Source organism: Helicobacter sp. 11S03491-1, from assembly GCF_002272835.1.
Lineage (GTDB): Bacteria > Campylobacterota > Campylobacteria > Campylobacterales > Helicobacteraceae > Helicobacter_J.
Genome location: NZ_MLAO01000010.1, coordinates 1 through 57671, shown reverse-complemented (window position 1 = coordinate 57671; position 57671 = coordinate 1). Strand labels below are relative to the sequence as shown.

Here is a 57671-nt window from a genome sequence, read left to right as displayed (position 1 = left end):
AATTCTTCATATTTGCGCTTAGAAATCGTGCGCGAATCAATCCATTTAAGAACTTGGATAGCTTCACCCATTTTGTTTTTTCTACCTAAATTGATATGACAATTGCTGTGAATATCAAAAAAACTAAACCCTTCATGTTTGAATCCTTCCACAAAAGCTTTTTCAATTTTTTTAGGATCTAAAACACTTTCTCTAGCTACAAAAGTTGCTCCGGCTGCATCTGCTAATTTACAAGGATCGAAATTATTATCAATATTGCCATATTGAGCTGTAACTGTCCACATTCCTTGTGGAGTTGTAGGAGAAGTTTGAGAATTTGTCAAACCATAAATAAAGTTATTAACCAAAACAAAATTAATGTCAATATTTCTTCTGCAAGCATGTATTGTGTGGTTTCCTCCAATAGCCAAAGCATCGCCATCTCCGGAAACAACAATCACATGCTTCTCAGGATTGGCCATTTTAACACCTGTAGCATAGGCTACTGCTCTTCCATGTGTTGTATGAACAGTATTGCAATTCACATACGAACTCATCCTGCCACTACAACCAATCCCACTTACCAAACAAACATCATTCATATTCCAACCCAGCGTATCAATTGCGCGGATAATAGATTTCAAAATAACACCATCGCCACAACCCCAACACCATAGTGTGGGCATTTTTTCTACCCTTAAGTATTCATCATAATTAAATGCCATCTTAAAGCTCCTTCACTTTAGAGATAATTTGAGCCGGGGAAATGCTCCGACCATTTGCTTGCCCCATAAAATGAACCTTTCTATGTAAAATTCTCTCAATTTCTTCTACATATTGCCCTTTATTCAATTCAATGACTAAAATTTTCTCAAATTTTTCTCCTAAAGCCTTGATTTGCTTTTCAGGAGAGGGCCAAATTGTAATTGGACGAAATAACCCTACTTTTCTACCTTGTTGTTTTTTGAGTTCAACCATAGCTTCTTTAACCGCTAGAGAAACCGATCCATAAGCAATAATGGCAATTTCTGCATCTTCTAAATCAAGTTCTTCATTTTTGGTAATCGTATCTATTCGTGATTGAATTTTGCCAAACAAACGATCAATGAGAGCTTGTCCCATCTTCGCATCTTCGGTGGGGAAACCTATGGGTCCATGATGAAGACCTGTAATATGATAACGATAACCTTTAAAAAATGGATTTAAAATCGCCGGATCATTTTGGGGTACTCCATAAGGTTGATAATCTTTGGGATCTCCTTGAAACACTTTTCTATTTTTGATAGTTTTTTGCATTTCTTCCAAATCCGGAATCATTGTCTTACCATACATATGACCAATTGTTTCATCCAGCAACAAAAAAACCGGGGTCATCAGCTCTTCTGCCAAATTAAATGCACGGAATGCTTCAGTATAGGATTCTGCCAAGTTACCCGGAGCGAGTGCCACAGCCTTAAAATCACCATGTGTAGGGTGTTTTAAAAATGAAATATCCCCTTGTGCCACTCTAGTAGGCATACCCGTTGAAGGACCTGAGCGCATTACATCAGCAATCACAAGAGGGATCTCTGCCATAAAACCTAAGCCAATTTGTTCAACTTTGAGTGAAATACCCGGTCCTGAACTTCCTGTCATTGATTTTACACCACTCATGCTTGCGCCCAAAGAGACTGAAATACCACTAATTTCATCTTCCATCTGAATAAAATGCCCCCCATATTTTGGAAGCAAAACACTCATTTGATGCATAATATCCGAAGAAGGCGTAATCGGATAACCGCCATAAAACCTACAACCTACATCTATAGCAGCCATTGCTACTAATTCATTTCCACCAGAAATAACTTCTCGCATATCTTCCCTTTAATTTTAATCCAACAACATAAAGCTATTTGCTTTAACTTTTTGAGCCCTTTCTTGTGCTTCTTGAGATACTTTTGCAAATTTGAATTCTTTTCTATCGGCTACATAAATAGCAAAATCCGGGCAATGCAACTCGCAATCACAGCAACCAATACAACTTTCAGGATGAGATACTTTGACGATTTTACCAAGCACTTTATTGGCATCTAATTTCATACCCAAAACTCCCGCAGGGCATAAAGATACACAAATATCACAACCCTTACAACGATTCTCATTTACCCAGACAGGTATGTCTTTAGGGGCGACCATATTGGACATCTTTTTTCTCCTTCAATTCACAAATGTTAGATTGCTACCTTAAATGTTTTAGTTTTAGCCACTTAATTCAAGAAAAATACTAACATAAATTTTTGAATAATTTTTGCAATCTTCCCAAATCCAAAACAATTCAAAAATGTATTTTTCCCATCTTGGGCTTTACTGCAACAAAAGGAATTTTAGACAAATCTTTCTAAGGGGCAAAAACCCGATTATTTTATCCCAAAACTCCAAACGTTAGTTTCTTATAAAGAAACTTATAAATAACTTAATTAATTAAAAGTTATTTTTACTTAATATTTTTCAAATGTTGCTTATAAGTAGCGCTAAAAATATGTTTGCCATTCTTAGCTTTGACAAAATACAAATATTTGACATTAGCAGGATTAATCACAGCCAAAATCGCATCCATACTCACACTCCCCACAGGATATGGTGGCACGCCACGATATTTGTATGTATTATAAGGAGTAGTATCTTGCTTGATACGTTGTGGTGTTACTTTAATATGAGAATATTGACCATAATTTAATGCCCCATCCATTTGTAAGGGCATACCAATCTTAATTCGATTATAAACAACAGCTGCAATAATAGGCATTTCTTCTTTATCTGCAGCTTCTTTTTGAACAATAGAAGCAATTGCAATATAACGAAACCATTGTTTTTCATCAAATCTTCCAAGCACTTTGACGGATAATTCTTTATGTTTTATCATGGATTGATTGATCAAATATTGCATCAAATAGTTTGCACTAATCCCCAGGGGCAATTTATAAGTATTGGGCAAAATAACTCCATCAGGCAAAGAAGTGTATTTATAATAAGCCCTCCAAAGATCTTTTGCATTCAAATCAAAAATATTAGCCGCATCTTGTATAAAAAAATACATTGTTTCTCCGGGAACCAAAACAATATCCTTAAGCGCTGCTTTTGACTTCGTAAGACGATATAAAAAATCACCTTTTGTAAGATCTGTATTTCCAATATCTATCCAACCGCTTTGGGGCTTGCCCATAAGTCTTATAACATATGTATCAAAGATATTAATATCAAAATTATTTTTAGATAAATATGTTATAATACTTTTAATAGACCCTTGAGGAATATTAATCACGCTGCTTGAGCGCATGGGAATACTTAAATAAAAAAAGACTGACACAATAATGAGTAAAATCGTATCAAAAAAAATATTGAGTCTCATCATATTTTTCGTCATTATACTTATACTTCTCTTCACAGGTTATAAAATCTTGTCAAATGGCTTTTATATTAATAACATAAAATTTGGCAACATTGAAATCTCTCAATTATATCTAAAACTGGATAATAAGCTTTTGCTAGATATTGGAAAACTTGATTTATCCCAATATCTTAAAACACCCTCTAAACAAACTCTTGATATAGAAACTTTCACAGATAACATCAAATATGGTATTTGGGGAATTTCATATTTTCAAAAACTCACTATCAAGCAAATCATTCTGGACAAAGACAATCAAGCCTCCGTTATCTATGATGGGAAACAATATATATTAGAATTCCCAAATATCCAAGCCAAATTTGATATTCAAGATAATAATAATAAAGATATTAATTTGAGAATTTTAAATCTGGTTTTTAAAAAAATAGGCATACAAACAGATGGTTCTATAGTTTATTCTACACAAACCAGAAAATTAGGATTTAATCTTATCATTTCACCTCTAGATGCACAAAATGATAAACTTTATCTGCAAGGTATCACCAATCTAAAAGTTCTCAACCTTAAAGCAAAAACCTCACAAATCAAAAATATTGGCTTTCTAAAACCTTATTTAGAAAAAATTTCTGATGCAGATTTGCAAGCATGGATATTTGAAAAAATTAAATTTTCAGATATTCGAATTAACTCTGCAGATATGCGTGTAGTACTTAATAAAGAAGATTTTTTACCAAGCCTTATTCAAAGTGCCAAGCTTGAAATAAATATAAAAAATCCTCAAATCTATCTGGAAAATAATCTTAAGCCTATAACAGCTACTCAAGCAGTATTAAAATTGCAAAAAGAAAAAATTTTTATCGCTCTTGAAAATCCTGTTTATGATAATATGCAACTTGATGGATCTGATATTGTCCTCTCTAACTTATTAGAATCCCCCAAGCTTGATATTAACATCGTCTCCAAACAAGCCTTTTATCAGCCTTCGCTTAGAGATCTTTTGAGCGCTTATGACATCGAATTACCTATAGACACTCTTCAATCTCCTGCAAATGTTCATCTTAACCTTTCTCTGCAATTTTTACAAAATTCAGATCCGATTATCAGCGTCAAAGGACTTATCCATACACAAAAAACTAATTTTTCTCTTTATAAAATCCCCCTACAAACCCAAGAAGCAAACATATCACTGGATATTACTCCTGAATATAAATATGTCTATATCCGCACACAAAACACCAAATATCAAAATATAGCAAATATGGATACAGACATAACGCTTGATTTGGATAAGAAAAATCTACAAGCACATACAACAATCCACAAACTTCAAATCAATACAAACAATGACATCAATACCCAACCTTATAAAGAGTCATCCAAACCTATTTCACAAACAACACAAAATGAAAATACTCTGAAAAATTCTAAAGATAAAAATCCCACAAAAACATCTCAAGAAGAACTCAAGCCATCAAACCAACCCTCAACCGAACAAGGATACCAAACAACCCCCTCCATCCCTATACAAAAATCTCCTCATGAAGTTATCAAAAGAAAAATTATTGATGCCCTCAAAGCTCAAGTCAAAAACAAATTCACAAAAGATATTTTTTATGCCACAAGCGATAACTTACCTACACTTGATTTTAGTGTTGATTTTTCAAATCCTGATTTTATTTCCCTTGTGATTCCGGAATTTCAAATACAAGCTATTATTCAAAATAATCTTTATACTATAAAAGCCGATAATCTCAATAAATTCTATCCCTACTCTCCATTAATGCAGTATTTGGCAATTAAAAATGGAGATATCACTGCCGACACTCATGATTTTGAAAATATCAATTTTAGCATTCATCTCTCAAATTTAAACTTGCCTATTTATGAAAAAAATGCTCAAAAACTTACTGAAATTTCACTCACAGGAACAGCAAACAAAGATGGAATATCTGCTTATTCAACAGATAAAAATATTTTATTAGCCACCAAAGAAGATCAACAACAGATTACTTTTAAAAATCTTGATTTTAATCTTGATGAATTTCTAAAAAGCGATATACCTGCCATTAAAGAGATGTTAGCAGATTCCAATCAAGCTAAATTTACATATTCTCAAATCGAAGAAGAAACTCGTTTTATTAATGAAAAAAGACGATATGAACGACTTCATAATATTGCCCCTGTTATGAGCAATATTGAAGCTAATAACATGACCATCACTTATAAAAATTATCAAATCCCTCTAGATACCATTAATTTTAGATTGCGTGATGGTAGGATAGGCGTTGATGGCACTTACAAAAATGGAGTGCTTAATTTAGATATTATCCACAATAATATTTTTGTCCGAGCAAATAATTTTAGTGGAGATTTTGTCAATAAAATCTTGAAAAAAAATATTATTCGAGGAGGTCTTTATACCCTTATAGGAGCATATAAGGATGATGTTTTTAATGGGGAGCTAAAACTGCAAAACACACTTTTTAAAGATTTTGCAATTTTACAAAATCTTATTAATCTTATTGATACTATTCCCTCCCTCATAGTTTTTAAAAATCCTAATTTAGGTATTGACGGTTATGAGATTCAAAAAGGCAGTATTTTATTTGCCATCAATTCTAAATACATTGGTTTTGAACACATTAATCTTATTGGAAGTTCAATGGATATTAATGGAAATGGTATTGTTGAGTTAGGATCTGATGAAATCAATATGAATCTCACGATCTCAACTATTAAAAATCTCAGCAATATTCTCAACAAAATACCTATTGTAGGGTATTTAATATTGGGAGATGAAGGAAAAATATCTACAAATGTCATCGTTAATGGCACACTAGAAAATCCAAAAACGCAAATTACACTTGCCCAAGATGCCATCAAAGCGCCATTTAATATTTTACGACGAGTTTTTACACCTATTGATATTATCGTAGATGAGATCAAAAAAGAAATGAAATAAAGAATCGTTTTAATATTCAATGCTATAATAGAAGATATTAATTTTATATTTTTGCAAAAGGAGTAAAAATGACACTAGATCAATGTCAGAAGGGCGAGCCCTACAAAATTAAGAGTATTCATTTTTGTGATGATGCCCTTAGAAATCGTTTCATATCCTTTGGTATCACTCAAGATGCAATTGTTACGCTGTTATATGCTTCTACAAAAAAATCTACCCTTGCTGTTATCATCAATCAATCTCAAATAGCATTGCGTGATTATGAGGCTAAACATATCCAAGTGGAGCACATCTCCAAGTGAATAAGAAACAAAAAGTTTCTGAAATAAAAAAACGATTTTTACAACATTATCCAAATCCAAAAACAGAACTTAAATATCAAAATATTTATGAACTTCTGGTTGCTGTGATACTCTCTGCTCAATGCACAGACAAAAGGGTAAATATTGTAACTCCTGCTCTTTTTGCCAAGTATCCAATGCCCTCTATATTGGCAAATGCCCATATAGATGAACTCAAGGAATTTATCAAATCCGTTTCATTCTTCAACAATAAAGCCCAAAATCTTATCAAAATGGCCAAGCAAGTGATGGAAAAATTTGATGGCAAAATCCCAACCACTCAAGAAGATCTCAAAACACTCGCAGGTGTAGGGCAAAAAACTGCCAATGTTGTTTTGATTGAATATTTTGAAGCCAATTATATGGCAGTCGACACCCATGTATTTCGAACTTCCCATAGATTAGGACTCAGCAGATCAAAAACCCCGTTACAAACCGAACAAGATTTGATAAAAATTTTTAAAACAGATTTGAGCATCTTACATCAAGCTTTTGTCCTCTTTGGAAGATACATCTGCAAAGCAATAAAACCTGATTGCCAAAGCTGTTTTGTCCAAGAGTTTTGCGTTTCAAAAAACAATTTCAAACCCACATAAAGAAAATTTTTAGGTATAATGAATGAAGTGTTTTCATTCATCAAGAAGGAATTTATATTTAAAAAATCCTACTTATTTCTATGAAGTAAAGTTATGAGCAAAGATATTTAAAACAAAAATTATCTCTTTTAAAGGTTAGCAACATGGGCGAAAAAGAAAAATCTATCTTGGACAAACAAAAAATCCATACTCAAAAAGATATTGATCTGGCAACTTATCTGGAAGATTTGATGAGCAATTATGAAGGTTTGTTAGATATGGAAGTTACTTTTACAGCAGAATTAGGGACTACAAAAATTCCGTTAAATGAAATTTTAAAATTTGAAAAAGGATCTATCATTGACTTGCAAAAACCTGCCGGAGAAAGCGTGGATACTTTTGTAAATGGCAGAATAATTGGAAAAGGAGAAGTAATGGTTTATGAGAAAAATCTTGCTATCCGATTAAATGAAATTTTAGATTCCAATGCTATTGTCTATTATTTGACTAAGGATTTTTAGTTTTCTTATGAAAAAAATATTATGGATGCTAATTATTAGTGTATTGCTCGCTCAAGGGGCTATTATTAAAAAAATTGAAGTTTTTAATAGAAAAGATGGGGTAGATTTACTCCTTTTTTCAGATAAAAAATTCTCGTCTAACCCTCAAGAATTCAAAATTGAAGGCAATAAAATCATCGTGCTTAAAGATACTTATTTAAAACAAAAATGGGAAAAAAAAATTAATTCTTCTTTGTTAGAGTCTTTAGAAATTTTTTCTAATAAAAAAGACATTTATATCATTCCAAAAAGCAGTAAATCTTTCAAAATCCAAGCAGCAAAATCAAGAGATGGCTATACCCTAAGGCTTCGTTTTCTTCCTATACAAACAATTGACAATGTAAAATCACTCATAACCCAACCTACCCTTATCAAATCCAGCCCAATAAATTTATCTAAAAATTCATCCCCAATCCCCCAAGATTATCAATATTGGATTGTTTTAGCGGTTATGGCAATTTTAATCCTTGTATTATTGATTCTTAGAAAAAAAATCAACCCTAATACCCTTAAAAAAACAACCTTAATTCCCACTTCATCTCTCCATATCTTATCTACAAAAAATATCGACAATCACAATAAACTTGTTTTATTCCAAATTAAAAATTACGGCTATATTTTACTTTTAAACAATAAACAAAATCTACTTGTGGGTGAAATAAATCTTGAGACTACCGGAGAGAGAACAAAAATTGATGATGATTTTTGGAATACCATCAAAAAAAGTAATCAATCATTGAATCATTAAAGATGCAAGATAAAAATTCACAAAAACGTTTTATAGTTGCGCTGGTTTTGTCTATTTTTATTCATTTATTGATTTTAGCCATTATTTATGGACTCAACAAACTAACCCAAAATCAAAAACCTCATCTTGAAAAAATCAATGCAAGTAACCTTTTGATCCTCAAAAGAGGGCATTCTCAAGATCCATCCAAACACAATCGTGGCGCTCCTCCCCCCACCTTAGCCTCTAAAAACAATCCCAACCCAAATTCTCCCACCCAACCTCTCATCCAAATGCCCCTTCCAAAACCTTCTGCTATGCAAACACAAAAACCATCACCCCAAAAACAAAATCAAGAAAAAACCAAAAATAAAATAAACCAACAAAAAAAGCAAACCAACTCCTCAAATAAAGCCTTAAACAAATATGATAAAAATTATATTGATCCTAAAAATTTATCTCTCCTTACCAAAGATCAAGCATTAGCCTTACAAATGCCCTCTTCTTCTGAAGCGACAAACTCAAGTGTTGAAAATAACAAAGGCATGGATCCTCAAACCAAAAAAGACATTGATGAATTATATGGGGAAGAATTTGGAGATTTAGGGAGTGCTCAAAAAGATTTTATTAAAAATAACTTAAGAGAAATTGGGAGAATCACACAAAATTATCTTGAATATCCAAGAACAGCTGCTTATCTCGGGCAAGACGGCCAAAATGCAGTTGAATTTTATTTGCACCCCAATGGAGATATCAGTAATCTTAGAATCCTCACAAAATCAGGTTCTATTATTTTGGATAAAAATACCCTCAAAACTATTGAAATTGCTTACAAAGATTATCCGCGTCCAAGCGTAACAACACTTATTAGAATACGAGTGAGGTATTTTATGTATTAAACCTAAAAAGATTAAAATATCTGAAAAATTTAATATATAATTTCTTATGATAAATAGAATAAATTAAAAAAATCAAAAATAAAGGATTTTCATGTTTGAAGATATAGGTAAATTAATTTTAAGACTTAACATTGGCATATTGATGCTTTTTCATGGTATTTTTAAGATTATTGATGGCATTAATGGAGTATCAGGCTTAATAGAAGGCATGGGATTGCCTGCATGGATAAGTTATGGAGTTTTTTTAGGCGAAGTTCTAGCCCCAATTATGCTTATAATAGGTTTTCGTGTTAAAATAGCTTCTATCTTGATTATCTTTACAATGCTTATGGCTATTTTTGCACTCACATCAGGAAATATTTTTATTCTCAATGAAAAAAGCGGGGGTTGGATTGTTGAATTGCAAGGACTTTATTTGTTTGGTGCTCTAGCTATCATGTTTTTGGGAAGTGGTCGCTTCGCTCTTGATATCAAAATGAAAAAAAGCAAATAATCAACTCTATAAAAGTGTCATTGATGACACTTTTATTTTAAAGAGTGAGATGACTCATTTTCTGAAAATCTTCTAATACATCAAACACTTTTTTAGTTTTTAGAATTTCTTTGGCTTGTAAATAGCCTTCAGCAATTGATTCTGCTAATCCATACAAATAAAGTCCCGCACCTGTGTTAAGACATACTAAATCACTTTTTACCGAAGGAATATTATGAAAAATATCCAATGTAATTTGTTTATTAACAAAGCTATCTCCACCCACTAACATAGCGTGTTGAGCGTAATCAAGCCCTACTTCAACAGGCGTAAAATCATAGCTTGAAATTTTTCCATCTTTGAGTTCAGTGATTTTGGTTGGGGCACAAAGTGAAATTTCATCATATTCATCAAAACCGCTGACCACCAATGCACGCTTAGTTCCCAAAATATTTAGTGCTTCTGCCATAATTTCTGTATAGTCCTTATGAAATACTCCCACAAACTGATGAGTTACAGCCGCAGGATTTGCCAAAGGTCCAATGAGATTAAAAGCAGTTTTAAACCCTAATGATTTTCTAGCGCTACTTGCAAACGCTAATGCCGAATGAAATTTAGTAGCATACAAAAATGTTATCCCTAATTCTTTATAACAATGAATACAAGTTGATACACTCATATTAACATTGATTCCAAGTTGTTCTAAAAGATCTGCCGATCCTGATTTACTTGTAATAGCTCGATTGCCATGTTTGATAACCCTTACTCCTGCTGCTGCCAAGAGAAGAGAAGAAGTGGTAGAGACATTGAAAGTTTTATTTGCACTTCCTCCTGTCCCTACTATATCCAAACGTTTTTCTCCTGTTTGAGGCAATGGGAAAGAAACTGCCTTCTTTTTAAGCACGCTTGCAAAACCCGCAAGCTCTTCAGCTTTTACTCCTTTGATTTCTAAAGATGTAAATAATGACCCAATTTGTGCATCGCTCATATTTCCCTCTGTGAGTTCATCCATAATATTATAAGCTTCTTGAAAATCCAGATTTGAGAGTCTGAGGGCTTTTTTTAAATAAGTTTTAATAGGGATAATTTCTCTGCGATAGTGTAAAAAATTAAGAATCATTTTTTCACCTTCTTGTGTCCCAATAGACTCAGGGTGAAATTGAAGACCTACAAGTTGGCAGCTTTTATGCTCTACTGCCATAACTTCCCCATCAGGAGTAGTAGCTGAGATTTCAAAGCAAAGAGGGATATCTTCTGCTTTGGCTGCCAAAGAATGGTAACGCACAATAGGAGTGTTGGGGCGAATATGACGAAAAACTCCCCTGGAATTATGAATTAAAGGCTCTATTTTACCATGGACAATCCGTTTGGCATTTACAATAGGAACTCCAAATGCCCCAAGTATTGCTTGATGTCCCAGACAAATCCCTAAAATTGGATAAATACCTTTTAACTCCTGAACTATTTGTATAGATATGCCTGCTTCTTGAGGAGTTTTAGGTCCCGGTCCAATAATAATATAATTAGGATTTAAAATCTTAATTTCTTCAATTGTAATTTTATCACTTCGAGCAACATGAAGGGGATGGTTAAATTTAGAAAAAATTTGATAAATATTATAAGTAAAAGAATCATAATTATCAATAAGCAAAATCATAGCAATTCCTTATGAATATTTTTGGGTAATAGCCTCAATAAGGGCAAGCATTTTGTTTTTTGTTTCTTTATATTCACTTTCGGGATCTGAATCATAGACAATCCCGGCGCCTGCTTGAAGATAATAAACTCCTTTTTGATAAATAGCTGTTCTAATCCCAATAGCACTATCTAAATTACCATTTTTTTCAAAATAACCTACAAGCCCGGAGTAAATACCACGTTTGTGTGGTTCAAGCTTATGGATAGTTTTGATAGCTTGAATCTTTGGCGCCCCACTTACTGTGCCTGCCGGAAAAGTGGCATAAATAGCGTCCTTTGAATTATACCTATCCTGATCAAGTTTGCCCTTTATCTCTGAGACAATATGCATAACTTTAGAATATTTTTCAATACATTTAAATTCGCTTACTTCTACACTCCCTCCAAGCGCAACTTTTCCAATATCATTTCTTCCTAAATCTACCAACATCAAGTGTTCGGCATTTTCTTTTTCATCATTTAAAAGCTCTTTTTGAAGATTTAGATCTTTTGCCGGGGTATCCCCTCTAGGTCTAGTCCCCGCTATAGGTCGAAGTGTCAAGATAGAATCTTGGACCTTAATCATGACTTCCGGAGAAGCCCCCAAAATTTTAAAAAAATTAAAATCAAAATAAAACATATAAGGACTGGGATTTTTATGTCTAAGATTTCTATAAGCCTCTAAAGGAGGTAAGTCAGTTTTAATCTGCATACTTTGAGAAGGAACACATTGAAGCAAATTACCTGCATAAATTTCTTCTTGTATATACTTAATAGCCTGAATATAGTCATGATGCTTATCTTTTGAAATAATAGCGGTGGGATAAACATTTTGAGAAAATAGCTTGTGAGAAAGATTTTGAAGTTTATTAACAATTTGGGCAACTCGATTCTCCAAATCAAAAACTTCACTTTCTTTGGCATAAGAAACACTGATAATATAGGCTTCATCATAAAGATGATCAAAAATAAGAAAATCCCTTCCAAAAATAAAAGCACAATCATAAGCATCAATCACTTTGGGTTTATCGAAGATGACATCTTCCTCAATTTCTTCAAAAAATTCATATCCCAAATAACCCATTCCTCCTAATGGAACAGGAATATCCCGAATTGTTTGAGGTTTTTGCGGAGATAAATCCCTAAAAAATTCTAACCAATCAAGAAATTTTTTATCTTTATCCATTCCATCTAAAATAAACTCAAAATCATCTTGTTTCAAGAAATAATGCCCCTTTTCTTTAGCAATAATAAAAGCACCGGAAAGCATCATTAAAGAATATCTTTCTTTCCCGGTTTCTTGATAGGCAGACTCTAATAAAACTTTTGCATCCAGATTTTCCAACACAAGCAATGGAGTAAAACTATCTGAATTTATTTTTTGGATACTCATTTGTGCAGGGCATGTTGCATCAAAATCAAACATAAAACCTCCCGATACTATAAATCTAAGTCCGGATTATACATTAAATATTGTTAGAGATGCGCTTATATTCAGGTAAAAGAAAATGATTGGCTATGCAACTAATTTATCTTTTTGTGTTATACTTCACACTTTAATTGTAAAGTTCGCTAGAAATTATACTAGACAACAAAATTAGGAGAATAAATGAGATATCTCAGTTTGTTTATTTTGGCTATTTTGCCTATATATAGCTTATCTGCGGATGATTTACAGACCCCAAAAAATGTAAAACAGACATTAAATGCAATTACAGATAATGATAATGAAATCAATATAGCCTCAGTGCTTCAAAAATCACAAGAAATACAAGGAAACAATCAACATATTATCGGGCTAAATGAACTTTTAAAAGGTGTGGATACAAATTATCTCCTTCAATCAAAAGTTTTAAGCATGCAACAAGCTAAAAAAAATCACACCATAGCTCAAGTCTCATTTTTACCTACTCTTAACCTGGATTATACATTCCAAAACAACAACAGAGACACTCAAATGTATAGCAATTACAATACACAAACTTTAAATGCAAAACTTAATCTGGATGTTTTCAATGGGTTTAGCACCATCAATACCGTTAAAGAAAAATCTGCAACCTATCGCTCAAGCATAGCTGATATGGAATACACCAAACAAAATCTTTATTTGCAAGTTATCCAACAATATTATCAGTATTTCAGCAACGTTTCCCAACTGGTTTCTCTACAAAGAAAACTTGAACAAATTGATTCTAATGTTCAAAGAGTTTCAAAGCTTTATGATCAGGGACTAACAACCATTGACGATCTTGAATCTCTAAAAGCGCAAGGATCTCTTAGTCAATATCAAATCTCTGATATTAAACTCTCCATTGAACAAAATAAGCTTATGCTTGAATACCTGACAAACCTTAATTTTGATAAACTCAAAAGAGATCAAATAGCTACACCTGCTTATGAAGTCAAAGAACGCAAAGATTTGACCTCCTTGAGAGAACAAATCAATGCCCAAGTTTATCAAAACAAGCAATTAAATTACTACCCCACTGTTTCTTTGTTTGATAATTATAGCTACAACATTCAATTACCTGCCTATATCATGGCCAACCCAATTCTGGCTCCCACCTTTCCAAAGGGACAAAATCTTGCAGGAGTAACTATCAGCTTGAGTCTTTTTAATGATGTTGGCATCGCCTTGCAAAAACAATACCTCAGATTGGGGCAATTAGCTAATGAAAAAAATCTTGCTTATAAAGAAAATGAACAAAAAAAAGATGAAAAGCTTTATCGAAAATCCCTGGAAATTGCCAAAGCAAAAATCGCTTCTTCTGAGGCAAGTTTAAAATCAGCGACTATTTCTTATCAAAATATCAAAAAAAAATATGACGCTCAATTGGTGAATTTCACAGACTATCTACAAGCTTTGAGCACAAAATTTGATGCAGAAGCGACTTATAATGAAAGCTTAAATAATTACGAATTACAAAAAGCTAATTATATTTTTTATAGTGGTCAAAAAATACAAGACTACATTCAATAAGGAGAAACCATATAATGAAAACTAAATTTTTAATAGCAACCCTTTTTAGCATATCATTGCTATGGGGTGAAGATGTATATGCTATTTTTAACATAGAGGCTGTGCAAGATTCAAACCTAACCCTGGATACTTCAGGAATTATTTCAGAAATGCTTGTAGATGTTGATAGTGTAGTAAAAAAAGGCGACAAGCTCCTTGTGCTGTCTAACAAAGACAAAATAGCCCAAGCAAACTCTATTGAGCAGCAATATCTTTTTGCCAAAAAACAATATGAGAGATATTCTAAAACAGGTAGCGCTATTGATAAAAACACACTTGATAAATATTATTCTGATTATAAGAAACTTGAAGCTGATTATGCTTATTACACATCTTTGCTGGAAAAAAGTATTCTCAAAGCACCTTTTGATGGGGTAATAGCTTCTAAAAATGTCGAACTGGGGGATGGAGTAATAGCCAACAATACAACATTATTCCGACTTGTTAGTCATCAAAAAAAAATCGTCTTGCAATATGATTCTAAATATATTGACAAAGTAAAAGTTGGAGATGAATATGACTATTCTATTGATGGAAATGGGAATCAAAAAAATGCCAAAATTACAAAAATTTATCCAACTATTGATGACAATACGCGAAAAGTTACAGCAGAAGCAGTTGTGGGAGATGATATGATACCGGGCATTTTTGGCGATGGTTATATAAGGACTAAATAATGTATAAATTTGCCATAACTCGCCCAATAACTACCCTAATGTTTGGACTTGCAATTATATTTTTTGGGGTAATGGGGCTAAAAAAAATTCCTGTTGCATTGTTTCCTGATATTGACTTCCCTATCATTATGGTAAGCACAAGCTATCCGGGTGCAAGCGCGGATGTTATTGAAAGTAAAGTAACAGATAAGATAGAAGAAGCGGTAATGGGGATTGATGGAATCAAAAAGGTTACATCTAATAGCGCCAGAAATATTAGTTTAGTCATTATTGAATTCCAATTAGAAAAACCTATTGATGAAGCAATGAATGATGTTATTAATAAAGTCTCCTCAGTAAGTTTTGATGATCCCAATATCAATCAGCCTTCTATGGACAAGTTTGACACTAATGGACAAGCAATTATCTCTTTATTTTTAAGCAGTAACAGCGTCCCTATTCCGGATATGATGAAACATTCTGAAAATATTGTCAAACCAATGTTGCAAAAAATATTTGGTGTAGGTGGGGTGCAGTTAAATGGTTATCGTGAAAGACAAATAAGAATCTATGCAGATCCCACTTTGATGAGTAAATATGGAATCACTTATGCAGGTCTTTGGAATACTCTAGGAACAGAAAATTTAGAAATTGATGGAGGGCGTATCGTTAATAGTAAAAAAGATTTTTCTATTCTTACAGATGCCAATAGTTACAAAATAGACGAAGTTGCCAATATTAGAGTTGCAGACAATGTAAAATTAAGCGATATTGCTGTTATTGAAGATGGGATTGAAGAAGATACGACATATGCTGCATTTGGAGATAAACCGGGTGTTATTTTTGAAGTACAAAAAATCTCAGGAGCCAATGAAGTTGATATTGCAAATGGTGTTTATGCAGCTCTCCCGGATATTAAAGCCGTGAGTCCCGGCTATGAAATAAAACCATTTTTGGATACCACTCAGTATATCCGCTCTTCAATCAAAGATATAGAATTTGACTTAATGCTTGGGGGGCTACTTGCAGTTTCAGTTGTATTTTTGTTCCTTAGGAATTTCACAATCACCATAGTCTCAGCGATCAGTATTCCCATATCTGTTATGGGAACTTTTGCGCTTGTGCAAATGATGGGATTTTCTCTAAATATGCTCACAATGGTAGCCCTTACTCTTTCAATCGGAATTATTATTGATGATGCTATTGTTGTCATCGAAAATATCCATAAAAAACTTGAAGCAGGAATGAGCAAAAGGGAAGCTGCTTATGAAGGAGTCAGAGAAATAGGTTTTGCTATTATTGCTATTTCTGCAATGTTGCTTTCTGTGTTTATTCCTGTAGGGAATATGACCGGGATTGTCGGGAGATTTTTCCAAAGTTTTGGTGTTACTGTTGCGCTTGCTATTGTCATTTCATATGTTGTGGTTATCACGATAATCCCAATGGTAAGCTCACTGATAGTCAATCCAAAACAATCAAAATTCTATCATTGGAGCGAGCCTTTTTTTAAGGGAATGGAAAATGTCTATATTGCCACACTCAAAAAGGTTTTGAATAATAAAATCATTGTTATAGTCATCGTGGGCGCTATTTTCTTTGGATCACTTGTTGTAGCAGGTAAAATAGGTTCAGATTTTATACTCAAAGAAGATAGAGGTCAATTTTATGTTTGGATTCAAACCAAACCCGGAATCAGTATTTATGATATGCAAAAAAGAACAGTTGATTTCCAAAAAGAAATTGAAAAAAATCCGGCTGTTGATTTCACTACTGTCCAAGTAGGGTATGGAAAAATACAAAGTGTATTTAAATCCAAAATCTATGTCAAGCTCAAGCCTGAAAAAGAAAGAAAAAAGACTCAATTCCAAATTATGGCTGATGTGCGCAAGACTCTTAATGCCATGCCTGAAGCAAAAATCATGACTTCAATTATTCCATCAGAAGTTCCATTAATAGGTGGAGGGGATAATTCACCTTTCCAAGTTTTTGTTTATGCTCCCTCTCAAGACCTTGTAGATAAAAGTGTGGCAAAACTTCATGATTTTCTTATGGAAAGTCCGGAACTGAAGGGAAAATTCGAAAACTACCACACAAGCACTTCAGATATGCAGCCCCAATACCAATTAACTATCCTAAGACAAAATGCCAATAAATATGGTGTAAGCGCCCAAGATATAGGCAAGGTTGTCAATGCTGCATTTTCAGGAGAAAATCAAGCAGCTTATTTTAAAGAAAATGGAAAAGAATACTACATCACACTTCGTGTTCCAAATAACAAAAGAGTATCTGTTGAAGATATCAAAAGGCTTCAAATCAAAAATAAAGATGGAAAATTGATGTTTTTAGACGGACTCGTTGAGATCAAGCAAGACATTACGCCCTCAAATATTACTCGATATGACAGACAAAGAAGTGTTACTGTATATGGACAACCTGTGAAAGATTCCGGCGTTTCCTTAGGCGATTTGATAGAAATTGTGAGCAGCAAATCTTCACAATGGCTTTCTCCGGGTGCCAGTATTGCATATGGAGGAGATGCAGATAATCTTGCAGAAACCGGTCAAGCATTTGGGGTTGCCGTTGCCACAGCTTTTATATTAATTTATTTAATCCTGGCTGCTCTTTATGAGTCTTTACTTGAGCCTTTGATTATTATGATTACAATGCCATTAAGTTTTTCAGGAGCATTTTTTGCACTTGGTATTGTGGGACAACCTCTAAGTATGTTTTCGATGATGGGACTCATCCTCTTGATAGGAATGGTTGGAAAAAATGCTACTTTGTTGATTGATGTTGCTAATGACAAACGTAAAGAAGGGCATGATATTACTGAGGCTATTATGTTAGCAGGCGAATCAAGATTGCGACCTATTTTGATGACGACTATAGCCATGGTGTGCGGGATGCTTCCTCTAGCAATTGCAACAGGAGATGGATCTGCTATGAAATCACCTATTGGGATTGCCATGTCAGGGGGGTTACTTGTATCCATGTTTCTAAGTTTATTAATTGTCCCTGTTTTTTATCGTATTCTAGCCCCAATTGATGATTGGATTAAAAAATTCTATAAACCAAAAAAAGAGGATAAATTCTAAAATTTTCCTCACAAATAATGTGAGGATTTTTTGAGATAGTGTATAATTAAATGAGTATAATAAATTTTAATGGATAAAAAATGAAAAAAATTATTTTTCTATTTCTTTTACTTATAAACTATACTTTAGCTTCAGATGAGAAACAAATATTAGATAAAAATCAAATATTTATTGGGGCAAGCATTGGAGGAGCAAAAATCTCAAAATTCAATAAAGGAGAAATTGATAAACCAAATTCTTATATTGCCTTTGTATGGGGCGTGCGCGGAGGGTATCAATTTATGCCTTCAAGTTATATAGGACTCAGAACATATCTTGATTATATGATGTCTATCAAACCTTCAGGGTTAAAAACAATCATATCTTCTTCATTAAATTTAAATCTGGATTTATTGGTGGATATTCTCCATATCAAAGAAAATACTTTTGGATTTTATGGAGGGATAGGGTTTGGGTATTTTCAACATGCTAATGTCATTCGCACAACACCTGAAGACAAAGCCTTTGTTTTGGGCTATACAGGAGTTTTAAATTTTGGTTTGGGAGCAAAAATTCAAAATAATTCTCGCATCGAAATTGGGACTAAAATCCCCTTTAGCCAAATTAAATCTATTGCTAATCCAAACATTACTTACGGCGATATTTATGTCCTGGCATCCTATTCTTACTTATTCTAATTCTAAATCACTATCAGGAACAATGCAAATCCCAACAAATTTTACTCTACCTTCATAAATAATTTCTTTTCCTGAAAAACTCAAAAGCAATTCTTCTTTGCCGGGAGGAATGAGAATGGTCTTTGAATCTGTTTTATAGAATAAATGAGCTATAGCAAAAACAGCTGCCATTCCTGTGCCACAGGCTAAAGTAATATCTTCTACTCCTCTTTCATAAGTGCTTAAATAAATTTTATGGCTATTTTGAATCAAAGCAATATTTACATTAGCATCATAGCGCTTACGAAGTGTTTTGAGCATGTTATTTTTAGTATAAGGAAGTTTTTTAAAATCAGAAACAAAATGCACTAAATGAGGCACACCCGTATCTACTAAATACCATTTTCCGGAATATTGCGCCATATCAAGTTCAAATTCTTCAAGCAAACGATATGGACCTAAATTACTCTCAATAGTATCTTCTTTGATGCTTACTTTAATTTCTCCTGCTTGGGTGAGGAAGCTATGAGTTGGAGGGGCCAAGTGTTGGGAATACGCATAATGGGCAACACATCTACTCGCATTGCCACACATTTTTGCCCTACTGCCATCAGAATTATAAAATTCCCATGTATAGGCATATTTAGAATGAGGGATCAAAACTACAAGACCATCTGCACCTATGCCATTGTGTCTATCACAAAGTATTTTTGCAAGATGAGATCTATCTTTTTGCACAAAACTATGAAAAATAAGAAAATCATTGCCACTCCCTGAATATTTATGTAATACCATTGCTATTTCCTTTTATTATCCGGATTGATAATCTTAATCCATAGTCTTTAGAATGATTTTTTATTTTTGGGGCTCAGTGAATTTAGATAAGGCATCCAAAACACCATTGATAAACTTTGGGGCGTTATCTCCACCATAATTTTTTCCCAATTCTACAGCCTCGTTAATGACCACAGGAGAATCTGTTTGAGTAAATTTTATTTCATAAGCACCTAATCTTAATATTGCTCTCTCCATCCCTCCAAGTCTTTCAAAATCCCATTCCTTCAAATAAAGCTTAATAAGCTTGTCAAGTTCTTCAAGATTTTTAAGCACACCATCAAAAAGTTCAAGTGCAAAAATTTGCTGTTTATTTTTGATTTTTTTTTCTTCTAATATACTTTGTGCGAAATCTCTAATATTTATATTACCACTATCATAAGCATACAATAAGCCCGCTACAGCTTCTCTGGCTTGGGTTCTTGTTGCCATTATCAGCTCAATTTTTTATAAAGATTTATGAGTTCTATCAAAGCATTCATAGCCTCAAACCCCTTATTCCCTGCCTTACTCCCTGCTCTTTCAATGGCTTGATCAATACTATCTGTTGTCAAAACTCCAAAACTCACAGGAGTTGTGTATTTAAGAGTTGCATTTGCTATGCCTTTTGTAGCTTCTGCACTCACATAATCAAAATGAGGAGTCCCCCCACGTATGATTGCCCCTAGCGTACAAATGCCATCATATCCTTTGTTTGCAAGCACTCTATCCAAAACAAAAGGTAATTCATAAGCTCCCGGAACCAAAATTAAATCAAGATGTTTTTCATTCCCATTATGACGCAAAAAACTATCTTTAGCTCCTTCTATGAGTCTATCTGTAATAAGATGATTAAACCTACTTGCAACAATAGCAACCTTTTCATCACCCTTGAGACTAATTTTCCCTTCTAAAATATTCATTTCAAAACTCCTTGTATCTCTAAAATTTGCTCAACCAAACCGGGCAACATATCAACCTTCACCATATTGGGACCATCACTAAGGGCATCTTTTGGACTAATATGGGTTTCCATAAAAAATCCATCTACCCCTACTCCGGCTGCTGCTCGGGCAAGATAAGGGACAAAAGAACTATCTCCGCCACTTTTACCTCCGCCACCTCCGGGCATCTGCACACTATGAGTAGCATCAAAAATCACAGGAGCAAATTCTCTCATAATCACCAAACTCCTCATATCCACTACAAGATTTCCATACCCAAAACTTGAACCTCTCTCACAAAGCCACACACCATATTTTTGTGCTTGATCATACTCAGCCCTATCCCCTCCCCTTACCTTAATGGCTTTCAAAACTGAATATTTCATATCAACCGGATTCATAAATTGTCCTTTCTTAATATTGACAATTCTATTTGTTTTAGCAACAGCTACAATGAGATCTGTTTGCCGGCACAAAAATGCCGGTATTTGGATAATATCTGCTATTTCTGCAATTTTTTCAGCCTGATAACTTTCATGAATATCTGTAATGATCTTATAACCAAATTCTTGCTTGATCTGAGCAAGCATTTTCATACCCTCAACAAGACCTGGTCCCCGATAACTCTCAAGACTAGTGCGATTAGCCTTATCAAAACTTGCTTTGAAATAAAAATCAATCTTTGGATGAGCAGCTAAAGGTTTTAATTTTAAGGCAATTGCATGAAGATTCTCCTCACTCTCTATCACACAAGGACCACTTAAAAGTATCGTTTTTTGCATTATTTTTTCTCCTTATTGATAGGCTTAAATTCACGTGTAATCATATTATAATTAAGTATTTCACCTGTTTCAATAATATAATACCATCCATAAATATTTAATTCGCCCCTATCAAAGCGTTCTTCTACAAATGGATAGGTCATTAGATTTTCTAATTGCTGTTCGACATTGATTTGCTCAGTAAGCCACATTTGTTTTGATTTGCTATCCGGAGAGAGGGCTTTTACCTTTTTTTTAACAGGATCTAAAAGCTCAATCCACTTTTTGACATAAGGAGCATTTTCAAGCTTGGAGGGTTCATAAATTGCGCTGCAAGCCCCACAATTACTATGACCACAAATAATGATATTTTTAATCTCCAAAATATTGAGAGCATACTCAATTGAAGCTGTTGTAGCCAAATAACCTGCACGCATCATATTATCATTTTCTTTATAAGGAGGGATAATATTTCCCATGTTTCTTACTACAAATAAATCTCCGGGCAACATATTGGTAATCAAATTAGGCACTACTCTGGAATCCACGCAAGTAATGAACAAAGTATGAGGTTCTTGATGTTTTTTTAAACTCTCATATAATTCTTTATATTTTGCATAATCATCTTCTTGAAATTTGATTGCCCCTTCAAATAATTCTCTCATTTATACCTTCACTTGCACTAAAAAAGTCTTGAATTATACCAAAGTAATAGCATATAATACCAAACTAAGATTTTATACCTTAAATACTAAAGGAATTCTTTGTCAGAAATTATTCGTTTTATTGTTGAAACTATCAGTGCTTGGGGATATTTGGGCATCTTCTTGATGATGTTTTTAGAATCAAGCTTTTTTCCCTTTCCTTCTGAGATTGTTATGATTCCTGCAGGGTATTTAGCCTATAAAGGAGATATGAATATTTATTTTGCCATTGTTATGGGAATTTTAGGGAGTATAACCGGAGGATTGTTTAATTATTATCTTGCTCTAAAATTAGGCAGAAGTTTTATTATTGCTTATGGCAAATATTTTTTCTTTAGCGAAAAATCGATGAAGAAAATGGAAGATTTTTTCAAAAAACATGGAGAAATTAGCACTTTTTTAGGGAGACTAATCCCGGCACTTAGACAATATATTTCTCTTCCTGCCGGACTTGCCAAAATGAACTTACTCAAATTTTGTATTTATACAGGTTTGGGAGCAGGGATTTGGGTAACTGTTTTAACAGGTTTTGGATATTATCTAGGCACATGGATAGGCGAAAATATCAATACTCAAACGATTATTGAAGCTTTTAGCGTCCATAGACTCACAAATGATGAAATAAATATCAAATCTTATTTGCACCATATCGTACTCATCACACTTGGAATTGTATTTTTGATTGCTTTGATATATATTTTTTATCAACTTCAAAAAAGGAGAAAATAATGCGCTTATGTATCGCTTTGGATCTTGAGGAAAAATCTCAGAATCTCAAACTTCTTGATTTGCTCAAAGGTCTTGATATTTGGGTAAAAGTTGGTTTAAGATCTTATATCCGCGATGGAGCAAATTTTATTGAAGAAATTAGAAAAATCGATCCAAATTTTAAAATTTTTCTAGATCTCAAACTCTATGATATTCCCAATACAATGGCAGATGCTGCATTTGAATGTGCAAAAATTGGAGTAGATATGATTACTTTGCATGCCAGCAGTGGAAAAATTGCAATGCAAAACGTAATGGAACGCCTAAAAAAATATTCTCATCCTCCCCTTGTATTTGCCATAACAGCACTCACAAGTTTTGATGAACAAGATTTTAGAAATATTTACAACGCTCCTTTAAGCCAACATGCAATTATGCTGGCAAAATTGGCATTTGCAAGTGGTCTTGATGGTGCTGTATGCTCCGTCCATGAAAGTATGCTTATCAAGCAAGCTACCCAATCATCGTTTTTTACATTAACTCCGGGAATCAGACCTTTTTGTGAAAATAATGATGATCAAAAACGAGTTTCAGATATTTTAGGGGCTAAAAAGGCGCTTTCAGATTTTATTGTCATAGGCAGACCTATTTATAAAAATCCTGATCCGCTTGGAACTGTCCAAAAAATTTTAAAAATGTTATAAGGATACAGATGAAAACTCTTTTATTAAGCGCTCCCGGAGAATTTCAAGATTATAGAAGGCAGTTGCATAAAGATGTCTGCATAGGGTTTGTCCCTACAATGGGTGCCCTCCATGAAGGACATCTAAGCCTTATAAAAGCCTCTAAACAAAATAATACCCATACCGTTGTTTCTATTTTTGTAAATCCTACCCAATTTGGAGCTAATGAAGATTTTACCCAATACCCCAGAGACATTCAAAAAGATTTTAAAATTTGCCAAGAAGCCGGTGTCGATGTTGTTTTTGCACCGGAAATTTCACAAATGTATCCAAATAATGATGAAATTTCTATCAATCCCCCTAAAAATATGGGTTATATTTATGAAGGCTTTATCCGTGAGGGACATTTTAATGGCGTCCTCACCATTGTGCTAAAACTCATTCATCTTATCTGTCCTCATCATATTTATTTTGGACAAAAAGATGCCCAACAATTACTTCTTATCAAAAGGTTAGTCTCAGATACTTTTCTTCCGACAAAAGTTATTCCCTGCCCCACTCAAAGAGATTTTGACGGATTAGCTCTAAGCTCAAGAAATATTTATCTAAGCCCACAAGATAGAAAAGAGGCTTTAAAAATTCCTATTGCGCTCCAAAATATCAAAAAAGCTATCCAGGAAGGAGAAATCAACACTTCTGTCCTGATTGAATTGGGCAAAAAAGAACTCAAGGGATTAGAAGTTGCCTATCTTGATGCTTGCGATTACAATCTTGTTCAAATACAAAAAATACGTCAAAATGCCAGTATCATTCTTATTGCAGCAAAAGTAGGCAAAACAAGACTTATTGATAATTTATGGATATAAAAAGGGATAAAGTGAAGATTTTTTTAAAGATTATATTTCTTTGGACGTTGGATCTCAGTTATGTTTTGGCTTATGATAGCATTGATGAAGCACTCAAAAATGGAGTTTCCAAGGGTGATGTTATCTTTTATGGAGATTATCAAGGACTCAACAAAGGACAAGCCGGAGCTGTAGGAAAAAGTCTTGCCACTTATGGTTATCTTGGAAATACAGGTTATTTTTTAGGAAATGTAGGTTTAGGTTATACTTCAGGATTTTATAAAAATATCCGTGCAGCCATAAGTTTCAGAGCAGCAACACCTTTTTGGAATTTGCATAAAAATTTATTAACCCCTACCGGTAAAGGCGATGCTTCAAAGGATTTTTTTAATCACAATCAAGCCACACTTGCAGAATCTTTCTTGGAATATTTTGATGGAGACACCAACATCAAAGCAGGGAGATTTGTTATTCCTAATGAATGGATTAACACAATGAGTGATGGAATATGGATACGCAATCGCTCTTTTACAGATCTAATGCTCGAGGGTTTTTGGGTCAATGATTATGGGCGTGTAGCCTACTATCAAATGAGTGATTTTGAAAAAGTCAATCCTTATGCAAGCTTTGGTTTGCTTAATTTAACAGCTAAATATTATATTACTCCAACCTTCACTGTTAAGGCATATACATTTTTTACTCCTAAAATATTCACCGCATTAGGGACAAGAATCAATGGAAAATATTCTTTATCAAACTTTTTTATTGGCGCCCAAGCGGGCTATACTTATAGCTTTGAAGGAGAGCAACGCTATAGTGGCTACACCCACAATGCCTCTGTTGCAGATGCTAAAGTTTTTTTTGGAATGAAATTCTTTGAAATTTCTGGGGGCTATATCCATACAAGCAAAAATTCGGGATGGGGAAACATTGGAATCATGGGAGATAGCATTGATCCTTTTTTCGTCTGGGGTGGAAAAGCTATCAAAACTCAAAAAAATGGCAATCTTATCTATGGAAGCATGCATGTAAATATTGATAGATTTAAAATATCTTTGACTTATGGAAGCACCTCTTATGATACCTCTTCAAGGCAAAATGAAATTGACTTTTCTACAGAAATTGGCTTTACACACAATGTTTTTGGTATTTTAAATATTCTAAATACTCATAAAAATACACTAAATATTCCAAACACAACTCAAATTAATGGCGGTATAAGATTATCATTCTAAAAATATAATAATAATTAATCTTATTTAGATATAATATTCATAAAATCTAAATTTTTGAGAAAAAAATATGCAAGAAATTACTGTAGCCCTTGTAGGGCAGCCAAATGTAGGAAAAAGTTCTTTAATCAACAGTATCAGCGGAGCACACCTTAAGGTGGGAAATTTCACAGGCGTAACTGTTGAAAAAGCTGAAGCTTCATTGTTTTATGGTGATACCAAAATAACTATTATAGACTTGCCGGGGACATACTCAATCAATGATTTTACATTAGAGGAAAAAGTCACTAAAGACTACCTGGAGAATGCTTCTTATGACATCATTCTCAATGTTGTTGATGCAACCAATTTAGAAAGAAATCTTGCCCTTAGCGCCCAAGTTTTAGAGATGAATAAAAAAACCCTTGTAGCTTTGAATATGTGGGATGAAGCCCAAAAAGAAAAAATTCATATTGATGATAAACTTCTTTCAGAAATTTTAGGAGTAAAATGTATCCCCACATCAGCAAGTAAAAATCTCAATGCAACCTTGCTTTTAGAAACTATTGTTAAACTTTATGAAAGTGATTTTATCCCCCCCAAAAGAATTTATACTAACTTTATTGAAACTCAAATTCAAACTTTAGTTAGTTTTCTTACTCAAAAATCTTATCCTGAAGTCTCTGCTTTTTTGACACACAATAAAAACAAAGAAACCCTTTCATTAAGGCAAGTAGCCGTGATGCTTTTATCGCAGCAAACTGCAATTTACTCTTATTTTCATGATAAGGCATGTTGGCTTGAATTATCCAAAGTACTCAATACAGCCATTAATTCTCTCTATAAAGCCTCCTCAGAACACAATGTTCAAAATATATTTGCTTCTGATGCCCTTGCCTTTGGAAAAGGTGCTGCCCAAGAGGTCCTATCTCGTCCTAACAAATCCCTCCATCAAACACAAAAAATTGATACTATCATGCTTAATAAATATTTAGGTCTGCCAATCTTTCTTTTCTTGATGTTTATTTTATTTGAAATGACTTTTTTTGTAGGGGGAATACTTCAAAATTATGCACAAGATGGAATTGACTTGCTTGGAGAGGCTGTCCAAACCCATATTTCTAATCAAGATTTTGCCTCCCTTATTGGAGGGGGAATTATTGGAGGTGTGGGAGCTGTTTTATCTTTTTTGCCTTTGATTATTATCTTATATTTTGGAATTTCTTTACTGGAAGCAAGTGGGTATATGTCTCGTGTTGCATTCTTGCTTGATGGGATTTTCCATAAATTTGGCTTGCATGGGAAAAGTTTTATCCCCCTTGTTACAGGTTTTGGTTGTAGTGTGCCTGCTTATATGGCAACCCGAACTCTTCAAAACAGAAACGAGCGTTTAATCACTTTATTTGTAATTGGATTTATGAGCTGTAGTGCAAGATTGCCTATTTATGTGCTTTTTATAGGGGCTTTTTTTCCTGATAAATATGCCGGATTTGTTCTTTTTGGAGTCTATGTATTGGGAGCTTTGGTAGCTCTTTTGATGGCAAAACTCTTGAAATTAAGTGTCTTCAACGGAAAGAATGAACCTTTTGTTATGGAAATGCCTAAATATCGATTGCCTAGCTGGAGAATTATTTGGTTTGGGATTTATACCAAAGTCCTTATGTATCTTAAAAAAGCAGGGACATTTATCTTGATAGGTTCCATGATCGTATGGTTTGGTTCACAATATCCCAAAAATCATCAACTTGAAGAATCTTATCAAAACAAAATAGCAGATATTGATAATGATCAAAAAATCACTCAAACCAAAAAAGAAGAAATGACTCAAGATCTCCAAAATGAGCTTGAAGAACTCCTTTTACAACAAAGCTACTCCGGGCATATAGGTATATTTTTAAAACCAATATTTTCTCCTATGAATTTTGATTGGCGACTTTCAATCTCTTTGGTTACCGGATTTGCAGCAAAAGAAGTAGTCGTTTCTACACTTGGAGTTTTATACTCGCTTGGACATGGCACAAATGAAAAATCTCAAAGTTTCAGAAATGCACTAAGAAAAAATGTTAGCACCCCATCAGCTATCGCATTTATCATTTTTATCATGTTTTATATCCCTTGTTTTGCAGCAACTATCAGTTTTGGCAGAGAAGCAGGAGGGGCAAAATTTGTACTCTATTTGTTTCTTTTTACAAGTGTGGTCGCTTATATTTTTTCACTCATAGGATTTTATGCAACAAAATATTTAATGCTTTGGCTTACCTAATTTGCATTGAAGGCTATTTTAAATTTTTATTCAAGGTTATCAAACAAAAAACCACCTTGACAAACTTGACAAAAATCATGTGGTTAGAGTATAATTCGCCCTCCTAAGCATTAAGTTTTTCGGGGCGTAGCGCAGTCTGGTTAGCGCACTTGGTTTGGGACCAAGGGGTCGAAGGTTCGAATCCTTTCGCCCCGACCATGCTTTTGGCTTTAGTTATTATTCTTTATGGTGGGTGTAGCTCAGTTGGTTAGAGCATCAGGTTGTGGCTCTGAGGGTCGTGGGTTCGATCCCCATCTCCCACCCCATAATTTTTAATTTTTACAATCAATAATAACTTTTGCGTTCGTAGCTCAATTGGATAGAGCACCAGACTTCGGATCTGGGGGTTAGGGGTTCGACTCCCTTCGGGCGTACCACCCTGACTCAATTTTTATACGCGCTCGTAGCTCAGTTGGATAGAGCAACAGCCTTCTAAGCCGTAGGTCGCAGGTTCGAATCCTGCCGGGCGTACCATTTATTGCATCATCAAAACTCTATTAATACCATGGAATTTCAAGCCATACATATTAAAAAATTTAATAAATAAAATCCAAATTAAGTCTCTCTGTTTAGTAAGGTTAGCAATTCCAATCTTAAACCTATTGTAATAAGTCCTATCTCTATTTTTAGTGATGTTTAATAAAAATTAGACTTTAACTGAGATGATTGCCGCACAAACACCCCAAAAGATAAACTCTAGGCACTTCTTCCAGTCTATAAAATTTAAAAATACAAATAATGATAATTTTTCCATTTTAATAAATAGCTTACTCATATATTCCTAAATGTATGGATTTTAACATGAATATAAAAAATAAGTATAAATATATCTTAGTGATTTAAATTCCGGTATCTTGATTTTTCTTATTCTCTGAGACTTATTATAATTTTAAAACCTATAATTTCTCCTATGAGAATTTATTTATAATTACTATTCTTAAATCATATTTCAATAAAATTTGTTCAGACTATAAATTCTATAAATTATCAATCTCTAATGAAAAATTGAATTTTTAATATATTTTAAATCAATAACCTTATGAATGTAGCTTATCATAGGCAAATTGGATTTGATGCAATCTCCGGTAAGCCATAGATGCAAAACTTTTATTTAAATATTTTGGATCCAAAATATTTTGATTAGAGTTTCTAATAGCTTCCTCAAAATTTTTATCCAGCATTTCTTGAGTAAAATCTTCTTGTAATCCCAATATCTCCAAAGCTTTTGTGCGTTCCATTTCAATAGATGTCTGAAATTCTATCTCAAAATCATCATAAATTTTATTAAAACCTTCATTGTCTAATTCCAAAAATGCTGCAACATCAATAATATTTTCTTTTTCTTGGACATCTAACTCTCCCTCAGCATAAGCAATACTAAGTAAAAACTCAACAAATTTTAAACGCTTTTTGTATTCTCCATAGGTTACTTGCAAAAAATCTTTGCATAGTTGCTCTAGCGTTCGCGAATCTTTATCGCCAAAGACTTCTCTAAGCTTTTCTTTGGCATTTTCAATACCATTGATTTTATTTTTCATGTTTTCAAACATTTCATCTATTAACACTTCTTTCATCAATGACTTATTTTTTGAAACTACCTTAGCCATTATAGAGACCATAATACCAAACTCGGTTTTTTTTATCTTCTCAAGAGGATCAGCCAATATATAAGGATCTTGGGATAGATCATATTCCGGAGTGCTATGTGTATTTGTATCTCTTGTTCCTGAAGAAATAGGATTTTTGAGGTATTCTTGAAGTGTTATATACAAATAATACACTACAACGCCTGCTAATATCAATAAAACAATTTCCATATCTATCCTTTAATCAATGATTTTTTAGTTTATGTTCTAATTCTTTTTTTCTCTTTTCTTCACGTTCTTGATTGGCTTTATAAAGACGGAATTGCTCTTCTTTTTGCTTAGCTTCCAAAGCAAGACGGCGTTCACGCTTTTTTTTAAGCTGTTGCATATAATCCTCACGTTTTTGAGGAGATTGATATTCTATAGGCTTCATCAACAAAATAAATAATACAAAAATAAATAAAATAAATGCGACTGTATTTGAACTTGCTCCATTCATATGATACCAAAGACCGCCGATACCAGAAGCTATCAAAACCTTCAAAAATATCTTCATCTACGTTATCCTTACTTAAAAAGCCTTGTTTAATTATATAAAGGTTACTTTATTTTTATGCAAATGCAGCCCCAACTTTTTGAAATCTTTTTCTCCCATAGCTATCAAAACTATCTGAGACAAAAACAATGTGGGCATAGAATCGAAATCCCGTTTATATTGTTTTGATGCTTTTTTTGAATAAGTATCAAACATCTCAAATTGTCCCATTGAAGTGCTTACTAAAAAATCAATGCCCAAATCAATAGCTTCATATCGAATCCTCCCGGATTGTTCCAAAGCAGAATGTTGATTAACTTCAAACAAATGGGCGTAACATTCATTTTGAATCGTGGTTTGATATTTTTTTAAAGAAATTTTTTCAAATAACTTTTTATAGCAAATTTTATGGGCATAAAAAGATCCTTCAAATACAACAGTGCCAAAATCTTTAAAACTCTGTATTACATCCCAATCAACTTCATTAGCAAGCATTTGGTTTAAAGACTCAATTACAACCTTACAATCATAAACCAAATGAAATTGTTTTAATTTTTTGTTGAGAGTATCTCTGAGAGCATTATCTGCATCAATAATGCTTTTGGCATACATAATATTTGCATAAGCATCTTCTTCACACAACAACAAAATAGCATTATTTTTATATGCAAGTGCCATATTATAGGCATTGGCAAATAAAAATTTTTCTTCATCACAAAACCTTCCCCAATACCCTCCATCATAACAAAACTCTAGAGGCAATACAGACTTGTGAAATTTTTCTAACAAAGAAGCAGTGCTTATTAATAAGGGTTTAAAATTCCATGATTTATCATAACCATTAAAGAGCGCGTATTTTGAAGAATTTTCAAGTGAATTTTCAAGATTATTTTGTGAAGGAAAATTGTATTTAGATTCAATATTTTTGACAAATTTTATCCAATTATTTTGTGCTAATGGACATTTTGAAGCTTGAGTAAGCATTTTTTGAAGTTCAAATATTTCTGAATCAATTTGATTATTTTCAGGATAAACAAACTTTGCGACACTTACAAAATTCATGACCCCATTTTTGCAATCAGCAATACTTTGGATCAATCTTTTAGCATCATTAGGATGACGCATTAAAAGCCATTTAACATAAAGAAAAAAACCATCTCCAAAATAATCAGGATTTCTTTGAGGAGAAATAAAATTGATATAAATAAACCTGGTTAGTTCTGTTTTTTCACTTTGTGTCAAAAAATCTCCGCTTTGCATAAAAGAATCATAAAAACTTAAAACTGCATTTTTATCGATTAACAAATCTTTATAAGCATATTTTGTAGAGATAGGTTCAATCACCCATTCCTTGCCAAATCTTTGTACTAATTCTAAAATTCCAATATCCTTAAAAATAGCGATATTATTAATTTTCAGCGCTATATTTGGATCATATTGAAAATCCTTTAAAGGCAGGTTTTTTAAGACATCTAATAAAGTAAAATTCTCCCGGTAATCCTGTGTGCATTTCTCATAAATCGGGCTATAACTCTTTTGTGCTTCAAATCTAAAAACACTCAATTCAAGTTTATGAATACTCATTTTAAAATCCTTGATAAAAATTCAAACTAAACTTCATCAGATTTTACCACAAATCTAAAACCTTTTGTTATTTTTGAATCAATCAGCTTTTTTTATTTTTTTGTTGGATATTTTTAATAATCCTCCGGTTTTGAGGGTTAGATAAAATTGCCTCCATTGGATTGCAAATCTCTTCTTGAAGATGATCAAAAACAAGGCTCACATCCCCTTGATGAAACAACACAACATCTTCATATTTTTTATTTTTGACAATCACTTGAATAATCCCTTCTATTTTTATACTCACAATACTACCAATATTGTCGTTCCCAAAACCGGCTTCAAACTCAATACTATCCTCATAAATCCTCAAACTCTCAAAAGTATATCCCGCAAGTATAAAAACTTCAAAAGGTCTAAATTTATCAAAAATTTCCTTTGGTAACAAAGGTTCAAAATTAACTTTCAAAAGATCACAAACAACACAAAAATTTACTTTATTATCAAATAAAAATCTAATAATTTCAAAACAATGTCTATTGCTCAAACATTGATAACTCTTCATAATATTCATCAATAACATACCTTTTGTAATTCTTTAAGCATTTTTTTTATTTCTTCTATGCCAATTTTCCAAAATGCTTCATCTTCGATATCAAAACCAAATGCCCCTACTAAATCTTTAGGACTTTGACTCCCTCCTTTGCTCAAAAATTCTATATAAATTTTGACAAAATCCTTATTCTTGCCACTTTTATACAATCCAAATAAAGCCAAAACAAGCAATTGACCATAACTATAAGCATAACAATAAAAAGGAGAATGGATAAAATGAGGGATATAACTCCACCACCTATTATATTTTTTTGTCAGTTTAAGAGTATCTCCAAACATTTTTTGATTTTCTTCTCGCCAAATTCTATCAAAATCCTCTATCTTAAGCTCATCTTGAGCATTGTGAATTTGACGTTCAAAATTAGTCATAACAACTTGTCTAAAAAGTGTTGAAAAAATATCTTCTAATTTACCTGCATAAATTCCCAAAAGCTCAGTCTTTGAAAGATTATCTTTGAGACTATCAAACAAAAGCATTTCAGCAAACACTGAAGCTGTTTCTGCCGTAGTTAAAGGAGTATCCATATTCAAGCAACCTACTTTTTTGCTCAATTCTTGATGGATCATATGCCCAAACTCATGAGCAATTGTAAAAGCATCGCGTCTATTGTTTGTAAAATTAAGCAGCACATAAGGATGAGATTTTGGAATACTGCCATGACTAAAAGCGCCTCCGCGCTTCCCTTCTCTGGGATGAGAATCAATCCAACCGGATTTAATGGCTTTAGAAGCAATCTGATGAAACAAAGGTGAGAAATTTTCAAATGCTTTTAAAACCCATTGTAATGCCTGTGCATAATTGATTTGTTCTTCATCTTGGGAAATCGGAGCATACCTATCATAATCTTTTAATTTGAAGCCTAAAATTTCTGATTTAATTTTATAGTAATGATGCACAATACAAAAATTTGCATTGACTGTATCCAGCATACTATCTACGCTTTTTTGAGTAATTTGATTTTCAAGATGTCTAAAAGATTCTTGCTTTTGATAATGACGCAATTTTGTCTGGATATGCAAATCTTTGCGTACCATATTCAAAATATAGGCTAATAAAAAACTAGACTTTTCCAAAGCCTTGCTAAAGGACTTTTGAGCCTTTTTTCTAATCTGCCTATCTTTGTGATGCAAGAGAGCTAAAATCTCTTCTTCGCTTAAAAGTTGTTTTTCATAAGGAATCTTAAGCAAAGAAAGATGTTCATCAAATAATCTTGAAAAAGCCCCTACCCCCACAGGGGATGTCATCAAGAGAACTTTTTCTTCAGGAAGGCTTAATTGATGAGATTTTTTCTTGATTAAATTTTGAAGATAATAAGCGTATTTCCCGGAATGCTTGATAAAATCTTTTTGTTTTTTTGTCTCCAAACCACAAAATTCTATTTCAAAAAATACAATATGTTCTTGTATTTCATTGGCAACAAGCTCATATTTAGCATAAAAATCTCCTTTTTTTGTATCCGAAGCAAAAATCAAAAATACATAAGTCATCACCCCTGAAATTCCTTCAATAATCTCTTCATATCCCTGAAGCGCTTTTTCAAAACCGACATTCAAAAGAGAATCTAGTTTATTGGCATATTTTTTTTCAAATTTTTTAGCATCCTTAAGCAACCTGACAACATAAGTCTCAAGATCTTGTGAATTTTTAAAAAGTGAGGTCAAATCCCAAGTATGTTCAAATTTTTCAGTCATTTTTTATCCTTTTTATCTAATGCGTATTGAGCTAACAATGCACCCACTTCTGTTTTGCTATTAATACTGCTGACATGGAGTTTATCTAATTCCTCTTCTTCTATTTTGGAATCAACTTTGGCGATAATATCCGCATTGGGTGCAATCTCTAAGATTCTATCACAAATTGCTTTGATGATACTTGTATTGTCTATAGTAATAATGATACATCTGGATACGCTCAGTTTGAGTTTCTCCAAAAAACTCTCTTGTGTAATATTGCCAAAAATAACATGATCTTTGGCTTTTTCGCCCATTTCAACTTGAGCGATATTACAATCAAGGGCTAAATACCTGGCACGATTTTGCTTTAAGATATTCACCACTTCCACTCCAAATGTTCCATAACCCACGACAATAATATGATCTTCTAAGGGGATAGGGATTTGAACTTTTTCATCTTTTTTTAACCCGCTATTGATTTGTTTTTTAAGGACATAACCGGCAATTGAATTTAAATATTTTAAAATAAAAGGGGTTACTATCATTGAAAAAACAACCATTAAAACTAAAAACTGATGGATATCAATAGGCACTATATGGATAATTCCTTTTTCTTGCAACAATCCCAATATCCCCCCTTTATCCGGAGATACAAAAAGATTATTTGTGTTGGCATTTAAAAATACTGCAAAGGAAAACTCCCCAATCTGAGATAATGATAAAGCCGTTTTAATAGCGCTTTGAGAACTTCTGAAAATTTTAATTATCCAATAAATTAAAAAGGTTTTCAAAACCATCGTTATAAATAGCAAAAGAACAATGGCAAAAAACTGACTGAATAAAAAATCTAAATCAATTTGCATCCCCACTGTAACAAAAAATAATCCCAAAAATATATCCCTAAAATGGGATAAATCTGCTTCAACCTGATATTTATAACGAGATTTTGAAATTGCCATTCCTGCAATGAATGCTCCCAGCGACATTGAAAAACCAAAATAATGACTAATACCTGCAGCTCCCAGAACAATCAACAAAATTGTCCCCATAAATAACTCTGCAAGCTTACTATTTGCAGCAAGATTTAAAATTCTTGTAGCAAAATGTCTCCCCGGTAACAGAAGAATTGCCAAAACAATTACTCCGGATATGAATGTCCGCACTAATGTACTCCCCAAACTCATATCTTCATTGCTTAATAATGCTAAAATCAAAAGAATAGGGATCACAGCAATATCTTGCATAATTAAAATCCCTGTAACACTTCTACCCGGGACAGTATTGAGTTGCTTGGAATCCTCAAAAAATTTCAGCACAATCGCAGTAGAAGAAAGAGAGAAAGCCATTCCAATTACCAAAGACAAAACCGAAGAAAAACCAAATACAAAATAACTCAAAACAAAAAATAACAGACTTGTCCCAATAACTTGCAAGATCCCAAAAATCAATACTTCTTGCTTCATAGACTTTAATCTGTCAAAACTAAATTCAAGTCCGATCATAAACATCAAAAATACTATCCCAAATTCTGCAATTGCTGATAGTGTCTCAGATCCTCTAATTCCAAATAAATACACAACTACCACGCCTGTAATGATATAGCCGACAATGACAGGTATGTCAATTTTTTTGAGAAATAAATTTACCAGAATTGATATAGCAAGAGCTACAACAATGATATAAAATATATTTTCTATGAACTCACTCCTATAAAACCTGAATAGAATTTTTACTTTTTTGTTATAATACCTTATTAAAGAAACTCTAATCTTACACAAAGGTATTAAATGGACTGCTCGCTGCTTTATGCAACTACTTTTGATATGCTTGAGCAAGGGTGTATGCGGTCAAAAAATCTACTTGATTTCAACCAAAATGTTATTGCGAATTTAGCCTTTGATATTAAAAAAATATTGCAAGAGCATCCCCTCTCCTCTGACGAAAAAAATTGTCGAGAATATGTAAGAAAAGCTATAGTAGAATTCTATCGCAAAAATGGTATGAATGCTTTTGTGTATATCGACAAAAATAAAAATATTGAGATTTCTACTGCCATCAAAGATCCTCAAAATAATTTAAGTGTATTTTTTTTAAGCAAATGGCTAGAGAATAATAAAAAAAAGTTTAAATCAAAGATTTCTAATGCAAATGAAAATTTCTCTCAAGAAGATTTTAATATGATTTTAGAATACGCCAAAATGTGTATAGATTTTGATAATAATGAACTTCTTTTTAGAGATGTTGTTAGAAATGCTATCAAAAAAACTTTTAATCTCAATCCAAGAGATGGTTTATTTTTTACAAAATTAGGGGTATATTTTAAAATTTTTGATTTTGAATTTGTTAAACTTAGTAATGAAATCCGTCATATTCAAAAACTCAACTCAGCAAGACTGCTTGATGATGGGGACAAATTAAAAATCAATGCTCTTTTGAAGAAAATCGATCTTGATGGATTGATCGCACAAATTGCCGAGCATATTTTAGATACAAAAATTAATTTTGAGAATATAACTAATATTGAATTTACAAAAAATTTTTTATTTTTTATTGTTCAAGAATTGCGTGTTCATTTGAGAAAAATACTCGATGGTAAAATTACAAGTATCTTACAAACTTGTTTTGCCGAAGAAAAAATCCGATCCATGAAAAATATCATTTTTGAAAAAGTTGCTGATAAACTCTTAGGGATGATTTATAAAGGTTCTCAGAGTGCAAAAAAATTTATTTCTTTTTATAATGGACAAATTATAAATATTGACAATAAAGAAGTCATAATCCCTACAATTTTAGACGCAAAAGGGGAGCAATGGAGTTTGGAAAAAATAGAAGACACTCTCCAACAAAAACATCAAATTCAATCCCAAATAGATGCCCTCAAAGAACAATTTAATCAACTAAATCAAGCAACTCTCAAAACAGAAGAGGCTATCAATAATGCCCAAAATGAAATTTCTAATAAAAACCAAGTCTTAAGTGAGACAGACTCAGTTTATGAAAACAAAAAAAAGCAACTTCAAAATCTCAAAGAAGAAAATATGATACAAAAAGAAACAATTAGCATTAGTTTGGGCAAATATTTTGAAGAAAAAAAAGCTATTTTAGGCGAAATAGAAAACTTAACCAAACAAATTGAACAATCCAAACAAGAAAAAATTAGCCATTTACAAGAACAAAAAACAATCCAACAAAACATAGAAAAGAAAATAGAAGAAAATCAAACTAAGTTTATACAATATAATATGCTTGTAAGCGCATTATCAAATGCAATTTCAGGAGTAAAAATTGAACGCTAAAGATAAGCAATACAACAAGAACAGATCCCTTCAACTTCAAACAAAAATGCTTATTGCAACCATTACGATTGGACTTTTGCTTGTATGTATTACTTCATTTTTAGCCCTGAGTGTTCTCAAATATGATTATGAAACTAATTTTCCCGGTCCTATTAGAGAAATACAAAAACTCAAAACTATTCAAGATTTTTATATCATTGACATCATGAACTATATCAATCAAAAAGCAGATATTTCATCAAATCAAAATCAAATGCTCATATTGTGGAATCAATATAAAGAACTCAGAAAACCTAAGAAAAATATTTTAAAAAATATTAAAAAAATATATCAAAAAATATCTTCAAAAGAATTTTATTTAAAAATACGTGAATATCAAGAACAAGAGACTCAAGAAGTACAAAAAGTTGATCATATTATTAAAGTTACCGATGCACTCTTAACCAAGCTTTATCACAAAGAATCTAAACAATATCAAACAGATATAAAAACCCTTATTGGTCAAAGCGTAACCATCAATCAGCTTATTTCAAATATTATTGCTCTGCATATAAAAATTGCGATGCTAAAACAATCTTCCACTACTATTATGTATAAAATTACTTTGGTAATGCTGATGTTTTTTATGTTTATTGTCATTTTTACCACTTTGTTTCTTTCGAATTTGGTGTTAAATTATATTAAAAATGTCAATCAAGAACTTCAAAAAGCTATTGAACAAAAAACCAGGGAACTTAAAGAAATCAATCTCAATCTTCAAAAAACCATTGAATATGAAATTGAACAATCACGCAAAAAAGATCAAGTGATGTATCAACAAGCAAGACTTGCCTCTATGGGAGAAATGATTCAAAATATTGCCCACCAATGGCGACAACCACTCAATTCACTTATTCTTCTTATCCAAAGTTTTAAAGTTAAATTCAATAGTAACAAACTTGATAAGCATTTTATAGATATGCAAACTGAAGATGGACTCCGTATTGCCAAAAATATGTCTGCAACTATAGAAAATTTTAGGAATTTCTTCCGACTCAATAGAATTAAAAGTGAATTTTCTCTTGCAATAGCCATACAAGATTCTGTCAAAATTATGAACCCATTACTAAAACAAAACAATATTGTTATCTTTATTAACATTCAAGAAGAAATCTCTTTTTATGGGCACGAAAATGCTTTTACACAGATTATTTTAAATATCATTAAAAATGCTTATGATGCTATTTTGGCTCGAAATATCAACAATGGTGAATGCGAAATTAAACTGGAGGTGAAAAATGGTAACGTTTATATTTATCTTAAAGATAACGCAGGAGGTGTGCAACTAGAGAACATTAATAAAATTTTTGAGCCCTATTTTACGACTAAACATAAATCTGTGGGGACAGGTATTGGACTTTATATGACAAAACAAATCATAGAAAGACAAATGTATGGCACAATTTCAGTTTCCAATGCAAATTGGATAAGTAAATTTTCCGGAGAAAATTACTATGGGGCAATTTTTTTGATAGAATTACCTATAAAACAAAATCAACAAAAGGATAACCATGGACAAATATGATAATTTAAAACACCTCACCGTATTATACGTTGAAGATGATGAAGATACTCAACGCATTACATCGATCGTGCTTGAAGATTATGTAGGCAGATTAATACTTGCAAAAAACGGTCAAGAGGCATTAAATATTTTTGATACCCACAATATTGATATTGTTTTGACAGACATTTTAATGCCAAAACTTAATGGTATTGAGCTTATTAAAGCAATCAGGAATGGCAAAACTAATCCTCATTGCCCCGTGATTATCACAACAGCTCATACAGAAGTTCCCTATCTTCTTGATGCGATCAGCTTAAAAGTAGATGGCTATATCCTCAAGCCTTTAGATGTAGATGAGTTGCTTAATACATTACAAAAAGCAATACTTCCAAAACTGCAAGCGCTTGAATTGGAATCTAAAAATCTTCTTATCAATGCTATTTCTGCATTCATAGGTGGTAAAAAAATAGAAATTATTAAATTTTTACTGGATAATTGTGATGAAGATCATGTATATTATGGCTCTTATGAAGATATTATCTCTCATTTAAATGTTTCAAAACCTACAATTGTAAAAACATTCAAACAACTTATTGAAGTAGGGTTGCTCATCAAAATCAAAAACAAAGTCTACAAAATTCACCCTGATGTAACCATCAAAGATTAATTACCAAAAAATATTGACTTTAATGGTAAGGTTTGTATAGAATACAGACCTTACATTACTTCACAAATATCCAAAATCTAATTGCGCTGCATTTGATTAAGGGAAAGTTTCTTAAGGACAAGAATGACTACAGAACAAAATACTAATGTTTCAAAAAATCGCACTCATACTCCTGTAGATGGCTATAGAATCGAAGAACTTCGCACAAAACCTATGGAAAATCTTATTGAAATAGCCAATAAATTGGAGATAGAAAATCCTCAAGAATATAAACGTCAAGATTTAATGTTTGAGATTCTTAAAACTCAAGTAAGTCAAGGGGGTTATATATTATTTACCGGGATTTTAGAAACTACCAATGAAGGTTATGGTTTCTTAAGAGGGATTGATGAAAATTTTACTGATAGCCCTAATGACACTTATGTAAGCCAATCTCAAATCAGACGTTTTGCCCTTAGAAATGGTGATATTGTTACAGGACAAGTTCGATCCCCAAAAGATCAAGAAAGATATTATGCTCTCCTTAAAATTGAAGCTATCAATTATCTCTCTTTAGAAGAAATAAAAAATCGTCCCCTTTTTGATAACCTTACTCCTCTTTTCCCCACAGAACAAATTAAGCTTGAATATGAACCCTCAAAAGTAACCGGCAGAATGCTCGATCTCTTTAGTCCCATCGGCAAGGGACAACGTGCCCTTATTGTCGCACCCCCAAGGACAGGAAAAACTGAGCTAATGAAAGAATTAGCCCATGGAATCACCTACAACCACCCTGAAATTGAATTGATTGTTTTGCTTGTGGATGAACGTCCTGAGGAAGTTACAGACATGCAGAGAAGTGTCAAAGGGCAAGTTTTTAGCTCCACTTTTGATCTCCCCTCTACAAACCACATTCGAGTGGCTGAACTTGTCTTAGAAAGAGCCAAACGCCGTATCGAAATGGGAAAAGACGTGGTTATTCTTCTTGATTCTATTACGCGCTTAGCTCGAGCCTATAACGCTGTTACTCCTTCTAGCGGGAAGGTTTTGAGTGGGGGTGTGGATGCCAACGCACTCCATAAACCCAAGAGATTTTTTGGGGCTGCTAGAAATATCGAACAAGGCGGCAGTCTCACAATCATTGCAACAGCCCTTATTGAAACAGGATCAAGAATGGATGAAGTTATTTTTGAAGAATTTAAGGGCACAGGGAATAGTGAAATTGTTTTGGCTAGAAATATCGCAGATAGAAGAATCTACCCCGCATTTGATATCCTCAAATCCGGTACACGTAAAGATGAGCTTTTATTAGGCAAAGACAAACTTACCAAAGTATGGATGTTACGAAATGTTATGCAACAAATGGATGACATTGAAGCCCTTACTTTTATCTACTCAAAAATGCAAAGAACTAAAAACAATGATGAATTTCTTAACATGATGAATGAAAAGGAATAATTGATTTGAAAGCAGGCGTATTTGACAGCGGTGTAGGAGGATTAACCGTTCTCAAAAGCATTCTGGATGCAAATATGTTTGATGAAATTATCTATTATGGAGACACTGCGAGAGTCCCTTATGGCGTAAAAGATGAACAAACAATTATCCGTTTTTCTCTAGAAGCGCTAGATTTTTTTGCTACTCATCAAGTTGATATTCTTATTATTGCTTGCAATACTGTGAGTGCTTATGCTATTGATGTTATGAAAAAGCACACTTCTATCCCTATTGTTGGAGTCATAGAACCCGGAGTCCAAGCATTGAAAAACAAAATATCCAATAAAGACGATCCTATTTTAGTCATCGCTACTAAAGCCACTATTGCCTCCAAACAATATCAAAATAAACTCCAACTCAATGGTTACACTTCTATACAAAGCTTAGCAACAGGACTCTTTGTCCCTATTGTCGAAGAAGGTATTGAAGATGAGAATATCTTAAAAGCCTCCATGCAATATTATTTTTCTTCTATCAAACAAACTCCCCAAGCTATCATTTTAGGATGCACTCATTTCCCTTTGATTGCCCCATCAATTGAGAAGTTCTTTGCGCACAAAAGCATATTGATTCATTCTGGGGAGGCTATTATAGATTATCTTTGGAAAAACTATCAAATCGCCCCAAACACAACTTCAAAACAAGCAAAATTAGATCTTTATGCTTCAAGCGATGTTCTTGCTTTGCAAAAAACAGCCCATAAATGGCTTGGCATTAATTTTTAACCTATTTTAACCCCATTCACTTGACCAACCATATTATCAATATTTTCAAAAAATCAGAGAATTCTTAAATTTTTTTATGTTAGAATTAAGCAATAGCCTACATAAAACCTACTAAATAAAAATAGGTAGATAAAAATTTAGAAAAATATTTATAAAAATAAATAGGGAAAAATATGCGTTACAAAAAATTATCTCTGGAAGAATTTTTAGGAGATTATACCCATAAGCACAATCCAAAAGACCAAGATATTCAAAACCTCAAAAATAATATCGCCACCCTTCTCCAAACCAATCAAAAAGAAAGCGAAGAGCACCAAAAAAACGAAATTAACAATTTTCTAACAAATACATTTGGCTATTGCATCAACACAAGAGGCAAAATTGATGCAGCTATTTATAAAGATGGCAAAGTGCAAGTCATCATTGAAGCCAAATCTCTCAAAAATACACATCAATTTCCTCCTGATGAAAATACTTTAGAATCTAAGGCTTTTTATGAAAGCATTCTTTATTATCTGAGAGAATCCAAAACCAATAACAATATCAAACATATTATTCTTTGCACTATCCATTCTCACTATATCATTGAAGCTAGAGAATTCCAAAGACTTTTTGGACAAGACAAACAAATTGAGATTTTCAGAAAAAATGCAGATGATAAAGAAGGCAATGATACAAGCACGGAAAGATTTTATAGCGACGTAGCACAATATCTCAAAACCAAAGACTCTGAAATCTCTTACACCTGTTTTAAGCTTAGTAAGGATTTGGATATAACCACTCTCGCGCTGATTTTTCAAATCCTCAGCCCCCTTTGCCTCCTCAAACAAAAGATATTTTTAGATGCAAATATACTCAATCAAAATTTTTATGACGAATTGCTCTATATCCTAGGATTAGAAGAAAAAACAAGCGAAGGTAAAACCATCATCAAACCAAGCAATACAAAAAATTCACTCCTAGATGCCATGACTGAAAGTTTTAGCTTAGAAAGAGAGGGGAATTATGAAGATATTTTCACTCTTTTAACTATTTGGAATAATCGCATCTTATTCTTACGTTTGCTGGAATCTATGCTGTTGTCTTTCAAACATATACAAAAACCTTTTTTGCTTTTAGAGACTATTGGGGATTTTGAAGTACTGGATATCTTGTTTTTTGATGTCTTGGCTAAACCTTATGAAAAAAGGGACTCCATCCCCAAATCTCTAGAATCTATCCCCTATCTCAACTCTAGTCTTTTTGATAAAATTCAATTGGAAAAGAGTCCCAATGAATCGGGGAAAAATTTTCGAATCCACCTCTTAAAATCCAAACCTCTATCATTATATAAAAACTCTATTTTAAAAAAAGAAAAAGAATACCAAAATAAGGATTCTCTACCCTTATTGGAATATCTTTTTGCTTTTTTGCATGCTTATGATTTTACCACCACCCCACAAGATATCAAAAACCACACAAAAACTAATCTTGACAAGCTTATCAATGCGGCTGTATTAGGGCTTGTTTTTGAAAAACTCAATGGCTATAAAGAAGGGAGTTTTTATACTCCCGGTTCTATCACAAGTTATATGTGCAAGCGATCTATTACTCAAATAGTACTAGAGAAATTCAATCGTGCCAAAGGCTGGGAATGCAAAGACTTAAGCGAACTCTACAATAAGATAGAAGATATCAGGGACGCCAATAAAATTTTTAATACTCTTAGCATTTGTGATCCGGCCGTTGGGAGTGGGCATTTTCTTGTGTCTGCCTTGAATGAGCTTATTTTTATCAAACATAAACTTGGTATTTTGTGTGATGAAAAAGGGTATAAAATCAAAGATATTACACTTGAAATTATCCATGATGAAATCATAATCAAAGATTCCAAAGGGAATATTTTTCAATATACGCTCCCGGCTCATGAAGATATAGAAGATCACAAAATCCAAAAAGCTATTTTCAATGCCAAAAAAGACTTGATAGAAAAATGCCTTTTTGGCGTGGATATCAACCAAAATTCTTGTGAAATCACCAAACTAAGGCTTTGGATAGAATTATTAAAATGCAGCTATTATGATGATATATCCAAACGCTACCTCCAAACTCTCCCTAATATTGACATCAATATCAAATGTGGCAATTCATTGACTTCAAATATTGATTTGCATATCACAAAAAAATCAATGACGGTTGGAATTAACAAATCAGGATCATTGCTTGCTAATAAAACTGAATCTTACCAAAAGGGAATCATCAATGATCTTGAAAATAATTTTCAATCTAAAATCGATCTCTATGCCACAGCTGTGAAAGATTACAAAAATGAAACAGACAAAGATCTCAAACAAAAGCACAAAAAAACCATCGCAAAATGTGAAGATTTCTTCAATGATCTTTTTAAAAAAGCACATTCTATTACGCTTAAATTCATAAATGATTTGGAATACTATGCTGAAAGATTTGGCTATGAAGGTTTCAATGTTAGCGATAATTGTGGCGTTGAAAAAGAAGATTTGAAACGTTTGCAGGATTATATCCCGAAATTTTTTGATGAAAAAAACTCCAAAATTCCACCTTTTGGACAAAGCAGCGGATCAGATTACAAACAGCTTCAAGAACTTCAAATTCTCATGCATCAATATGAACAACTTTTTAAAACAAAAACCTTCGAGTGGCGTTTTGCTTTTCCTGAAGTCTTAGATGAAAATGGAAATTTTATGGGGTTTGATTTGGTTATTGGCAACCCCCCTTATATCCGCCAAGAATCTATCAAAGAGTTAAAACCCCATCTCCAAGAACATTTTGAAATCTACAGTGGGACAAGCGATATTTTTACTTATTTTTATGAGCAAGGATACAAGATTTTAAAAGATGGAGGGAAACTGAGCTTTATCACTTCCAACAAATGGACAAGATCAGGATATGGGCAAAAACTTCGAAAATTTATTTTGGAAAAAACAGCATTAGAATATTATGTTGATTTTAATGGTGTCAAAATCTTTGATAGTGCCACTGTAGATACCTCTATCGTAGGCTTTAGCAAACAAACCAAAAGCAAAAATCATGACTTTGAATATCTGTGTTTGCAAAATAAACCCGCAAGCGCTCAGGATATCCAAGCCCTTCTTCCGCAGATTTTGAACACCAAATCACTCAATGAAACTTCTTTTACTTTTTCAGATGAAATAACTTTGGCTATCAAAAAAAAGATTGAACGTATTGGCACACCTCTGAAAGAATGGGATATTTCTATTAATTATGGAATAAAAACAGGCTATAATGATGCTTTTATTATCAATACAGCCAAAAGAGATGAGATCTTATCCAAATGCGACAATACCCCAAATTCAAACCTACCCTTCAAACACATCAATGGACACTATATCCCTGCCACACAAGATCAAGCACAAAAAGATAAGGATATTGTTTATCTCAATGAAAAAGAGCGCACTGACCAAATTATTCGACCTATTTTAAGAGGACGTGATATTAAGCGTTATCATTATGAATGGGCAGGATTATGGGTGATTGCTACATTCCCATCTCTAAAATTAGATATTAATGATTATTCAATTTTGAAAGATTATTTAGAGAGTTTCATGCCAAAAATTGCACAAAGTGGAGAAAAAGGGTGTAGAAAAAAAACCTCTAATCAATGGTTTGAAACGCAAGATAATATAGCATATTCGAGCGAATTTTCTAGGCAGAAAATTGTATATCCAAATATGGCAAAAGAATTTATTGCTTTTTTAGACAAAGAAAATTTTATGACCAATCAAAAATGCTTTATCATCACAGAAAAATCTGATCAAAAAGACAGACTCCTTTATCTAAGTGCTATCCTTAATTCTAAAACGAATTTTTGGTATTTTAAACAAATAGGAGCTACATTAGGAGCTAGTGGTTATGAAATGAGTAAAATCTTTGTAGAACGCTTACCGATCCCGGAATATTCAAATCATAAGATTTTAAAAAATATAGAATCTCTAGCAAAACAAATATTAGAAATAAAATTGAAAAATCCAAAAGAAGATACTCAACCCCAAGAATCCAAAATGGATATTTTAATCTATGATCTTTATGGACTTTCTGAGAGTGAAATTAGCTTTATAGAATCTGGAATTAGCTCGCAAGAGAAAGAGAGAGAGAGAGAGAGAGAGAGAGCAGGAATAATTAATAAGTTTTATCAATTATTTTTAAAAGAGAAAAATTTTGATTCTAAATATATTGGTAAAATTATATACCCTGAAACTTCTCAAGGAGTTTATTTTTCATATGATGATAAAGGCTATTTTTTAGATAAAACAGCCTTTATGATTGTAAGTGAAAGTATTGATTTAAAACTTTTAAATGGATTTTTATCTTCTTCACTAATTACATTTTATTTTAAATCTTTTTGTGGTGGGTGTATTCTAGGCAAAAGTGCCTACCAATACAATAAGCATGCATTAGAGAAAATCCCTATTCCAAAAATCTCTGAACAAAATCAAACAATCATTAACAAAATCATTGATTTGGTTAATATAATTCTAGATCATAGATCAAAAAATATCCATACAAATGCTCAAGAAAAAGAAATTAATTTCCTAGTTTATGATCTCTATGGTTTGAGCGATGAAGAAATTTCTTTGGTAGAATCTTTGATAAAATAAATGTATTTGAGGATTTATCAAGCGAGTCAAATCTCTTCAATAATTTTAATTTCTTTATCACTCAAATCATAAAACTTATAAACCATAGCATTTAGTGCTATTTCAAAATCTTTAGTATCTTGGTTTTTTTCTTTATATTCCAGTATTTTATCTACGATAGCCATAAATTCTTTTTCTTCAGAAGAAGATATTTTTGGAATAGGAAGCTTTTCAATTTTATCTTTTGCGCCATAAGCATATTTTCCACTCTCTATTAAATTGGTCATTTGTGTCATTAGCCATCTATATAATCTGGAATTCATGAAAGCTAAAAGATATAAAAGAAGGTTTTTATCATTCGTAATACTTGTTATCATAAATAATGAATTATTGAAATATAAAGTTTCTTCAATATAAGCAAAAAAGTATTCTCCACTAACAGGATTCCATACAATTTTCTGCCTAGAAAATTCGCTGATATAAGAGCAATTTCTAAGATTATAAGGGGTAATGCCCCTATCTGCTCTTATAGAAATTTTTTCCCAAAAACCATCGAGATATATTTTCAATGTCGGGTAGTCATTAATCTCAATAGGGAGAATCCGATTCTTCATAATATTCTCATCTTTATAGCCATTGTGAGTAGCAATCACCCATAATCCTGCCCATTCATAATGATAACGCTTAATATCACGTCCTCTTAAAATAGGTCGAATAAAATATGCAATACTTAAAATAAAAAGGAAAAACAATGATTTATGGCTATATAAGAGTATCAACAGAAAAACAAACTGTGCAAAACCAACAATTTGAATTAACAAGATTCGCCAAAAATAAAAATATTTCAATCGATCATTTTGTAGAAGAAACCATCAGCGGTATGGCTTCATTACAATCAAGAAAACTAGGTATTTTGGTTAAAAATCTAAAAAAAGGAGATATCCTCATCATCTCAGAGTTATCAAGGCTTGGAAGAAGTTTATTGCAAATTATGGGATTGCTGAATATTTGCATGGAAAAAGGAGTGATTATTTACTCAATCAAAGAAAACTATGAATTAGGAGATAACATTAATTCCAAAGTTTTAGCCTTTGCTTTTTCTCTAAGTGCAGAAATTGAACGCCAGCTCATCTCTCAAAGAACCAAAGAAGCACTCGCTAGAAAAAAAGCTGAGGGTATAATACTCGGACGCCCTAAAGGCAGTAAATCACGACTTGAATGCAACCCTTGTTATCATGCAAAAGACAAAATCCTTGCTTGGGATTGCAAGGGTGAGAGTCATACCAAAATCGCTAGGCGTCTTGGCGTACACAGAGACACTCTAAGACGATGGTTTATTATTAGTGGTAATGATCATCTTTTAAAAGGTAAAAACTATAGAAACTCAAAAATTGATTAAAATTTTCAAATTATTTAATTTTTATTTATAGTAAAATAATAAATTATAAAATAAATAAAAATTATTATGTATTATTAGAATCAATATAATTCTGAAATTAGTTACTTCGTTTTATCTATTATATTTAAAAAATAATCATTAATAAAAATATTTAAATTATATTACTATTGATAATAAACTTCATTTTTATATATTTTATTAAAAAATAAATATCCGGGTATTGGTAAATACTAGCGTTGATGATTCCTGGCACAAAGATACTTTAAGGATTTATTGGACTTTGTCTTTATGGATATATCCCAAATTAACAAGTCCCAATTTCATTGCGTCATAAGATACTCTAAAACACCCCGCCATTCGTCTGATGACCTCTTCAAGACTTATTTCTTCAAAATCCTCACTTTCAAAACCATTCTTTTGATTTTTGGAGCAGGGATTTGAGCGATTGCGCTTTTAATGTTGAGTTTGCTTTTTGGTTAGCCAAGCAAAACAGAGGAAACACAGCTTTTCTTATTGGGTTAAGAACAGATGAGAGTATCAATCGTTTCAGAGCGATTACGGGCTCTAAACACCCTTTTAAAGGGCAAAGATATTCCACCAGGCTAGCAGAGAATCTTTATAACTTTTACCCCCTTTATGATTGGAGCACACAAGATATTTGGGTGGCTAATGCTAAATTTGATTGGGAGTATAACCCTATTTATGATTTGTTTTATAAGGCGGGATTAGAGATTGATGAGATGCGGGTAGCTTCTGCGTTTAATGATTGTGCTAAAGCAACCTTATATCTTTATAGAGTTTTAGATCCTGATAATTGGGGGAAGATGTTGCTCAGAGTCAATGGAGTTGATTTTACCGCTAAATATGGGCATACCCATGCAATGGCATGGAGAAGTATTTCATTGCCAAAAGGACATACTTGGGAGAGTTATTTGGGTTTTCTCTTAAATACCCTCCCTGAAAAAACAGCCGGGCATTTTAAAAAGAAGTTTGAAACTTCTCTTAAGTTTTGGAAGCATAGGGGTGGGGCTTTAGGGCAAGAGACTATTGAAGATTTGAGGAAAGCCGGGATTGAATTTGCCAACAAAGGCAAGGTTTCTAAACAATCTCCTAAAGAAGTCCTTGTTTTTGAAAAATATCCCGATGATGCCCCAATAAAAGATTTTAAGAACGTCCCCAGCTATAAGAGGATGTGTATTTGTATCCTCAAAAATGATTACAATTGCAAATATATGGGTTTTTCTCCCACTAAAGAAGTCCAATTAGCCAAACAAGAAGCTTTAGAAAAATACAAGAATTTGTAATAAATAACAAGGAGAAACAATGAACAAGAAAACAAAAGAAACAAAAAATGATTTTGAAAGCCCTGTTTATGGAATCATCAGAGTCCCGGTTGATAAAATACGGGCAAATTCCTATAACCCCAATGTTATTGCAACTCCGGAGATGAAGATACTCGAGACTTCTATCTTAGAAGATGGCTATACCATGCCTATTGTGTGTTATTACCTCAAAGATGAAGATAAATACGAGATTGTTGATGGGTTTCATCGGTATTGTATTCTCAAGAAAAATAAGAAAATCTATCAGAGAGAGAAAGGTTGCTTGCCTGTGAGTGTCATAGACAAACCTTTGGAAGAAAGAATGTATAGCACCATCCGACATAACAGAGCCAGAGGAGAGCATGTGATTGAGAAAATGGAAGAAATCATTGTTGCTTTGTGCAGAGCCGGGCATGCTGATAGCTATATTGTTAAAAAACTGGGCATGAGTGCTGATGAACTCATCAGACTCAAGCAACTGTCCGGGCTAAAGGAACTCTTTAGAGATAGAGATTTCTCCAAAGCTTGGAAGATAAGAACCGGAGAGTTTAAACATCAAGGCAGCTAAGCATAAAAAACATTCCAAGAAAGACTCTAGCCATTGCCGGAGCCCGCTTCCATTGAACGGAAGCGGGTTATAGAGTGATTAAACTTAAGATTTTGATTATCAAATAGATAATCTTTAAAATCAGTATGGCGGTTACTAGATTTCTCATCTTGTCCTCCTTTCATTTTTACATCTTTAAGATATTTTTTAGTATAATTTATATATTAAATAAATGTAAAAGGTTAAAAATGAAAAAAAGTGAACTTACCATTAAGCTCAATTATATTGGCATAAGTAAAAAAGAGTTTTCAGAACTTGCTGATATTTCTTATAATACTGTTAATAATTGGAATGATAGGGATAAGCCTGTTCCCGGATGGGTAGCTTCTTGGCTAGAGAATTACCAAAAAACAAAATGTTATGATGAACTCAAAAAGAAGGTTTATGAGATAGAGAAAATGACCTTATAAATACTCTAAAAACTTTTTAAAACTTTTAAATTCATTATTTTTTGATATAATAAAATGATTTAAAATTTTATAAAGGAGTGTTTATGGAAGCATTAAGGGTAGCAAGATATATCATTAATAAATGTATTGAATTAGAAAAACCTATCAGCAATCTCCCGCTCCAAAAGATTATCTATTTTGTCCATATTGGATTTTTGAAAAAAACAGGCAAACGCCTCATTACTGACAAAGATTTTGAAGCTTGGCAATGGGGTCCTGTGATAAGAGATGTTTACCATGAATACAGGATATTTGGTAGTAATGCACTCAGTATCCCTGAAGAAAATGCCAATTTAGATTTGAATGAGTCCGAAAAAGAGGTTATTGATAAAATTATCGATGAGTCTACAGAGCTACCACCTTGGGAGTTAGTAAAAAGAAGTCATAACCCAAAAGGGGCTTGGATAAAAATATACAAAGAGGGCAGTAAAAATATTATACCTTCTGAACTGATTGAAGAAGAAGCAGAAACATTAGAAAATGAATGATGAGAAATTTGAAGAGTTTTTAAAAAATATTTCGAAAGATTTAAATGAAGAAGAAGACTATCAAAAAGTCATCATTGAAGCTAAGAATGTATATAAAGATGATTATAGACATCCTTATTCGTTGATAACAACTTATATTTTAAAGAATACTACAAATGATGAAGACAAAGAAAGATTATCTCAAAATATAAGATGGATGGTATCGTATATAATCAAGAATCAAGATAAAAAGCATAAAATTAAAATAGAAGAAGACAAAAAATTATTAACAAATCTCAAAAAATTAGAAGACCATATTAATCTTGATTTTATTCACCTTCGGTATTACGAGGAGAAATTTTCAACATTTAATGTTTCACTGGAAAAACAAAAAGAAAGTTTGAAAGTGTTAGTAACTACAAATGAAAAACTTGAAAATGACCTAAAAAATCAAAAAAATCAATACATCACGATACTTGGAATATTTGCTTCAATTGTTTTAGCATTTGTAGGTGTTTTTACTTTTTCAACCTCCATATTTTCAAACATTGATAAAAGCAGTATTTATAGATTAATATTTGTCATGGCATTTATTGTTTGTTTATTCACAAATCTTCTTTATTTTCTTTTTGATTTTATCAAAAATATTGGTATGGAAAAAAGGCAAAGAAGCTTTAAAGAGCATTTTGTGATTGTTTCATTTAATATTTTGATACTCATTGTATTGATATGTAATGGAGGATTTTATCTCTTCATAGAGAAATTGGGATATTTTATAACTTCTTGAATGTCCCTACTACAGAGCCGATGATTTCATAATCAAGTTTTTCTAATGGAATGGGTTGATAATTAGGATTATCTACTTGGCTACGCTGATAATCTTAGCCATCAGCCAAATCATTCAGATTTGGAGTGGATAACACCCGCCTTGCTAAAGTTTTAGCATAGAAGAATTTAAAAACTGCCTAAAACGCAGCTTAATACATTTTGTGTCTTATATATTATATCCAAAATCAAAAGGAGAAAAAATGGAATGGATACAAACCATTGGAAACATCGCATTAATCATATTTTTAGTTATCACGTTTTTTAAAATCTCCAACATAGAAAAGCGCATCCGTAAGCTGGAAGACAAAATAGACAAAAAGGAGTCCCATGAGTGAGAACCAAGAGAACAAACAAGCCAAGCAAGACAATCTCATCAAAAAGACAGCCAAAGAGCTGGGCATGACTTACAAAGAGCTTGGCGAAGCCATTGGGTATTCTGAAGCAGCCATTAAGGCGTCTATTGCTAAAGGTGAAATAAGCGAACCAATGAAAAAATCCATTGAAATGTATCTTGAGATTACTAGTCTTAAAAATCAAAACAAAGACTTTGAAACCTTTAAGGAGTTTTTCAAAAAGATACTTCAAAACCAATAAAAAGCTATTTTGTAGTCTGTTTTTTGTAAAAATAGATTAATAAATATCTTAAAATACTTGACAATAAGATATTTATTAGCTATAATTGGGTTATCAAAAGGATATTTAATAGTCTTTTGAAATCTAAAAAAAGGAGACAGGATAAGATGAAAAAGTTAAGATTAGTAACCATAATCTTACAAATTGCTTTCTATTTGATGGCAATTATAAAACTTTTCTTAAGTTAAACAAAACCCCTCTCAGTTTTATTGAGAGGGGTCATCTTATCCGCAAGTCAATTATACCACAGGAGACGCAAATGGACTTAGAATTTTTGCTAATCATTATTTTAGCAGGTTGGGTTGGGGTGAATGAGTGGCGATTAAATAAGCTTGAGAAGAAGATAAAAACATTCCAAGAAAGACTCTAGCCATTGCCGGAGCCCGCTTCCATTGAACGGAAGCGGGTTATACGGAATGACTTTGCCTACCCCTTTTTTCACACCCCCAAAATCTTCCATATCAAAGCTTCTATTTCTTTTTCCAAACTCTTTGGGATCTCCCCTTTATCATTGATGGGCAGATAAGCTCTCTTGGGGATAAAGACTTTCTTATTCCTGCCGGCATAGCCACCAAATTGATGGATGGGGGCATAGCCTTTATTTACATTTGTTCCTAAGGTTACAGAGTTATCCCCTGTTCTTGCGGAGATACTCTTTCTGAGATGCCCGCTGAGTTGGAGTATATCGCTTTGATTGAGTTTGTTTTCTCTTAGAAGTTTGGCTTTGGTAGCAGGGGCTCTCTCTGCCCACTTTTCTCCAAAAGGACTCCTTTTAAACTCAAAGCTTTCATCACTGAGACGCTCTAAAGTCGAAGCGGTCGTTTTTAAGAGTTTAGCCATCCTTTCTGAGTTCTTAAAATCTTGGAGTTCCTTGAATTCTTTGATAAGCTTGGTGAGTTCTGTGTTTTTTGGCATCACTTCTCCTAAAAACCGGGTAATTTTACAGATCGAGGTGTCTTAATGTGCTGCTTAACCTCCAAAACATAATAGCTTGATTTTATTTTCTCTTCGCTCAAATCTTCTATAAGCTCCATTTCACAAACAAGCTTATCCCCCTTTGCAAAATCAATCTCGTTGTTTGCAATCCTTTTTAAAAAAGACTCATCTTTCATAAAAACACTAATGTTCCCTCTACCATCAAAGAGTTTCCATTTTTTACCCTCTTGAAAATTCAGCGAAGCAATACCAAAGGTTTGCGTATAGACTCTTCTTGTTATATTTGGATCTTTTGCCGTAAATGGTTTTGTATAAAACTCTCTTTCTGTTTTAAGTAATTCTGAGATTTTTTCATCATATTGAATTTTTATGCTCTTAATCTCTTCTGAGTACAGGGGGTCGGAAAATTTCTCTATATATTCACCAAATCTTGAATCTTGGTAAATTTTAAATACATTCGGGTTAAATTCAAGGCTAATATTGTCTTGGTTGGTGATAGAGATTTTATCTCCTTTTTCTTTTGTCTCTTTGGGTTCTTTGCCCTTAAGGAATTTAAAAAGAGCAAAAACACTCCCTGTTATCGTTAAAAAATTTGCTAATGCGCTTGAGTGTTCAGAGTTAAAAAAGCCCTTCAATGCTTCCCATCCCTCTTTTACCCCAAAAGCCAAATCAACCTCAAAAGAACCTTCTTTAGCAGCCATAATTTTAATATCGAGATTCCCTATATCCAGGTATTTTTTGGCAACTTGCATCGCTTTTGCAAAATTCAGGATTGAAGCACTAAAGGATTCTAAATCCATCTCACCGTTAATAATCCCATCCCCGCTATAAGTAATATTGAGTTTTTTAATATTTTTAGACATTTCTTCCCTTATCTTCCCTTAATAAACAACAATACACATATTTTGCCAACTAAAGCTTTTAAAGAGCTTTAACCCCTCTAAAAACATTCAAAAACAAAATTAAAATAAATTTAAAGAAAATTTAAGCGACTTGTTTAACAAAAATGTATTAAAATATTTTTAGTGGCATGGTCCATGGTTTGAATGCCAAACAGGGAGGCGATGGCGAAGCCGGAGGTTGGTGGAAAGGTCAATAGCGGGTTTATTCCCTCACCGCTACATTCAAACAGAAGAGGTAACCTCACTCTTCTAAGTCTCTTATTTCTTTTTTGTTTCTCTTAAATTTTTCAATTTGTCTGTTAAAATCCTTCTCATCTTCTTTACTATACTTCAAAAAACTCGTTACATACACTTCTTTCCTATCTTGAGTTACCTTATACACAATACGGTATTTATTCCCGAGTTTTTCTACAAACACCACACTATAATCCCCGTCTGCAAACTTATAAAGAGGTTTGATCCCCATATGGCTTATCAAATAATAATCAAAAGCTCCGAGCTCTTTGTGCTTTTGTTTTTGCTTGACAAGGGTTTCTGCGGATAAAAAGATTTCTTTGGTTTGGGTATGGAGCAAATCTTGGAGTAAAACGGATGTATGAGCAATGACAATCTTTTTATCAATAACGGGGTTATCATAGAGCCCTTTGACTTCCTTCCACCTCTTTTGATTTTCTAAAATTCTCCCGTAATCTGCCAATATTGCAGCCTTAATCAGTTTGGAAGGAGCATTGATCCCTGCAACCCTCTTGGCTTTTTCTCTGTAGATCTTCTCTAATTCCTTATTGGCATCAGCTAAGCTGTCTCCTTTAAAACCTTTTTGAGCAATATCGGGGAGTTCTCCCGTGTATGCTTCCCACCCCCTGTCTTGGAGTTGTTCTTTGGTATAAGCAAACACACGACAAGCACAATTAAACCCGTTAGGGGGGTAGTTGTTCTTCCAAAAAGGATCATCCCTGTGTTTGATGATCCCGTGCAATCTTTTATGGGATTCCCTCCAGAACCCCAAAAGCCCCTAAAAGCGAGGGAAATTCCAACACCCCTAATGCAGGAGGACAATCATGAGTTTCGTATTTAAAATCAAAAGAAATTATGTAGATTTTCAAACCCAAGAAGGGGTTAGTTTTAAGTATTACCAACCCAATCAAAGACAAGTATTGGAAATTTCCAAAGCCAATACCTTGGAAGAAATCTTCAAAGCCAATGAAAAGCTTTTGAGAGAAAATCTTGAAGTACTCCAAGCAGATGCCAGAGATGACTCTAAAACATTCAACCAAAAAGAAGCCAAAAAGATTAAAGAAGACTTTATAGAAGCCTTGCTTGAAAATTCTACTCTTGAAGACTTTTTTAAGGCAATGAATGAAGAGTTTATTGCTCAAAGGGAGAATAAAAGAAAAAACTAATGTTATGGGCAAAACAACAAGGGTATTTATCTTTGGATAAAAACTCCGTTGTTTTAGCCCATGATTTAGAAGATACAGAGGAGTTATTGACAGCTTCTTGCTTGTGCTTGGCTCAGAGACTCCAAGGCGGGGGGATGAGTGTGTGGAGTGAGATTGATTATTTGGTTGTCAAAGATTATTGCAAGAAGTATGGCTTAGACAGCATTGAAGTGTATGGGATTCTCAAAGAGATGAACCAAGAAATCCAAAGGATTAGGAGCGAATGAGATGACTTATTTTGAATGTTTCGGGATATCTTTAACAGTAATTTCAATGCTTTTTAAAGCAATGCCCTCTTCTTTGTTTTTTAATGCATCAGATTTTAAAGAGTCTTTAAAAGTCTTTTTAAAGGCTTTAAATCCTGTTTTAATTATGAATGCCTTTAAAGGGGGGTTGGTTTTCTTAAGGCTTTATTGCAATCTTTTCTTGAGTTTGTATGGTTTGTCGGGTTTGAGTATTGCTCGGATCTTTGTTGGGGTTGAGAGTCAGCTCAATACTATAAGTCCCCTCACCGCTAGGTTCAAAACTCTTAAGCTCATACCCTTTTTTCAAATAAAGCTTGGTTTGGGGGAGACTCATAAAATAAACTTTTGCTTTTTCTTTTATCAGCTCTTTTTTTCGTTTTTCTTCTCCGGGTTGTTTTATAAAGAAAAAATAAAGTATATACAACATAAAGAGGAAAAACAAAAATCCGAAAAATCCGCTTGGAGGAGCATAAATCATTACAATCCTTTGTTCTTTTATAGGATTATTATATGACAAAAAACGTTAATTTTGAACTAAAATTTAACACCAAAGTCGGGCAACTTCAAAAAGCTAATGAAGTTTTAGAGGAGACAGAGAAAAAAGCTAATGCTGCCTCTAAAGGATTTAATACACTTAAAGACAGGATAGATGGAGTTGCTCACTCCTTGCAGGCTTCTTCTATTGGTCTTTCCGGATTAAAGGTTGCTTATAATTTTCTTGCATCCCCCATCAAAGAAGCTATTCATCTGAACTCCGTGCTTGAACAACAAAAACTCTCTTTAGCTTCTTTGGTTACCCTCAACCATCAAAATACGGATTCTTTAGGACGCTCTATCAGTGCTACGGATAAATGGTCTCTTTCTATGCAAAAAGCCAATGAGATCATAGAAGATATGAAGAGAATCCATCAAAGCTCTATTTATGCCGTGGCTGATTTAACCGAAATGTTTAAATCTTTTTATTCAACGGCTGCTTCTTCCATGAGTCTCACCCAAGCTCAAAAAGTCTTTGAAGGCATTGTTTATGCTGCCCAAACAAGCGGGGCATCTGTGGATTCACTCAAAGCCACTCTGGATTCTCTCGGGAGCGGGGTTGCCCAAACCGTAACAACCTTCGGGAGATTTGTAGCTGCTCAGGGGCTCAGCACAGAAGCCATGAGTAAAGCGAAGAAGGAAGTCGGAGGATTTATGTTATTTACAGAATTTGTTATTAATGAAAAGAGAAAAACTTGCCATTAAAACAAATAAAAAATTACATATATTTTAAATAATTTAATACATAGCTTCACTCAATTTAAATTTAAGAATCTTGTGCTCTAAATCTATTTATAGACTCCCAAAGCAATATAGGCTTTTAAGAAGAAGATATATTAATTGGAATGAATTCAAAATACTTTAAGATATAAGGTATTAAGCCAAGCTATCAAGCTTGGGATATTCATAAAAAATTTTAAAACCTATAATTTGGAAGAATTCCCCGCCCTCATTGATATTGATTTGGAATATAGCAAAATTAAGAAAAGCAGGAAGGGAAAAGGATGGATGACAGAAAATATTGAATTTTTTTACCGGAAAACTATGGGTTATTGCCTTATTGTTTGGAGAATAAAATCCCTGATCAACAAAAACTTAAAGAGTCTCAATACCTTTAAATCTTATGCTTGTAAAAAATTTGCTCCTATTCACGGGAATAACTTTCGCTTAGGTACAAATATAAAGAATTTCAACTTTTTATCAAATTTGAAAAAAGCCGGCAGGTTTCTTGCAAAATGCTATTACAATTCAAGAATATAGAGTTACATAGAGACAAAATGAGAGTCTGCTGAAGTTATGGGAATAGGGGGAATTTTGCCAGGATAGGAAAAGCAAAAGGGATAGTGTTATTTTGGGCTTAATTCCTGAGTTACAACCGACTTTATTATAAAAGTCTCTTATAATTTTATGTTAAAATACTAGTGATGAGTTACTTGAGACGACAACAGATAAAATAGAGGAAAACGCCCAATAAAAAGGCAATGAGCATGAATGTATAAGTTACAAACTTCAATCCAATTCAAAAAATCAAAACAAAATCCAAGTAAAGAAAAAGAGAGTCAAGAGGATTTAAAATTGCAAACCATTGATGAACTCTCAGCCAAGCTTGATGAAAAACTCAATCTCAAGAAATC

Annotated in this window: 55 protein-coding genes, 4 tRNA genes and 1 pseudogene (1 of these 60 running past the window's edge); 37 read left to right on the top strand and 23 right to left on the bottom strand. The window is 33.0% G+C overall.

Going from position 1 to position 57671, the window contains the following annotated elements; translation table 11 throughout:
- The 4 genes from BKH45_RS07170 to mltG all read right to left on the bottom strand — a co-directional run.
- Positions 1 to 704 carry the 5' portion of a 2-oxoglutarate ferredoxin oxidoreductase subunit beta gene (locus tag BKH45_RS07170; protein WP_095274805.1) on the bottom strand. The gene continues 124 nt to the left of window position 1, outside the view, so only the first 704 of its 828 coding nucleotides appear in the window; the start codon lies at positions 702 to 704; its stop codon lies beyond the left edge, outside the window.
- Position 705: 1 nt separating this feature from the next.
- A complete protein-coding gene (locus BKH45_RS07165) occupies positions 706 to 1833 on the bottom strand; it encodes a 2-oxoglutarate synthase subunit alpha (protein WP_095274804.1) in 1128 nt (375 codons plus the stop codon).
- 15 nt (positions 1834 to 1848) lie between these two features.
- Positions 1849 to 2163, bottom strand: a complete 315-nt coding sequence (locus BKH45_RS07160) for a 4Fe-4S binding protein (protein ID WP_095274803.1) — start codon at positions 2161 to 2163, stop codon at positions 1849 to 1851.
- Positions 2164 to 2452: 289 nt separating this feature from the next.
- Positions 2453 to 3382 carry an endolytic transglycosylase MltG gene (mltG, locus tag BKH45_RS07155; protein WP_095274802.1) on the bottom strand — a complete coding sequence of 310 codons (930 nt, stop codon included), beginning with the start codon at positions 3380 to 3382 and terminating at the stop codon, positions 2453 to 2455.
- Between the two features lie 118 nt (positions 3383 to 3500).
- Between mltG and BKH45_RS07150 the strand changes: the two genes are divergently transcribed.
- The 7 genes from BKH45_RS07150 to BKH45_RS07120 all read left to right on the top strand — a co-directional run bounded on the left by BKH45_RS07150 (position 3501) and on the right by BKH45_RS07120 (position 9924).
- Positions 3501 to 6329, top strand: coding sequence for an AsmA-like C-terminal domain-containing protein (locus BKH45_RS07150; protein WP_180675692.1), 2829 nt, complete (start codon positions 3501 to 3503; stop codon positions 6327 to 6329).
- Between the two features lie 68 nt (positions 6330 to 6397).
- The gene (locus tag BKH45_RS07145) at positions 6398 to 6631 is read left to right on the top strand and encodes a FeoA family protein (protein WP_095274800.1); all 234 of its coding nucleotides are present in this window, start codon (positions 6398 to 6400) and stop codon (positions 6629 to 6631) included.
- Positions 6628 to 7266 carry an endonuclease III gene (gene nth / locus BKH45_RS07140; protein ID WP_095274799.1) on the top strand — a complete coding sequence of 213 codons (639 nt, stop codon included), beginning with the start codon at positions 6628 to 6630 and terminating at the stop codon, positions 7264 to 7266. The genes BKH45_RS07145 and nth overlap by 4 nt, the downstream gene beginning before the upstream one ends.
- Before the next feature lie 143 nt (positions 7267 to 7409).
- Positions 7410 to 7766, top strand: coding sequence for a flagellar motor switch protein FliN (fliN, locus tag BKH45_RS07135; protein WP_095274798.1), 357 nt, complete (start codon positions 7410 to 7412; stop codon positions 7764 to 7766).
- 7 nt (positions 7767 to 7773) lie between these two features.
- A complete protein-coding gene (locus BKH45_RS07130; RefSeq protein ID WP_095274797.1) occupies positions 7774 to 8553 on the top strand; it encodes a hypothetical protein in 780 nt (259 codons plus the stop codon).
- Positions 8554 to 8555: 2 nt separating this feature from the next.
- Entirely contained in the window at positions 8556 to 9431 is an 876-nt protein-coding gene (locus tag BKH45_RS07125; RefSeq protein ID WP_095274796.1) for an energy transducer TonB, read from the top strand.
- Positions 9432 to 9522: 91 nt separating this feature from the next.
- Entirely contained in the window at positions 9523 to 9924 is a 402-nt protein-coding gene (locus BKH45_RS07120; protein WP_095274795.1) for a DoxX family protein, read from the top strand.
- A gap of 37 nt (positions 9925 to 9961) precedes the next feature.
- On the opposite strand, the gene BKH45_RS07115 is transcribed toward BKH45_RS07120, so the two are convergent.
- Both BKH45_RS07115 and BKH45_RS07110 read right to left on the bottom strand, forming a co-directional pair.
- Positions 9962 to 11560: a bifunctional anthranilate synthase component II/anthranilate phosphoribosyltransferase gene (locus BKH45_RS07115; RefSeq protein WP_095274794.1), complete on the bottom strand. Its 1599-nt coding sequence runs from the start codon at positions 11558 to 11560 to the stop codon at positions 9962 to 9964.
- Between the two features lie 9 nt (positions 11561 to 11569).
- Entirely contained in the window at positions 11570 to 13006 is a 1437-nt protein-coding gene (locus BKH45_RS07110; RefSeq protein ID WP_095274793.1) for a chorismate-binding protein, read from the bottom strand.
- 183 nt (positions 13007 to 13189) lie between these two features.
- Between BKH45_RS07110 and BKH45_RS07105 the strand changes: the two genes are divergently transcribed.
- The 4 genes from BKH45_RS07105 to BKH45_RS07090 all read left to right on the top strand — a co-directional run bounded on the left by BKH45_RS07105 (position 13190) and on the right by BKH45_RS07090 (position 19027).
- Positions 13190 to 14560, top strand: a complete 1371-nt coding sequence (locus tag BKH45_RS07105; protein WP_095274792.1) for a TolC family protein — start codon at positions 13190 to 13192, stop codon at positions 14558 to 14560.
- Positions 14561 to 14574: 14 nt separating this feature from the next.
- Positions 14575 to 15276, top strand: coding sequence for an HlyD family efflux transporter periplasmic adaptor subunit (locus tag BKH45_RS07100; protein ID WP_095274791.1), 702 nt, complete (start codon positions 14575 to 14577; stop codon positions 15274 to 15276).
- Positions 15276 to 18350, top strand: coding sequence for an efflux RND transporter permease subunit (locus BKH45_RS07095; protein WP_095274790.1), 3075 nt, complete (start codon positions 15276 to 15278; stop codon positions 18348 to 18350). Before BKH45_RS07100 ends, BKH45_RS07095 begins: the two co-directional genes overlap by 1 nt.
- 80 nt (positions 18351 to 18430) lie before the next feature.
- Positions 18431 to 19027 (top strand): outer membrane beta-barrel protein, encoded by a 597-nt coding sequence (locus BKH45_RS07090; protein WP_095274789.1) that lies wholly within the window; start codon positions 18431 to 18433, stop codon positions 19025 to 19027.
- On the opposite strand, the gene dapF is transcribed toward BKH45_RS07090, so the two are convergent.
- Genes dapF through BKH45_RS07065 form a run of 5 tightly spaced genes read right to left on the bottom strand, consistent with a single transcriptional unit; the run spans position 19019 to position 22189 of the window.
- Positions 19019 to 19801 carry a diaminopimelate epimerase gene (gene dapF, locus BKH45_RS07085; protein ID WP_095274788.1) on the bottom strand — a complete coding sequence of 261 codons (783 nt, stop codon included), beginning with the start codon at positions 19799 to 19801 and terminating at the stop codon, positions 19019 to 19021. The genes BKH45_RS07090 and dapF overlap by 9 nt on opposite strands.
- 60 nt (positions 19802 to 19861) lie before the next feature.
- Complete coding sequence (gene nusB, locus BKH45_RS07080) at positions 19862 to 20272, bottom strand: transcription antitermination factor NusB (RefSeq protein WP_095274787.1); 411 nt, start codon at positions 20270 to 20272, stop codon at positions 19862 to 19864.
- Between the two features lie 2 nt (positions 20273 to 20274).
- Positions 20275 to 20742 (bottom strand): 6,7-dimethyl-8-ribityllumazine synthase, encoded by a 468-nt coding sequence (ribH, locus tag BKH45_RS07075; RefSeq protein WP_095274786.1) that lies wholly within the window; start codon positions 20740 to 20742, stop codon positions 20275 to 20277.
- Positions 20739 to 21545 carry a 3-deoxy-8-phosphooctulonate synthase gene (gene kdsA / locus BKH45_RS07070; protein WP_095274785.1) on the bottom strand — a complete coding sequence of 269 codons (807 nt, stop codon included), beginning with the start codon at positions 21543 to 21545 and terminating at the stop codon, positions 20739 to 20741. The genes ribH and kdsA overlap by 4 nt, the downstream gene beginning before the upstream one ends.
- The gene (locus tag BKH45_RS07065) at positions 21545 to 22189 is read right to left on the bottom strand and encodes a carbonic anhydrase (RefSeq protein WP_095274784.1); all 645 of its coding nucleotides are present in this window, start codon (positions 22187 to 22189) and stop codon (positions 21545 to 21547) included. The genes kdsA and BKH45_RS07065 overlap by 1 nt, the downstream gene beginning before the upstream one ends.
- Positions 22190 to 22288: 99 nt before the next feature.
- Between BKH45_RS07065 and BKH45_RS07060 the strand changes: the two genes are divergently transcribed.
- The 9 genes from BKH45_RS07060 to BKH45_RS07020 all read left to right on the top strand — a co-directional run bounded on the left by BKH45_RS07060 (position 22289) and on the right by BKH45_RS07020 (position 28451).
- Positions 22289 to 22957, top strand: a complete 669-nt coding sequence (locus BKH45_RS07060; protein ID WP_257874522.1) for a DedA family protein — start codon at positions 22289 to 22291, stop codon at positions 22955 to 22957.
- Positions 22957 to 23640 carry an orotidine-5'-phosphate decarboxylase gene (gene pyrF / locus BKH45_RS07055; RefSeq protein WP_095274783.1) on the top strand — a complete coding sequence of 228 codons (684 nt, stop codon included), beginning with the start codon at positions 22957 to 22959 and terminating at the stop codon, positions 23638 to 23640. The genes BKH45_RS07060 and pyrF overlap by 1 nt, the downstream gene beginning before the upstream one ends.
- Before the next feature lie 8 nt (positions 23641 to 23648).
- On the top strand, positions 23649 to 24485 hold the full coding sequence (gene panC, locus BKH45_RS07050) for a pantoate--beta-alanine ligase (RefSeq protein WP_095274782.1): 837 nt from the start codon (positions 23649 to 23651) through the stop codon (positions 24483 to 24485).
- Positions 24486 to 24496: 11 nt separating this feature from the next.
- Complete coding sequence (locus BKH45_RS07045; RefSeq protein WP_143428394.1) at positions 24497 to 25699, top strand: Opr family porin; 1203 nt, start codon at positions 24497 to 24499, stop codon at positions 25697 to 25699.
- Positions 25700 to 25766: 67 nt separating this feature from the next.
- Positions 25767 to 27938 carry a ferrous iron transport protein B gene (gene feoB, locus BKH45_RS07040; protein ID WP_095274780.1) on the top strand — a complete coding sequence of 724 codons (2172 nt, stop codon included), beginning with the start codon at positions 25767 to 25769 and terminating at the stop codon, positions 27936 to 27938.
- Between the two features lie 120 nt (positions 27939 to 28058).
- Positions 28059 to 28136: transfer RNA gene (locus BKH45_RS07035), tRNA-Pro, on the top strand.
- Between the two features lie 30 nt (positions 28137 to 28166).
- Positions 28167 to 28243 (top strand) — tRNA-His (locus BKH45_RS07030).
- Between the two features lie 34 nt (positions 28244 to 28277).
- Positions 28278 to 28354: transfer RNA gene (locus BKH45_RS07025), tRNA-Arg, on the top strand.
- A 20-nt stretch (positions 28355 to 28374) separates the two neighbouring features.
- Positions 28375 to 28451, top strand: a tRNA-Arg gene (locus BKH45_RS07020).
- A 563-nt stretch (positions 28452 to 29014) separates the two neighbouring features.
- Here the strand turns inward: BKH45_RS07020 and BKH45_RS07015 are convergent.
- From BKH45_RS07015 to BKH45_RS06990, 7 genes and pseudogenes are all read right to left on the bottom strand, one after another.
- The gene (locus BKH45_RS07015) at positions 29015 to 29794 is read right to left on the bottom strand and encodes a TerB family tellurite resistance protein (RefSeq protein ID WP_095274779.1); all 780 of its coding nucleotides are present in this window, start codon (positions 29792 to 29794) and stop codon (positions 29015 to 29017) included.
- 13 nt (positions 29795 to 29807) lie between these two features.
- Positions 29808 to 30119: a hypothetical protein gene (locus tag BKH45_RS07010; RefSeq protein ID WP_095274778.1), complete on the bottom strand. Its 312-nt coding sequence runs from the start codon at positions 30117 to 30119 to the stop codon at positions 29808 to 29810.
- Between the two features lie 33 nt (positions 30120 to 30152).
- Entirely contained in the window at positions 30153 to 31682 is a 1530-nt protein-coding gene (locus tag BKH45_RS07005; protein WP_095274777.1) for a DUF5644 domain-containing protein, read from the bottom strand.
- Between the two features lie 82 nt (positions 31683 to 31764).
- On the bottom strand, positions 31765 to 32235 hold the full coding sequence (locus tag BKH45_RS07000) for a hypothetical protein (protein WP_095274776.1): 471 nt from the start codon (positions 32233 to 32235) through the stop codon (positions 31765 to 31767).
- Positions 32235 to 33968 carry a M3 family oligoendopeptidase gene (locus BKH45_RS06995; RefSeq protein ID WP_095274775.1) on the bottom strand — a complete coding sequence of 578 codons (1734 nt, stop codon included), beginning with the start codon at positions 33966 to 33968 and terminating at the stop codon, positions 32235 to 32237. The genes BKH45_RS07000 and BKH45_RS06995 overlap by 1 nt, the downstream gene beginning before the upstream one ends.
- Complete coding sequence (locus BKH45_RS09085; RefSeq protein WP_257874524.1) at positions 33965 to 34360, bottom strand: NAD-binding protein; 396 nt, start codon at positions 34358 to 34360, stop codon at positions 33965 to 33967. The genes BKH45_RS06995 and BKH45_RS09085 overlap by 4 nt, the downstream gene beginning before the upstream one ends.
- Positions 34361 to 34438: 78 nt before the next feature.
- A pseudogene (locus BKH45_RS06990) lies at positions 34439 to 35647 on the bottom strand (cation:proton antiporter); the annotation flags it as partial.
- 90 nt (positions 35648 to 35737) lie between these two features.
- Between BKH45_RS06990 and BKH45_RS06985 the strand changes: the two are divergent.
- From BKH45_RS06985 to BKH45_RS06960, 6 genes are all read left to right on the top strand, one after another.
- Positions 35738 to 37246, top strand: coding sequence for a hypothetical protein (locus tag BKH45_RS06985; protein WP_095274774.1), 1509 nt, complete (start codon positions 35738 to 35740; stop codon positions 37244 to 37246).
- The gene (locus tag BKH45_RS06980; protein WP_095274773.1) at positions 37236 to 38810 is read left to right on the top strand and encodes a HAMP domain-containing sensor histidine kinase; all 1575 of its coding nucleotides are present in this window, start codon (positions 37236 to 37238) and stop codon (positions 38808 to 38810) included. Before BKH45_RS06985 ends, BKH45_RS06980 begins: the two co-directional genes overlap by 11 nt.
- Complete coding sequence (locus tag BKH45_RS06975; protein WP_095274772.1) at positions 38797 to 39459, top strand: response regulator; 663 nt, start codon at positions 38797 to 38799, stop codon at positions 39457 to 39459. Before BKH45_RS06980 ends, BKH45_RS06975 begins: the two co-directional genes overlap by 14 nt.
- 123 nt (positions 39460 to 39582) lie before the next feature.
- On the top strand, positions 39583 to 40896 hold the full coding sequence (gene rho, locus BKH45_RS06970; RefSeq protein ID WP_095274771.1) for a transcription termination factor Rho: 1314 nt from the start codon (positions 39583 to 39585) through the stop codon (positions 40894 to 40896).
- A 5-nt stretch (positions 40897 to 40901) separates the two neighbouring features.
- Positions 40902 to 41660, top strand: coding sequence for a glutamate racemase (gene murI, locus BKH45_RS06965; protein WP_095274770.1), 759 nt, complete (start codon positions 40902 to 40904; stop codon positions 41658 to 41660).
- A gap of 173 nt (positions 41661 to 41833) precedes the next feature.
- A complete protein-coding gene (locus BKH45_RS06960) occupies positions 41834 to 46297 on the top strand; it encodes a TaqI-like C-terminal specificity domain-containing protein (protein WP_095274769.1) in 4464 nt (1487 codons plus the stop codon).
- Between the two features lie 26 nt (positions 46298 to 46323).
- Here BKH45_RS06960 and BKH45_RS06955 read toward each other — a convergent pair whose 3' ends face one another.
- Positions 46324 to 47028 (bottom strand): TaqI-like C-terminal specificity domain-containing protein, encoded by a 705-nt coding sequence (locus BKH45_RS06955; protein ID WP_257874521.1) that lies wholly within the window; start codon positions 47026 to 47028, stop codon positions 46324 to 46326.
- Between BKH45_RS06955 and BKH45_RS06950 the strand changes: the two genes are divergently transcribed.
- The 8 genes from BKH45_RS06950 to BKH45_RS06920 all read left to right on the top strand — a co-directional run bounded on the left by BKH45_RS06950 (position 47028) and on the right by BKH45_RS06920 (position 51942).
- Positions 47028 to 47675: a master DNA invertase Mpi family serine-type recombinase gene (locus BKH45_RS06950; protein ID WP_095274767.1), complete on the top strand. Its 648-nt coding sequence runs from the start codon at positions 47028 to 47030 to the stop codon at positions 47673 to 47675. The two genes, BKH45_RS06955 and BKH45_RS06950, sit on opposite strands and share 1 nt — an antisense overlap.
- A 437-nt stretch (positions 47676 to 48112) precedes the next feature.
- Positions 48113 to 48979 carry a DUF3440 domain-containing protein gene (locus BKH45_RS06945; RefSeq protein WP_095274766.1) on the top strand — a complete coding sequence of 289 codons (867 nt, stop codon included), beginning with the start codon at positions 48113 to 48115 and terminating at the stop codon, positions 48977 to 48979.
- Between the two features lie 19 nt (positions 48980 to 48998).
- Positions 48999 to 49565, top strand: a complete 567-nt coding sequence (locus BKH45_RS06940; RefSeq protein WP_095274765.1) for a ParB/RepB/Spo0J family partition protein — start codon at positions 48999 to 49001, stop codon at positions 49563 to 49565.
- Positions 49566 to 49792: 227 nt separating this feature from the next.
- Positions 49793 to 50014 carry a hypothetical protein gene (locus BKH45_RS06935; protein WP_095274764.1) on the top strand — a complete coding sequence of 74 codons (222 nt, stop codon included), beginning with the start codon at positions 49793 to 49795 and terminating at the stop codon, positions 50012 to 50014.
- An 83-nt stretch (positions 50015 to 50097) separates the two neighbouring features.
- Positions 50098 to 50541 (top strand): type II toxin-antitoxin system antitoxin SocA domain-containing protein, encoded by a 444-nt coding sequence (locus BKH45_RS06930; protein WP_095274763.1) that lies wholly within the window; start codon positions 50098 to 50100, stop codon positions 50539 to 50541.
- Entirely contained in the window at positions 50534 to 51307 is a 774-nt protein-coding gene (locus BKH45_RS06925) for a hypothetical protein (protein ID WP_095274762.1), read from the top strand. The genes BKH45_RS06930 and BKH45_RS06925 overlap by 8 nt, the downstream gene beginning before the upstream one ends.
- Before the next feature lie 241 nt (positions 51308 to 51548).
- The gene (locus tag BKH45_RS09080; RefSeq protein WP_257874520.1) at positions 51549 to 51683 is read left to right on the top strand and encodes a hypothetical protein; all 135 of its coding nucleotides are present in this window, start codon (positions 51549 to 51551) and stop codon (positions 51681 to 51683) included.
- The gene (locus BKH45_RS06920) at positions 51676 to 51942 is read left to right on the top strand and encodes a transcriptional regulator (protein WP_095274761.1); all 267 of its coding nucleotides are present in this window, start codon (positions 51676 to 51678) and stop codon (positions 51940 to 51942) included. Before BKH45_RS09080 ends, BKH45_RS06920 begins: the two co-directional genes overlap by 8 nt.
- Positions 51943 to 52419: 477 nt before the next feature.
- On the opposite strand, the gene BKH45_RS06915 is transcribed toward BKH45_RS06920, so the two are convergent.
- From BKH45_RS06915 to BKH45_RS06905, 3 genes are all read right to left on the bottom strand, one after another.
- The gene (locus BKH45_RS06915; RefSeq protein ID WP_095274760.1) at positions 52420 to 52896 is read right to left on the bottom strand and encodes a phage virion morphogenesis protein; all 477 of its coding nucleotides are present in this window, start codon (positions 52894 to 52896) and stop codon (positions 52420 to 52422) included.
- Positions 52897 to 52904: 8 nt separating this feature from the next.
- Positions 52905 to 53780 carry a hypothetical protein gene (locus tag BKH45_RS06910; protein WP_095274759.1) on the bottom strand — a complete coding sequence of 292 codons (876 nt, stop codon included), beginning with the start codon at positions 53778 to 53780 and terminating at the stop codon, positions 52905 to 52907.
- A 280-nt stretch (positions 53781 to 54060) separates the two neighbouring features.
- Entirely contained in the window at positions 54061 to 54825 is a 765-nt protein-coding gene (locus tag BKH45_RS06905) for a phage minor head protein (RefSeq protein WP_095274758.1), read from the bottom strand.
- Between the two features lie 52 nt (positions 54826 to 54877).
- On the opposite strand from BKH45_RS06905, the gene BKH45_RS06900 reads away from it, so the two are divergent.
- Together BKH45_RS06900 and BKH45_RS06895 are read left to right on the top strand one after the other, a co-directional pair.
- Complete coding sequence (locus BKH45_RS06900) at positions 54878 to 55219, top strand: hypothetical protein (protein WP_095274757.1); 342 nt, start codon at positions 54878 to 54880, stop codon at positions 55217 to 55219.
- Entirely contained in the window at positions 55219 to 55485 is a 267-nt protein-coding gene (locus BKH45_RS06895; RefSeq protein ID WP_095274756.1) for a hypothetical protein, read from the top strand. The genes BKH45_RS06900 and BKH45_RS06895 overlap by 1 nt, the downstream gene beginning before the upstream one ends.
- Positions 55486 to 55660: 175 nt before the next feature.
- On the opposite strand, the gene BKH45_RS06890 is transcribed toward BKH45_RS06895, so the two are convergent.
- Positions 55661 to 55981: a hypothetical protein gene (locus BKH45_RS06890; RefSeq protein ID WP_095274755.1), complete on the bottom strand. Its 321-nt coding sequence runs from the start codon at positions 55979 to 55981 to the stop codon at positions 55661 to 55663.
- 32 nt (positions 55982 to 56013) lie between these two features.
- Between BKH45_RS06890 and BKH45_RS06885 the strand changes: the two genes are divergently transcribed.
- Positions 56014 to 56742 carry a hypothetical protein gene (locus tag BKH45_RS06885; RefSeq protein ID WP_095274754.1) on the top strand — a complete coding sequence of 243 codons (729 nt, stop codon included), beginning with the start codon at positions 56014 to 56016 and terminating at the stop codon, positions 56740 to 56742.
- The last annotated feature ends 929 nt before the right edge of the window (positions 56743 to 57671 follow it).

Bases quoted from the DNA above. Each gene is read 5' to 3' on its own strand.
- pyrF (WP_095274783.1), top strand. From the start codon at position 22,957: ATGCGCTTATGTATCGCTTTGGATCTTGAGGAAAAATCTCAGAATCTC.
- nusB (WP_095274787.1), bottom strand. From the start codon at position 20,272: ATGGCAACAAGAACCCAAGCCAGAGAAGCTGTAGCGGGCTTATTGTAT.
- BKH45_RS06895 (WP_095274756.1), top strand. From the start codon at position 55,219: ATGTTATGGGCAAAACAACAAGGGTATTTATCTTTGGATAAAAACTCC.
- fliN (WP_095274798.1), top strand. From the start codon at position 7,410: ATGGGCGAAAAAGAAAAATCTATCTTGGACAAACAAAAAATCCATACT.
- BKH45_RS07165 (WP_095274804.1), bottom strand. From the start codon at position 1,833: ATGCGAGAAGTTATTTCTGGTGGAAATGAATTAGTAGCAATGGCTGCT.
- BKH45_RS06920 (WP_095274761.1), top strand. From the start codon at position 51,676: ATGAGTGAGAACCAAGAGAACAAACAAGCCAAGCAAGACAATCTCATC.
- rho (WP_095274771.1), top strand. From the start codon at position 39,583: ATGACTACAGAACAAAATACTAATGTTTCAAAAAATCGCACTCATACT.
- BKH45_RS07095 (WP_095274790.1), top strand. From the start codon at position 15,276: ATGTATAAATTTGCCATAACTCGCCCAATAACTACCCTAATGTTTGGA.
- BKH45_RS06995 (WP_095274775.1), bottom strand. From the start codon at position 33,968: ATGACTGAAAAATTTGAACATACTTGGGATTTGACCTCACTTTTTAAA.
- dapF (WP_095274788.1), bottom strand. From the start codon at position 19,801: ATGGTATTACATAAATATTCAGGGAGTGGCAATGATTTTCTTATTTTT.
- BKH45_RS06950 (WP_095274767.1), top strand. From the start codon at position 47,028: ATGATTTATGGCTATATAAGAGTATCAACAGAAAAACAAACTGTGCAA.
- kdsA (WP_095274785.1), bottom strand. From the start codon at position 21,545: ATGCAAAAAACGATACTTTTAAGTGGTCCTTGTGTGATAGAGAGTGAG.
- BKH45_RS06885 (WP_095274754.1), top strand. From the start codon at position 56,014: ATGACAAAAAACGTTAATTTTGAACTAAAATTTAACACCAAAGTCGGG.
- BKH45_RS06910 (WP_095274759.1), bottom strand. From the start codon at position 53,780: ATGTCTAAAAATATTAAAAAACTCAATATTACTTATAGCGGGGATGGG.
- BKH45_RS07160 (WP_095274803.1), bottom strand. From the start codon at position 2,163: ATGTCCAATATGGTCGCCCCTAAAGACATACCTGTCTGGGTAAATGAG.
- BKH45_RS07125 (WP_095274796.1), top strand. From the start codon at position 8,556: ATGCAAGATAAAAATTCACAAAAACGTTTTATAGTTGCGCTGGTTTTG.
- mltG (WP_095274802.1), bottom strand. From the start codon at position 3,382: ATGACGAAAAATATGATGAGACTCAATATTTTTTTTGATACGATTTTA.
- BKH45_RS06940 (WP_095274765.1), top strand. From the start codon at position 48,999: ATGAACAAGAAAACAAAAGAAACAAAAAATGATTTTGAAAGCCCTGTT.
- BKH45_RS06890 (WP_095274755.1), bottom strand. From the start codon at position 55,981: ATGATTTATGCTCCTCCAAGCGGATTTTTCGGATTTTTGTTTTTCCTC.
- BKH45_RS07000 (WP_095274776.1), bottom strand. From the start codon at position 32,235: ATGAATATTATGAAGAGTTATCAATGTTTGAGCAATAGACATTGTTTT.
- BKH45_RS06925 (WP_095274762.1), top strand. From the start codon at position 50,534: ATGAATGATGAGAAATTTGAAGAGTTTTTAAAAAATATTTCGAAAGAT.
- BKH45_RS07065 (WP_095274784.1), bottom strand. From the start codon at position 22,189: ATGAGAGAATTATTTGAAGGGGCAATCAAATTTCAAGAAGATGATTAT.
- BKH45_RS06930 (WP_095274763.1), top strand. From the start codon at position 50,098: ATGGAAGCATTAAGGGTAGCAAGATATATCATTAATAAATGTATTGAA.
- BKH45_RS07120 (WP_095274795.1), top strand. From the start codon at position 9,523: ATGTTTGAAGATATAGGTAAATTAATTTTAAGACTTAACATTGGCATA.
- BKH45_RS09080 (WP_257874520.1), top strand. From the start codon at position 51,549: ATGGAATGGATACAAACCATTGGAAACATCGCATTAATCATATTTTTA.
- BKH45_RS07115 (WP_095274794.1), bottom strand. From the start codon at position 11,560: ATGATTTTGCTTATTGATAATTATGATTCTTTTACTTATAATATTTAT.
- BKH45_RS06985 (WP_095274774.1), top strand. From the start codon at position 35,738: ATGGACTGCTCGCTGCTTTATGCAACTACTTTTGATATGCTTGAGCAA.
- BKH45_RS07110 (WP_095274793.1), bottom strand. From the start codon at position 13,006: ATGTTTGATTTTGATGCAACATGCCCTGCACAAATGAGTATCCAAAAA.
- BKH45_RS07015 (WP_095274779.1), bottom strand. From the start codon at position 29,794: ATGGAAATTGTTTTATTGATATTAGCAGGCGTTGTAGTGTATTATTTG.
- BKH45_RS07130 (WP_095274797.1), top strand. From the start codon at position 7,774: ATGAAAAAAATATTATGGATGCTAATTATTAGTGTATTGCTCGCTCAA.
- BKH45_RS07005 (WP_095274777.1), bottom strand. From the start codon at position 31,682: ATGAGTATTCATAAACTTGAATTGAGTGTTTTTAGATTTGAAGCACAA.
- BKH45_RS06935 (WP_095274764.1), top strand. From the start codon at position 49,793: ATGAAAAAAAGTGAACTTACCATTAAGCTCAATTATATTGGCATAAGT.
- BKH45_RS07105 (WP_095274792.1), top strand. From the start codon at position 13,190: ATGAGATATCTCAGTTTGTTTATTTTGGCTATTTTGCCTATATATAGC.
- BKH45_RS06915 (WP_095274760.1), bottom strand. From the start codon at position 52,896: ATGCCAAAAAACACAGAACTCACCAAGCTTATCAAAGAATTCAAGGAA.
- feoB (WP_095274780.1), top strand. From the start codon at position 25,767: ATGCAAGAAATTACTGTAGCCCTTGTAGGGCAGCCAAATGTAGGAAAA.
- BKH45_RS07090 (WP_095274789.1), top strand. From the start codon at position 18,431: ATGAAAAAAATTATTTTTCTATTTCTTTTACTTATAAACTATACTTTA.
- BKH45_RS06975 (WP_095274772.1), top strand. From the start codon at position 38,797: ATGGACAAATATGATAATTTAAAACACCTCACCGTATTATACGTTGAA.
- BKH45_RS07145 (WP_095274800.1), top strand. From the start codon at position 6,398: ATGACACTAGATCAATGTCAGAAGGGCGAGCCCTACAAAATTAAGAGT.
- BKH45_RS06900 (WP_095274757.1), top strand. From the start codon at position 54,878: ATGAGTTTCGTATTTAAAATCAAAAGAAATTATGTAGATTTTCAAACC.
- ribH (WP_095274786.1), bottom strand. From the start codon at position 20,742: ATGAATATTTTAGAAGGGAAAATTAGTCTCAAGGGTGATGAAAAGGTT.
- panC (WP_095274782.1), top strand. From the start codon at position 23,649: ATGAAAACTCTTTTATTAAGCGCTCCCGGAGAATTTCAAGATTATAGA.
- BKH45_RS07100 (WP_095274791.1), top strand. From the start codon at position 14,575: ATGAAAACTAAATTTTTAATAGCAACCCTTTTTAGCATATCATTGCTA.
- BKH45_RS07010 (WP_095274778.1), bottom strand. From the start codon at position 30,119: ATGAAGATATTTTTGAAGGTTTTGATAGCTTCTGGTATCGGCGGTCTT.
- BKH45_RS06960 (WP_095274769.1), top strand. From the start codon at position 41,834: ATGCGTTACAAAAAATTATCTCTGGAAGAATTTTTAGGAGATTATACC.